At 41.6% G+C, this 57,671-nt stretch carries 47 protein-coding genes and 5 tRNA genes (1 of these 52 only partly in view); 15 read left to right on the forward strand and 37 right to left on the reverse strand.

Annotation, left to right across the window (positions count from 1 at the left end):
- Window positions 1-645: 645 nt before the first annotated feature.
- The 22 genes from tuf (AC3KVK_RS15245) to murB all read right to left on the reverse strand — a co-directional run bounded on the left by tuf (AC3KVK_RS15245) (window position 646) and on the right by murB (window position 24,568).
- On the reverse strand, window positions 646-1,830 hold the full coding sequence (gene tuf, locus AC3KVK_RS15245; RefSeq protein WP_518526918.1) for an elongation factor Tu: 1,185 nt from the start codon (window positions 1,828-1,830) through the stop codon (window positions 646-648).
- Between the two features lie 61 nt (window positions 1,831-1,891).
- Window positions 1,892-4,006, reverse strand: coding sequence for an elongation factor G (fusA, locus tag AC3KVK_RS15250; protein ID WP_490313715.1), 2,115 nt, complete (start codon window positions 4,004-4,006; stop codon window positions 1,892-1,894).
- Between the two features lie 27 nt (window positions 4,007-4,033).
- Entirely contained in the window at window positions 4,034-4,504 is a 471-nt protein-coding gene (rpsG, locus tag AC3KVK_RS15255) for a 30S ribosomal protein S7 (RefSeq protein ID WP_086746058.1), read from the reverse strand.
- A 94-nt stretch (window positions 4,505-4,598) separates the two neighbouring features.
- Window positions 4,599-4,973 (reverse strand): 30S ribosomal protein S12, encoded by a 375-nt coding sequence (gene rpsL / locus AC3KVK_RS15260; protein ID WP_086746059.1) that lies wholly within the window; start codon window positions 4,971-4,973, stop codon window positions 4,599-4,601.
- Between the two features lie 171 nt (window positions 4,974-5,144).
- The gene (gene rpoC, locus AC3KVK_RS15265) at window positions 5,145-9,326 is read right to left on the reverse strand and encodes a DNA-directed RNA polymerase subunit beta' (RefSeq protein WP_490313714.1); all 4,182 of its coding nucleotides are present in this window, start codon (window positions 9,324-9,326) and stop codon (window positions 5,145-5,147) included.
- Window positions 9,327-9,422: 96 nt separating this feature from the next.
- Window positions 9,423-13,448, reverse strand: a complete 4,026-nt coding sequence (gene rpoB, locus AC3KVK_RS15270; protein ID WP_490313713.1) for a DNA-directed RNA polymerase subunit beta — start codon at window positions 13,446-13,448, stop codon at window positions 9,423-9,425.
- Window positions 13,449-13,710: 262 nt separating this feature from the next.
- Window positions 13,711-14,073 (reverse strand): 50S ribosomal protein L7/L12, encoded by a 363-nt coding sequence (gene rplL, locus AC3KVK_RS15275; protein WP_490313712.1) that lies wholly within the window; start codon window positions 14,071-14,073, stop codon window positions 13,711-13,713.
- An 88-nt stretch (window positions 14,074-14,161) separates the two neighbouring features.
- Entirely contained in the window at window positions 14,162-14,656 is a 495-nt protein-coding gene (rplJ, locus tag AC3KVK_RS15280) for a 50S ribosomal protein L10 (protein ID WP_490313711.1), read from the reverse strand.
- A gap of 314 nt (window positions 14,657-14,970) precedes the next feature.
- Window positions 14,971-15,675 carry a 50S ribosomal protein L1 gene (gene rplA, locus AC3KVK_RS15285; RefSeq protein WP_490313710.1) on the reverse strand — a complete coding sequence of 235 codons (705 nt, stop codon included), beginning with the start codon at window positions 15,673-15,675 and terminating at the stop codon, window positions 14,971-14,973.
- A gap of 5 nt (window positions 15,676-15,680) precedes the next feature.
- Entirely contained in the window at window positions 15,681-16,109 is a 429-nt protein-coding gene (rplK, locus tag AC3KVK_RS15290; RefSeq protein ID WP_490313709.1) for a 50S ribosomal protein L11, read from the reverse strand.
- Window positions 16,110-16,267: 158 nt separating this feature from the next.
- The gene (gene nusG / locus AC3KVK_RS15295) at window positions 16,268-16,825 is read right to left on the reverse strand and encodes a transcription termination/antitermination protein NusG (RefSeq protein ID WP_490313708.1); all 558 of its coding nucleotides are present in this window, start codon (window positions 16,823-16,825) and stop codon (window positions 16,268-16,270) included.
- Window positions 16,826-16,829: 4 nt separating this feature from the next.
- Window positions 16,830-17,207, reverse strand: coding sequence for a preprotein translocase subunit SecE (secE, locus tag AC3KVK_RS15300; protein WP_086746068.1), 378 nt, complete (start codon window positions 17,205-17,207; stop codon window positions 16,830-16,832).
- Window positions 17,208-17,329: 122 nt separating this feature from the next.
- Window positions 17,330-17,406: transfer RNA gene (locus tag AC3KVK_RS15305), tRNA-Trp, on the reverse strand.
- A gap of 168 nt (window positions 17,407-17,574) precedes the next feature.
- Window positions 17,575-19,659, reverse strand: a complete 2,085-nt coding sequence (gene fusA / locus AC3KVK_RS15310) for an elongation factor G (protein ID WP_490313707.1) — start codon at window positions 19,657-19,659, stop codon at window positions 17,575-17,577.
- A gap of 344 nt (window positions 19,660-20,003) precedes the next feature.
- Window positions 20,004-21,188: an elongation factor Tu gene (tuf, locus tag AC3KVK_RS15315; RefSeq protein WP_518526918.1), complete on the reverse strand. Its 1,185-nt coding sequence runs from the start codon at window positions 21,186-21,188 to the stop codon at window positions 20,004-20,006.
- Between the two features lie 120 nt (window positions 21,189-21,308).
- Window positions 21,309-21,384: transfer RNA gene (locus AC3KVK_RS15320), tRNA-Thr, on the reverse strand.
- Between the two features lie 12 nt (window positions 21,385-21,396).
- Window positions 21,397-21,471: transfer RNA gene (locus tag AC3KVK_RS15325), tRNA-Gly, on the reverse strand.
- A 45-nt stretch (window positions 21,472-21,516) separates the two neighbouring features.
- Window positions 21,517-21,601 (reverse strand) — tRNA-Tyr (locus AC3KVK_RS15330).
- A 42-nt stretch (window positions 21,602-21,643) separates the two neighbouring features.
- Window positions 21,644-21,719 (reverse strand) — tRNA-Thr (locus tag AC3KVK_RS15335).
- Window positions 21,720-21,850: 131 nt separating this feature from the next.
- The gene (locus AC3KVK_RS15340) at window positions 21,851-22,543 is read right to left on the reverse strand and encodes a type III pantothenate kinase (RefSeq protein ID WP_490313613.1); all 693 of its coding nucleotides are present in this window, start codon (window positions 22,541-22,543) and stop codon (window positions 21,851-21,853) included.
- Window positions 22,540-23,541: a bifunctional biotin--[acetyl-CoA-carboxylase] ligase/biotin operon repressor BirA gene (birA, locus tag AC3KVK_RS15345; protein ID WP_490313631.1), complete on the reverse strand. Its 1,002-nt coding sequence runs from the start codon at window positions 23,539-23,541 to the stop codon at window positions 22,540-22,542. The genes AC3KVK_RS15340 and birA overlap by 4 nt, the downstream gene beginning before the upstream one ends.
- Window positions 23,522-24,568: a UDP-N-acetylmuramate dehydrogenase gene (gene murB / locus AC3KVK_RS15350; RefSeq protein ID WP_490313614.1), complete on the reverse strand. Its 1,047-nt coding sequence runs from the start codon at window positions 24,566-24,568 to the stop codon at window positions 23,522-23,524. Before murB ends, birA begins: the two co-directional genes overlap by 20 nt.
- Before the next feature lie 68 nt (window positions 24,569-24,636).
- Here murB and AC3KVK_RS15355 point away from each other — a divergent pair, with 68 nt between their 5' ends.
- The gene (locus AC3KVK_RS15355) at window positions 24,637-26,469 is read left to right on the forward strand and encodes a M1 family metallopeptidase (protein WP_490313615.1); all 1,833 of its coding nucleotides are present in this window, start codon (window positions 24,637-24,639) and stop codon (window positions 26,467-26,469) included.
- 50 nt (window positions 26,470-26,519) lie between these two features.
- On the opposite strand, the gene AC3KVK_RS15360 is transcribed toward AC3KVK_RS15355, so the two are convergent.
- Window positions 26,520-27,116: a DUF2057 family protein gene (locus AC3KVK_RS15360; RefSeq protein ID WP_490313616.1), complete on the reverse strand. Its 597-nt coding sequence runs from the start codon at window positions 27,114-27,116 to the stop codon at window positions 26,520-26,522.
- Between the two features lie 169 nt (window positions 27,117-27,285).
- On the opposite strand from AC3KVK_RS15360, the gene AC3KVK_RS15365 reads away from it, so the two are divergent.
- Together AC3KVK_RS15365 and AC3KVK_RS15370 are read left to right on the forward strand one after the other, a co-directional pair.
- Complete coding sequence (locus AC3KVK_RS15365; RefSeq protein WP_490313617.1) at window positions 27,286-27,648, forward strand: histidine triad nucleotide-binding protein; 363 nt, start codon at window positions 27,286-27,288, stop codon at window positions 27,646-27,648.
- A 150-nt stretch (window positions 27,649-27,798) separates the two neighbouring features.
- The gene (locus AC3KVK_RS15370; RefSeq protein WP_490313618.1) at window positions 27,799-28,455 is read left to right on the forward strand and encodes a helix-turn-helix transcriptional regulator; all 657 of its coding nucleotides are present in this window, start codon (window positions 27,799-27,801) and stop codon (window positions 28,453-28,455) included.
- Window positions 28,456-28,483: 28 nt separating this feature from the next.
- Here AC3KVK_RS15370 and AC3KVK_RS15375 read toward each other — a convergent pair whose 3' ends face one another.
- Window positions 28,484-28,927 carry a GNAT family N-acetyltransferase gene (locus AC3KVK_RS15375; protein ID WP_490313619.1) on the reverse strand — a complete coding sequence of 148 codons (444 nt, stop codon included), beginning with the start codon at window positions 28,925-28,927 and terminating at the stop codon, window positions 28,484-28,486.
- 443 nt (window positions 28,928-29,370) lie between these two features.
- Here AC3KVK_RS15375 and AC3KVK_RS15380 point away from each other — a divergent pair, with 443 nt between their 5' ends.
- Window positions 29,371-29,697 carry a DUF3718 domain-containing protein gene (locus tag AC3KVK_RS15380; RefSeq protein WP_490313620.1) on the forward strand — a complete coding sequence of 109 codons (327 nt, stop codon included), beginning with the start codon at window positions 29,371-29,373 and terminating at the stop codon, window positions 29,695-29,697.
- A 93-nt stretch (window positions 29,698-29,790) separates the two neighbouring features.
- Here AC3KVK_RS15380 and AC3KVK_RS15385 read toward each other — a convergent pair whose 3' ends face one another.
- A complete protein-coding gene (locus tag AC3KVK_RS15385; RefSeq protein ID WP_490313621.1) occupies window positions 29,791-30,519 on the reverse strand; it encodes a substrate-binding periplasmic protein in 729 nt (242 codons plus the stop codon).
- Between the two features lie 160 nt (window positions 30,520-30,679).
- On the opposite strand from AC3KVK_RS15385, the gene AC3KVK_RS15390 reads away from it, so the two are divergent.
- From AC3KVK_RS15390 to AC3KVK_RS15400, 3 genes are all read left to right on the forward strand, one after another.
- The gene (locus AC3KVK_RS15390) at window positions 30,680-32,836 is read left to right on the forward strand and encodes an ATP-binding protein (protein WP_490313622.1); all 2,157 of its coding nucleotides are present in this window, start codon (window positions 30,680-30,682) and stop codon (window positions 32,834-32,836) included.
- A 371-nt stretch (window positions 32,837-33,207) separates the two neighbouring features.
- Entirely contained in the window at window positions 33,208-34,242 is a 1,035-nt protein-coding gene (locus tag AC3KVK_RS15395; RefSeq protein ID WP_490313623.1) for a metallophosphoesterase, read from the forward strand.
- Window positions 34,243-34,368: 126 nt separating this feature from the next.
- Window positions 34,369-37,698, forward strand: coding sequence for an amidohydrolase family protein (locus AC3KVK_RS15400; RefSeq protein ID WP_490313624.1), 3,330 nt, complete (start codon window positions 34,369-34,371; stop codon window positions 37,696-37,698).
- A gap of 75 nt (window positions 37,699-37,773) precedes the next feature.
- Here the strand turns inward: AC3KVK_RS15400 and AC3KVK_RS15405 are convergent, their stop codons facing one another.
- Genes AC3KVK_RS15405 through AC3KVK_RS15415 form a run of 3 tightly spaced genes read right to left on the reverse strand, consistent with a single transcriptional unit; the run spans window position 37,774 to window position 41,105 of the window.
- Window positions 37,774-38,652, reverse strand: a complete 879-nt coding sequence (locus AC3KVK_RS15405; protein ID WP_490313625.1) for an EamA family transporter — start codon at window positions 38,650-38,652, stop codon at window positions 37,774-37,776.
- Window positions 38,653-38,661: 9 nt separating this feature from the next.
- Complete coding sequence (locus AC3KVK_RS15410) at window positions 38,662-39,729, reverse strand: DUF21 domain-containing protein (RefSeq protein ID WP_490313626.1); 1,068 nt, start codon at window positions 39,727-39,729, stop codon at window positions 38,662-38,664.
- A gap of 23 nt (window positions 39,730-39,752) precedes the next feature.
- Window positions 39,753-41,105, reverse strand: coding sequence for a magnesium transporter (locus tag AC3KVK_RS15415; protein ID WP_490313627.1), 1,353 nt, complete (start codon window positions 41,103-41,105; stop codon window positions 39,753-39,755).
- Between the two features lie 144 nt (window positions 41,106-41,249).
- On the opposite strand from AC3KVK_RS15415, the gene AC3KVK_RS15420 reads away from it, so the two are divergent.
- Genes AC3KVK_RS15420 through AC3KVK_RS15430 form a run of 3 tightly spaced genes read left to right on the forward strand, consistent with a single transcriptional unit; the run spans window position 41,250 to window position 42,878 of the window.
- Window positions 41,250-41,519, forward strand: a complete 270-nt coding sequence (locus AC3KVK_RS15420; RefSeq protein WP_490313628.1) for a hypothetical protein — start codon at window positions 41,250-41,252, stop codon at window positions 41,517-41,519.
- Window positions 41,494-42,342: a mechanosensitive ion channel family protein gene (locus AC3KVK_RS15425; RefSeq protein WP_490313629.1), complete on the forward strand. Its 849-nt coding sequence runs from the start codon at window positions 41,494-41,496 to the stop codon at window positions 42,340-42,342. The genes AC3KVK_RS15420 and AC3KVK_RS15425 overlap by 26 nt, the downstream gene beginning before the upstream one ends.
- 2 nt (window positions 42,343-42,344) lie before the next feature.
- Entirely contained in the window at window positions 42,345-42,878 is a 534-nt protein-coding gene (locus tag AC3KVK_RS15430) for a sigma-70 family RNA polymerase sigma factor (RefSeq protein ID WP_490313630.1), read from the forward strand.
- A gap of 19 nt (window positions 42,879-42,897) precedes the next feature.
- Here the strand turns inward: AC3KVK_RS15430 and AC3KVK_RS15435 are convergent, their stop codons facing one another.
- Window positions 42,898-43,758, reverse strand: a complete 861-nt coding sequence (locus AC3KVK_RS15435) for an IS982 family transposase (RefSeq protein WP_248532008.1) — start codon at window positions 43,756-43,758, stop codon at window positions 42,898-42,900.
- Window positions 43,759-43,958: 200 nt separating this feature from the next.
- Here AC3KVK_RS15435 and rimK point away from each other — a divergent pair, with 200 nt between their 5' ends.
- The 3 genes from rimK to AC3KVK_RS15450 all read left to right on the forward strand — a co-directional run bounded on the left by rimK (window position 43,959) and on the right by AC3KVK_RS15450 (window position 46,892).
- Window positions 43,959-44,864, forward strand: coding sequence for a 30S ribosomal protein S6--L-glutamate ligase (rimK, locus tag AC3KVK_RS15440; RefSeq protein WP_490311483.1), 906 nt, complete (start codon window positions 43,959-43,961; stop codon window positions 44,862-44,864).
- 2 nt (window positions 44,865-44,866) lie between these two features.
- Window positions 44,867-45,883, forward strand: a complete 1,017-nt coding sequence (locus tag AC3KVK_RS15445; protein WP_490311482.1) for a succinylglutamate desuccinylase/aspartoacylase family protein — start codon at window positions 44,867-44,869, stop codon at window positions 45,881-45,883.
- Between the two features lie 190 nt (window positions 45,884-46,073).
- Window positions 46,074-46,892, forward strand: a complete 819-nt coding sequence (locus tag AC3KVK_RS15450; protein ID WP_490311481.1) for a glucosaminidase domain-containing protein — start codon at window positions 46,074-46,076, stop codon at window positions 46,890-46,892.
- A gap of 119 nt (window positions 46,893-47,011) precedes the next feature.
- Here the strand turns inward: AC3KVK_RS15450 and AC3KVK_RS15455 are convergent, their stop codons facing one another.
- The 7 genes from AC3KVK_RS15455 to AC3KVK_RS15485 form a co-directional block, all read right to left on the reverse strand.
- Entirely contained in the window at window positions 47,012-47,716 is a 705-nt protein-coding gene (locus AC3KVK_RS15455) for a pseudouridine synthase (protein ID WP_490311480.1), read from the reverse strand.
- Window positions 47,709-48,740, reverse strand: coding sequence for an RDD family protein (locus AC3KVK_RS15460; RefSeq protein ID WP_490311489.1), 1,032 nt, complete (start codon window positions 48,738-48,740; stop codon window positions 47,709-47,711). Before AC3KVK_RS15460 ends, AC3KVK_RS15455 begins: the two co-directional genes overlap by 8 nt.
- 55 nt (window positions 48,741-48,795) lie before the next feature.
- Entirely contained in the window at window positions 48,796-49,248 is a 453-nt protein-coding gene (locus AC3KVK_RS15465; protein WP_490311479.1) for an NfeD family protein, read from the reverse strand.
- Between the two features lie 18 nt (window positions 49,249-49,266).
- Window positions 49,267-50,202 (reverse strand): SPFH domain-containing protein, encoded by a 936-nt coding sequence (locus AC3KVK_RS15470; RefSeq protein ID WP_193332136.1) that lies wholly within the window; start codon window positions 50,200-50,202, stop codon window positions 49,267-49,269.
- 11 nt (window positions 50,203-50,213) lie between these two features.
- Window positions 50,214-51,734 carry a carbon-nitrogen hydrolase family protein gene (locus AC3KVK_RS15475; RefSeq protein ID WP_490311478.1) on the reverse strand — a complete coding sequence of 507 codons (1,521 nt, stop codon included), beginning with the start codon at window positions 51,732-51,734 and terminating at the stop codon, window positions 50,214-50,216.
- Window positions 51,735-51,818: 84 nt separating this feature from the next.
- Window positions 51,819-52,754: a prohibitin family protein gene (locus AC3KVK_RS15480; RefSeq protein ID WP_490311477.1), complete on the reverse strand. Its 936-nt coding sequence runs from the start codon at window positions 52,752-52,754 to the stop codon at window positions 51,819-51,821.
- A 148-nt stretch (window positions 52,755-52,902) separates the two neighbouring features.
- Window positions 52,903-53,769 carry an MBL fold metallo-hydrolase gene (locus AC3KVK_RS15485; protein WP_490311476.1) on the reverse strand — a complete coding sequence of 289 codons (867 nt, stop codon included), beginning with the start codon at window positions 53,767-53,769 and terminating at the stop codon, window positions 52,903-52,905.
- Between the two features lie 193 nt (window positions 53,770-53,962).
- On the opposite strand from AC3KVK_RS15485, the gene AC3KVK_RS15490 reads away from it, so the two are divergent.
- Window positions 53,963-54,337: a BlaI/MecI/CopY family transcriptional regulator gene (locus AC3KVK_RS15490; RefSeq protein WP_490311475.1), complete on the forward strand. Its 375-nt coding sequence runs from the start codon at window positions 53,963-53,965 to the stop codon at window positions 54,335-54,337.
- Window positions 54,330-55,532 carry a M56 family metallopeptidase gene (locus tag AC3KVK_RS15495; RefSeq protein WP_490311474.1) on the forward strand — a complete coding sequence of 401 codons (1,203 nt, stop codon included), beginning with the start codon at window positions 54,330-54,332 and terminating at the stop codon, window positions 55,530-55,532. The genes AC3KVK_RS15490 and AC3KVK_RS15495 overlap by 8 nt, the downstream gene beginning before the upstream one ends.
- A 46-nt stretch (window positions 55,533-55,578) precedes the next feature.
- On the opposite strand, the gene AC3KVK_RS15500 is transcribed toward AC3KVK_RS15495, so the two are convergent.
- On the reverse strand, window positions 55,579-57,671 hold the 3' portion of the coding sequence (locus AC3KVK_RS15500) for a penicillin acylase family protein (RefSeq protein WP_490311488.1). The gene runs 208 nt beyond the window's last position; the window shows 2,093 of its 2,301 coding nt (coding positions 209-2,301); the start codon falls outside the window, past its right edge; the stop codon is at window positions 55,579-55,581.

Below are 57,671 nucleotides of genomic sequence, written 5' to 3' on the forward strand. Positions count from 1 at the left end.
CTTTCGACTGCTCAATGAATTCTGTTTATGACTGTGTAGCCACTCACTTTACTAAATTGAGACTCTAAATTTGTTGCTTCGCTACCTAAGTAACTTAGCTGTTAGAACTCAACCTGTACGAGTGCCCACACAGATGATTGCTTTATATTGTTAAAGAACGTTGCAGCGCCAACTCTAGGAGCTTGCTGCGAAGTGGAGCGCCATAATAAACGTTTCACTTTTCAAGTCAACACTTAATTTAAAATTCTTTTCAAAACCAAACTAAGTTTTAGTTAACTCTCTGATTCGACCTGCGCCTCGCTAAGCGTTGCTGTCTGCCGTCTCAGTGGGGTCGCATTATAGGGCGGCTAACTTTTTTGGCAAGGGTTATTTGCAGAAAAATGTAAAAAAGATCGCTTTAGGGCGAAATTAGTACGAAAAGCTCAAAAAGAAAGCTTTTAACCTATTACTGTACCTAGCCACAAATATAAATGAATCTTCTGCAGTCTTTATTTATGATATTTTTATACTTCTTACTGAATTTCCAACCACGAAAATACTATAACCTCCTTTGTGCGCGTCCAGTGTCGCTGTCTTAAATTATTTAAACATAAAAAAACCGAGCATAAGCTCGGTTTTTATCAATAACTAACTAAAAGTTAACTATTATTCTACGATAGTTGCTACAACACCAGCACCTACTGTACGGCCACCTTCGCGGATTGCGAAACGTAAACCTTCGTCCATCGCGATTGGGCAGATTAAATCTACTGTCATCTTGATGTTATCACCAGGCATTACCATTTCTACGCCTTCTGGTAACTCTACGTTACCTGTTACGTCTGTTGTACGGAAGTAGAACTGTGGACGGTAACCTTTGAAGAACGGAGTATGACGACCACCTTCATCTTTAGAAAGTACATAAACTTCTGAAGTGAATTTTGTGTGTGGCTTGATTGAACCTGGCTTACATAATACTTGACCACGCTCAACGTCTTCACGCTTAGTACCACGTAGTAATGCACCAATGTTCTCACCTGCACGACCTTCGTCAAGCAATTTACGGAACATTTCAACACCAGTACAAGTCGTTGTTACTGTGTCTTTGATACCTACGATTTCAACTTCGTTACCTACGTTGATGATACCTGCTTCTACACGACCTGTTACTACTGTACCACGGCCTTGGATTGAGAATACATCTTCGATAGGCATGATGAATGGCTTATCGATATCACGCTCTGGCTCTGGAATGTAGCTGTCTAGTGCTTCTGCTAATTCAATGATCTTGTCTTCCCACTCTTTCTCGCCTTCTAACGCTTTAAGCGCTGAACCCGCGATTAGTGGTAAGTCATCACCTGGGAAGTCATATTCTGAAAGAAGTTCACGAACTTCCATCTCTACTAATTCTAGTAGCTCTTCGTCATCAACCATGTCACATTTGTTCATGAATACGATGATGTAAGGTACGCCAACCTGACGAGAAAGTAGGATGTGCTCACGTGTTTGTGGCATTGGACCATCTGTCGCTGCAACTACTAAGATTGCACCGTCCATTTGAGCAGCACCAGTGATCATGTTTTTAACATAATCGGCGTGTCCTGGACAGTCTACGTGTGCGTAGTGACGAGTTGGTGTGTCATACTCAACGTGTGAAGTATTGATTGTGATACCGCGCTCGCGCTCTTCTGGAGCGTTATCGATTGATGCGAAATCTTTAGCAGTACCACCGTATACTTTTGCAAGTACGTTAGTGATTGCTGCAGTTAGTGTAGTTTTACCGTGGTCAACGTGGCCGATAGTACCAACGTTTACGTGCGGTTTTACGCGTTCAAACTTTTCTTTTGCCATCTTAAAAAATTCCTATAAAAGAAATTAAAGTCCGATCCAAACAGATCGGACCGAACTTAAATTACTTAACAGCGCGAGCTGCAATTATTACGTCTGCTACATTTTTTGACGCTTCACTGTACTTCACAAACTCCATAGCATATGAAGCACGGCCTTGCGTAGCAGAACGAAGATCCGTTGCGTAACCGAACATTTCAGATAACGGCACTAATGCATTGATTTGTCTCAATCCACCTGGCGCATCTTCCATGCCTTCGATTAAACCACGACGACGGTTTAAATCGCCTACAACATCACCCATGTTGTCTTCAGGAGTGATTACTTCAACCTTCATAATTGGTTCAAGCAATACAGGACTTGCATCAAGCGCACCTTTCCTAAAGCCCATAGAACCTGCGATTCTGAATGCCATCTCATTTGAGTCTACGTCGTGGAATGAACCATCAAATAACGTAACTTTGACACCCAGTAAAGGGAAACCAGCAAGTACACCATTTTGCATTTGCTCTTGAATACCTTTGTCTACCGCTGGTATATATTCTTTTGGTATAACGCCACCTACGATTTCATTAACGAATTCGTAAGTTGGGGAGTCATCATTTTCCATCGGGAGTGGCTCAATTTTAAGCCATACATGACCAAATTGCCCACGACCTCCAGATTGACGAATAAACTTACCTTCTACTTCGACTGATGAGCGGATAGTCTCACGATAAGATACCTGAGGTTTACCGACATTACATTCGACGCTGAATTCACGTTTCATTCTATCAACGATAATATCTAAATGAAGCTCACCCATACCAGAGATGATCGTCTGACCTGATTCTGCATCCGTATGAACGCGGAATGATGGATCTTCTGCAGCTAGTTTTCCTAGCGCGATCCCCATCTTTTCTTGGTCAGCATGAGTCCTTGGTTCTACCGCTACAGATATTACAGGCTCAGGAAATTCCATTCGCTCTAGTGTAATAATTGCATTTGGAGAACATAAAGTATCACCTGTGGTCACGTCTTTAAGACCGATAGCAGCCGCGATGTCACCAGCGCGAACTTCTTTGATCTCTTCACGAGAGTTTGCATGCATTTGGACTATTCGACCAAGGCGTTCTTTTTTACCCTTTACAGGGTTATAAACAGCATCACCTTGGTTAACAATCCCAGAGTAAACTCTAAAGAAAGTTAAGGTACCAACAAATGGGTCTGTTGCAATCTTAAAGGCGAGAGCCGAAAATGGAGCTTCATCTTTCGCCGGACGCTCTTGTTCAGTGTCATCTTCAAGGATACCTTGAATTTGTTTCACTTCTGTTGGCGACGGCATATATTCAATCACTGCATCGAGTACAGCTTGAACACCTTTATTTTTGAAAGCAGAGCCACATGTCATTGGCACTATTTCACCTGCTAACGTACGTTGACGAATAGCGGCTTTTATTTCTTCTTCACTTAACTCTTCACCTTCGAGGTATTTATCCATTAGCTCTTCAGTAGCTTCAGCCGCGCTCTCAACTAAATGAGAACGCCATTCTTCAGCTTCTTCTTGAAGGTCTGCTGGAATTTCTTCATAAGTAAAAGTCATTCCCTGGTCTTCATGATTCCAGTTAATAGCTTTCATCTTAATGAGATCAATGACCCCTTTGAAGTCTTCCTCTGCGCCAATTGCCATTTGAATTGGTACAGGGTTAGCTCCAAGGCGCGTTTTTATCTGCTCTACGACTCGGAAGAAGTCGGCACCTGCGCGGTCCATCTTATTTACGAAGATCATTCTCGGAACTTCGTATTTATCAGCCTGACGCCAAACAGTTTCTGTTTGAGGCTGAACACCAGATGAAGCACACAAAACAACGACAGCACCATCAAGCACACGCAACGAACGCTCTACTTCAATTGTAAAGTCTACGTGTCCTGGAGTATCAATAATATTAATACGATGGTCTGGGTATTGCCCATCCATGCCTTTCCAGAAACACGTGGTTGCAGCAGAAGTGATCGTGATACCACGCTCTTGCTCTTGCTCCATCCAGTCCATTGTTGCAGCACCGTCGTGTACTTCACCAATCTTATGCGAAAGACCGGTATAAAAAAGTACACGCTCAGTGGTAGTTGTTTTACCCGCGTCTACGTGGGCGCAAATACCAATATTACGGTAACGCTCAATTGGAGTTATACGTGCCATAATATCCTCTTAAAGACTAAAGGCAGATTACCAACGGTAGTGAGCGAATGCTTTATTCGCTTCAGCCATACGGTGAACGTCTTCACGTTTCTTAACCGCAGTGCCTTTATTGTCCGCCGCATCAAGCATTTCTTGAGCAAGACGTAAACCCATAGATTTTTCACCACGCTTACGCGCAGCATCTACGATCCAACGCATGCCTAATGCATTACGACGAACTGGACGTACTTCAACTGGTACTTGATATGTAGAACCACCAACACGACGAGATTTAACCTCGACTTGTGGACGTACGTTATCAAGTGCAGCTTCAAAGATTTCTAGGTGCGACTTGCCTGATTTCTCAGCAGCCACGTCTAGCGCACCATATACGATTTTTTCAGCAGTTGATTTCTTGCCGTCTAACATTAAAACGTTGACGAATTTAGCAAGAAGTTCTGATCCGAACTTAGGATCTGGTAGAATTTTACGTTGACCTATAACGCGTCTTCTAGGCATTTTTAATCTCCGGTTATCTTCAGGTTCGCTTTTTGAGCGACTCCCAAAACAAATATTTATTTCTTAAGTGCTTGGCCTTACTAACGGAGAACCATTAGCTCTTAGGACGTTTAGCACCATATTTAGAACGAGCTTGACGACGGTCACTTACGCCAGCACAGTCTAATGCGCCGCGAACAGTGTGGAAGCGTACACCTGGTAAGTCTTTAACACGACCACCACGGATTAAGATAACGCTATGCTCTTGAAGGTTGTGACCTTCACCACCGATATAAGATGTTACTTCGAAACCATTCGTTAAACGAACACGCGCTACTTTACGTAATGCAGAGTTAGGTTTCTTAGGTGTAGTTGTATATACACGAGTACATACTCCACGCTTTTGCGGACAAGCTTTTAGCGCGGCAGAGTTGCTTTTTACAACCTTACTGCGACGTGGCTTGCGCACTAGCTGGTTGATAGTTGCCATTAAATAGCTCCTAGTTAATTAATATCTACTGAAAAAAAAATCCGCCCTTTATTTCTCTGGCGAAATAAAGGGTGGCGGAATTTTAATGAGCAAAGTTTAACCTGTCAACCATAACAACACATATAGCAGTATATAACTGCTATATGTGGCCATAATGTTAAATTATTTGGCTTAGTTGTTACCAGACAGGTCAGCGTTTAATGCGTCAGTCAATGCTTGAGTTGCCTCTTCTGCACTAACTGATTGCTCTTCAACGAGTGAAGCATTATCACGCTCTTTACGACGCTTGATACGATCTTGGTGATACGCAAAGCCTGTACCGGCAGGGATCAAACGACCCACGATTACGTTTTCTTTCAGACCGCGCAACTCATCGCTCTTACCATTTACAGCGGCATCAGTCAGGACTCTAGTTGTTTCCTGGAATGATGCAGCCGAGATGAAAGATTCTGTTGCTAGTGATGCTTTAGTGATACCCATTAATTGGATTTCATATTTAGCTGGGATCTTACCTTCAATTTCTAAGTCACGGTTTGCAATATTTACACGTGCAACCTCAACTTGCTCTCCGGCCAAGAACTCAGTATCACCACCATCGATGATTAAACACTTACGAAGCATCTGACGAATGATGGTTTCGATGTGTTTATCATTGATTTTTACACCTTGCAGACGGTAAACATCTTGCACTTCATTAACAATGTAGTTTGCAACATCAGTTACACCACGAAGGCGTAAGATATCGTGAGGTGATTCTGGACCATCGGCAATAACTTCACCTTTAGACACTTGCTCACCTTCAAACACGTTAAGTTGGCGCCACTTAGGAATCATTTCTTCGTAATGATCACCTTCAGCAGGAGTAATAACTAAACGTTTCTTACCTTTAGTTTCTTTACCGAAACTAATGGCACCCGTGATTTCAGCAAGGATAGCTGGCTCTTTTGGCTTACGTGCTTCGAATAAGTCAGCAACACGTGGTAGACCACCCGTGATATCACGAGTTTTCGAACCTTCTTGTGGAATACGAGCTAAAACATCACCAGGGTTAACCGTTGCACCATCAGTTACTTCAATGGTGGTAAATGAAGGTAAGCGTGTTTCTTGTAAACCCGTCTCTTCACTTTCGATGATTAACTTAGGTTCTTTTGCGTTAACTTTTGATAAGTCTTTTACAACAACACGAGTAAGACCTGTTAGCTCATCAGTTTGCGCTTCAGTATTTGAATCATCAATATCGCTAAACGTTACTTTTGATACACGCTCAACAACGATTGGGTGACTATGCGGGTCCCATGTTGCAACGATATCGTTACCAGCAACTGACGCACCATCTTGCACAGAAAGCACAGCACCGTAAGGTACTTTGTAACGCTCTTTCTCACGACCGTGATCATCAATAATAGTGATCTCAGTCGAACGAGAAGTTATCACGATTTTGCTATCTGTATTGAGTACGTATTTAGCATTATGTAGCTTCAATGTACCCGGGTTTTTAACCTGAACACTGTTTTCAGCTGACGCTCTAGATGCAGCACCACCGATGTGGAATGTACGCATCGTAAGCTGTGTACCTGGCTCACCGATTGACTGTGCAGCGATAACACCCACAGATTCACCAGCGTTAATCAGATGACCACGAGCAAGATCACGACCATAACACTTAGCACAAACACCAAAGTCATTATCACATGTGATTACTGAACGTACGCGCACTTCATCAACTGAGTTATCTTCTAATAGGTCACACAGTTTTTCGTTAAGCATCACATTACGCTCAACTAATACTTCGTTTGTGCCAGGCTTAAGAATATCTTCTGCGACAACACGCCCTAAAACACGCTCACGTAACGGTTCAACAACATCACCACCTTCAATAAGCGGTTTCATTGTTAAGCCATCTTCAGTGCCACAATCATCTTCGTTAATGACCAAATCCTGTGCAACATCAACTAAACGACGAGTTAAGTAACCAGAGTTAGCTGTTTTAAGTGCTGTATCGGCAAGACCTTTACGCGCACCATGCGTCGAGATAAAGTACTGAAGTACGCTTAGACCTTCACGGAAGTTTGCGGTGATTGGCGTCTCAATGATTGAACCATCTGGACGTGCCATTAGACCACGCATACCCGCCAACTGACGGATCTGAGCAGCACTACCACGAGCACCAGAATCGGCCATCATGAATACAGAGTTAAATGAATCTTGTTGCTCTTCTTCACCTTTCGCGTTAATAACAGTATCTTTCGATAAGTTGTCCATCATCGCGCGAGATAAGTTTTCGTTTACACGAGACCAAATATCGATAACTTTGTTGTATTTTTCACCCGCAGTTACAAGACCAGATTGGAATTGTTGATTGATTTCATTTACTTCATCTTCAGCAGAAGAAATCATTTCACCTTTAACTGGCGGGATAACTAAGTCATTGATACCAATTGATACACCAGACTTCATTGCATAATGGAAACCGGTATACATTACTTGGTCAGCAAAGATAACTGTATCTTTTAAGCCTAGACGACGATAACACTCATTTAACAAACCAGAGATTTGCTTTTTACCCATCGCGCGGTTGATTAATTCAAACGGCATACCTTTAGGTAAAATCAATGACAATATTGCACGACCAACAGTCGTGTCATAAATCGAAATACGATCTTCTGAATTACCATCAACGTCAGTAATTGTTTCTGTAATACGGACTTTCACACGAGCATGTAAGTCTGCAGTACTTGTTCTGTACGCTTTTTCAGCCTCTTTTGGATCTTTAAAAACTGCACCTTCGCCTTTCGCATTAATGCGATCGCGCGTCATGTAATAAAGACCTAAAACAACATCTTGTGATGGAACGATAATCGGTTCACCATTTGCAGGTGATAAGATATTATTCGTCGACATCATAAGCGCACGCGCTTCTAACTGTGCTTCCAATGTTAACGGTACGTGTACCGCCATTTGGTCACCATCGAAATCGGCATTATAGGCCGCACATACTAAAGGATGAAGATGAATTGCTTTACCTTCAATTAGTACAGGTTCAAATGCTTGGATACCTAAACGGTGAAGTGTCGGTGCACGGTTAAGTAGTACAGGGTGTTCACGGATAACTTCATCTAAGATATCCCACACTTCAGGTACTTCACGCTCAACCATTTTCTTCGCAGCTTTGATTGTCGTAGCCATGCCACGCAATTCTAATTTGCCGTAAATAAATGGCTTAAATAATTCAAGTGCCATCTTCTTAGGAAGACCACACTGATGCAATTTAAGTGTTGGACCTACTGTAATTACAGAACGGCCAGAATAATCAACACGCTTACCTAGTAAGTTCTGACGGAAACGACCTTGCTTACCTTTAATCATGTCGGCAAGTGATTTTAAAGGACGTTTGTTAGAACCGGTAATTGCACGACCACGACGACCATTATCAAGTAGCGCATCCACCGCTTCTTGTAACATACGCTTTTCGTTACGTACGATAATGTCTGGTGCCGCTAAGTCTAGTAAACGCTTAAGACGGTTATTACGGTTGATCACACGACGGTATAGATCATTCAGATCTGAAGTCGCGAAACGGCCACCATCTAATGGTACTAATGGGCGTAAATCAGGTGGCAATACTGGCAACACCGTCATGATCATCCATTCAGGGTTATTACCTGATTGATGGAATGATTCCATTAGCTTTAAACGCTTAGTGATTTTCTTACGCTTAGTTTCAGAGTTAATTGTTGGTAACTCTTCACGCATTTCAGCAATCAACTGACCAAGATCTAGTTCACGAAGCAAATCTAAAACCGCTTCAGCACCCATCTTAGCTTCAAATTCGTCACCATGCTCTTCAAGCGCATCTAAGTACTCTTCTTCATTAAGAAGTTGCGAGCGCTCAAGTGTTGTCATGCCTGGTTCAGTCACAACAAATGATTCGAAATAAAGTACACGTTCAATATCACGTAATGTCATATCAAGCATTAAACCAATACGCGATGGTAATGATTTTAAAAACCAAATATGTGCCACTGGGCTCGCTAATTCGATATGACCCATACGATCACGACGAACTTTAGTAAGCGTTACTTCAACACCACATTTTTCACAAATCACACCACGGTGTTTAAGGCGCTTGTATTTGCCACATAAACATTCGTAATCTTTAACTGGGCCGAAGATACGGGCACAGAATAAGCCATCACGTTCTGGCTTGAATGTACGGTAGTTGATTGTCTCAGGTTTCTTTACTTCACCGTATGACCACGAACGAACCATATCTGGAGAAGCAAGACCAATTCGAATCGCATCGAACTCTTCGGTCTTATTTTGTTGCTTCAGAAACTTAAGTAAGTCTTTCACCTTAGCTCTCCTGTCGGAGGTTAATCTTGGGGGCGAATACGCCCCCCCATTCAATGAGTCGATTTACTGTGCCTATTTTAAGGCACAGTAACTGACTTATACTTCTTCCAACTCGATGTTGATACCTAGTGAGCGAATCTCTTTCAACAATACGTTGAACGATTCTGGCATACCAGGTTCCATCTGATGGTTACCGTCTACGATGTTCTTATACATCTTAGTACGGCCATTAACGTCATCAGACTTAACAGTTAGCATTTCCTGAAGTGTGTAGGCAGCACCGTATGCTTCAAGTGCCCATACCTCCATCTCACCGAAACGCTGTCCACCGAATTGCGCTTTACCACCCAGCGGTTGCTGAGTAACTAAGCTGTATGAGCCTGTAGAACGCGCATGCATCTTGTCATCAACTAAGTGATTTAATTTCAGCATGTACATGTAACCAACCGTTACATCACGCTCAAATCTGTCACCCGTACGACCATCAAACAATGTAACCTGGCCGCTTGATGGGTAACCACCTAGCTCAAGCATCTCTTTAATTTCGCTTTCTTTCGCGCCATCAAATGCTGGAGTAGCAATTGGTAAACCACCACGTAAGTTTTGCGCTAAACGACGAACTTCATCATCAGAGAAACTTGCAATATCCACTTTTTGACGACAATCACCTAAAGCATATGCTTTTTGGATAAACTCGCGTAATTCATGTAATTCACGCTGTTCTTTAATCATGTCATCAATACGTTCACCGATACCGCGAGCAGCAAGACCCATGTGGGTCTCTAAGATCTGACCGACGTTCATACGTGAAGGTACACCTAGCGGGTTAAGTACGATATCAACACCGCGACCTTTTTCGTCATAAGGCATATCTTCAACTGGTACGATTGTCGAGATAACACCTTTGTTACCATGACGACCGGCCATTTTATCACCCGGTTGGATGCGACGCTTAACAGCAAGATACACTTTTACAATTTTCAGTACGCCAGGTGCTAAATCATCACCTTGTGTGATTTTGCGACGTTTTACTTCAAACTTTTTATCGTATTCGGCTTTTAATTCATCGTATTGAGCAGCTAATTGCTCTAACTCAGCTTGCTTTTCTTCATCAGCTAAGCTTTGTGTTAGGATTTTCTCTGAAGATAAACCAACTAGTTTTTCTTCATCAATGCCCGCACCAATTAATAATTGACGTGCACGAGCAACTACACCCGCTTCAAGAATACGGAATTCTTCATTGAAGTCTTTTTTCGCTTCACGAAGTTGCATGTCTTCAATTTCAAGCGCACGTTTATCTTTTTCAACACCATCACGTGTAAAGACTTGAACATCGATAACCGTACCCGTCACAGAGTTTGGTACACGAAGAGAGCTATCTTTTACGTCTGATGCTTTTTCACCGAAGATAGCACGTAGTAGCTTCTCTTCAGGAGTTAGTTGTGTTTCACCTTTAGGTGTCACTTTACCAACAAGGATGTCGCCGCCTTTCACTTCTGCACCAATATAAACAACACCTGACTCATCAAGCTTGCCTAAAGCAGATTCACCAACATTTGGAATGTCGGCAGTGATTTCTTCTGAACCTAACTTAGTATCACGCGCAACACACTGAAGTTCTTGGATATGAATCGTTGTTAAACGATCTTCTTGAACAACACGCTCTGATAATAAGATTGAATCTTCGAAGTTATAACCATTCCATGGCATGAATGCCACGCGAAGGTTTTGGCCTAACGCAAGATCACCTAAGTCAGTAGAAGGACCATCAGCTAGCACATCACCGCGGGTAATAGGCTCACCCACCATGACTGTTGGCTTTTGGTTAATACATGTATTTTGGTTCGAGCGCGTGTATTTAGTTAAGTTATAGATATCGATACCTGCTTCACCAGGTACACGCTCACCTTCATTAACATTAACAACAATTCGGCTCGCATCAGCATAAGTAACTTGACCGCCGCGCTTCGCAACGATAGTTACCCCTGAGTCTTTCGCTAAAGTTAATTCAATACCAGTACCAACTAGCGGCTTATCCGCAATGAGTGTAGGTACTGCTTGACGTTGCATGTTTGAACCCATTAATGCACGGTTAGCATCATCGTGTTCAAGGAATGGAATAAGTGCAGCCGCAACAGAAATTACCTGCTGTGGTGATACATCCATATATTGCATATCAGCACGTCCCATAAAGGTTGATTCACCTTTAAAACGACATGGAATTAACTCATCTTCAAATTCGTTTGAATCTGTTAAGTTTGCATTCGCCTGAGCGATAACGAAACGACCTTCTTCAATTGCAGAAAGGTAATCAACATCATCTGTTACAACACCATCAACTACTTTACGGTAAGGCGTTTCTAAAAAGCCAAACTCGTTAGTACGGGCATAACAAGATAAAGAGTTAATTAGACCGATATTCGGTCCCTCTGGAGTTTCGATAGGACACACACGACCGTAGTGAGTTACGTGTACATCTCGCACTTCAAAGCCAGCACGTTCACGAGTTAAACCACCCGGACCTAATGCTGAAATACGACGTTTATGCGTTACTTCAGATAATGGGTTATTTTGGTCCATGAACTGTGATAACTGAGATGAACCGAAGAATTCTTTAACCGCAGCAGAAATAGGCTTAGCGTTGATTAAATCTTGTGGCATGATTGCATCAAGATCACCTAAGCTTAAACGTTCACGTACAGCGCGTTCAACTCGAACTAAACCTACACGGAACTGATTTTCAGCCATTTCACCCACAGAACGAATACGACGATTACCTAAGTGATCGATATCATCCACATCACCTTTACCATTACGAATATCAATTAAGACTTTCATAACAGCAACGATATCTTCCTTACTTAACGTGCCATTACCTGTACCTTCAGGATGTTCCACGCGGCTATTGAACTTCATACGACCAACAGTCGATAAGTCATAGCGCTCTTCAGAGAAGAATAAGTTTTGGAATAAAGCTTCTGCTGCATCACGCGTTGGTGGCTCACCAGGACGCATCATACGGTAGATTTCAACAAGTGCTTCCAAACGGTTTGTCGTTGAGTCAATACGTAACGTATCTGACATGTACGCACCGCTATCTACATCATTGATGTAAAGCGTATCAATACGGTTGAAACCAGCTTTAACAAGTTCAGCCATTAATTCTAGCGTTAGCTCAGCATTGGCTTCTGCAATGATTTCACCGCTTTCTTCGCTGATATAATTGCGCGCTAATACACGGCCAATAATGTATTCATGCGGCACTTCAAGCTGAGTAACTTCTTGCTTCTCAAGTTGCTTGATATGTCTTGCCGTAATACGGCGACCGGCTTCAACAATAACTTCGCCATCATTATCTTTGATTTCAAACTGCGCAACTTCACCACGTAAACGCGAAGGAACTAATTCCATCAACACTTTACCATTAGCTACTTCGAATGCAGTCTTTTCAAAGAAAATCTCGAGCATTTCTTCATTTGAGAATTCAAGAGCACGCAAGATAATACTTGCTGGCAACTTACGACGACGGTCAATACGCACGTATAAGCTATCTTTTGCATCAAATTCAAAGTCTAACCATGAACCACGGTAAGGAATAACACGTGCATTATAAAGCACCTTTCCTGACGAGTGAGTTTTACCGCGGTCGTTATCAAAGAATACACCAGGGCTACGGTGTAGCTGAGAAACGATAACACGCTCAGTACCATTAATTACAAAAGTACCTGTATCTGTCATGAGCGGAATTTCGCCCATGTAGACTTCTTGCTCTTTGATGTCTTTTACTGTGCCGGGTGCTTCTTTGTCCATCAACACTAAACGCAACTTAACGCGTAGTGGTGCAGAATAAGTGACGCCGCGAATTTGACATTCCTTTACATCGAATACTGGCTCACCAATACGATAACTTACGTATTGTAGCTCAGAGTTACCCGAGTAACTTTTAATAGGAAATACGGAACGGAAGGCTGCTTCCAAACCGTGGTTGCCTTCAGCGTCCGGACTCAAGAATTTTTTGAACGATTCCAACTGCGTTGACAGTAGAAAAGGTATATCTAACACCTGTGGGCGTTTACCAAAATCCTTACGGATACGTTTCTTTTCAGAATAAGAGTAAGCCATGGGGTTCCTCAGCTTGCTGATCTTTGACCCTACCTGCTCAATGCAGAGCAGACTAACTGGCATCTATGCCAAGAATATTTACAACTTTATGTACTACTACAATAAAACAATAAATTTCACTTATAAGGGCATAAAACCATTATTTTATTAAGTAGATTTTGCTCTGTAGGAATACATCACTCTACAGCGCAAAAAGGCCGGTGATTAAATAATCACCAGCCCTTGCCTGATAAATCAGGCAGGTAACCTAGCAAATGCTAGATTACTTGATATCAACTGTAGCACCAGCTTCTTCAAGATCTTTCTTAAGAGCTTCAGCTTCGTCTTTAGAAACAGCTTCTTTGATTGGAGTAGGAGCAGCTTCAACAAGAGCTTTTGCTTCTTTAAGGCCAAGACCAGTTGCACCACGTACAGCTTTGATCGCAGCAACTTTGTTAGCGCCAGCAGCAGTAAGAATTACGTCGAATTCAGTTTTCTCTTCAGCAGCTTCAGCAGGACCAGCAGCAACAACAGCAGCAGCTGCAGTTACACCGAATTTCTCTTCCATTGCTTCAACTAGTTCAACAACTTCCATTACAGACATAGCTGCAATTGCGTCAAGGATTTGGTCTTTAGTTACAGACATTTCAAATTTCCTAATTATATGAATCTTATGATTATCGATAAGACTCTAAAAAATATATTACACCAATAAAAAACAATTGCTTATAAAATTAAGCAGCTTGCTCTTCTTTTTGTACACGTACTGCTTCAATTGTTTTACACAATTTACCGGCAGACGCTTCTTTCATAGCGCTCATTAAGCGTGCAACTGCTTCGTCGTAAGTAGGTAGCTTAGCAAGCATTTCTACGTTAACAACTTGGCCATCAAAAGCGGCTGATTTAAGCTCAAAATCTTTATTTTTCTTTGCGAATTCAGAAAAAATACGCGCTGCAGCACCTGGGTGCTCAGAAGAAAAAGCGATTAAGCTAGGACCAACTAATGACTCACTTAAACACTCAAAAGGAGTACCTTCAACCGCACGCTTAGCAAGAGTGTTACGAACAACCCTCATCCAAACGCCAGCTTCACGTGCTTCTTTACGAAGTGCAGTGATTGCGCCAACAGTTACACCACGAGAATCTGCGATTACTGCAGATTGAGCACCTTTGGCAGCTTCTTGGACTTCAGCAACAATTGCTTTTTTGTCTTGAAGATTAATGGCCATGGGTGTTACTCCTGGTTCTAATAGGGGAAAATCCCCTGTTTACTCTACTTCAACTAAATAAATTAGAAGAAGATGCTTTTTACGGCGAGAGCCAGAAGATTAGGAAAAATCTATCTGGGGATTCACACCGTCTACGTAGGACAATTAAGTAGCTAAAATTAGCGACACCTACGGTCTTGGACGGAAGCCCAATTTATCGCTTTACCCTAAAAGGGCGCACCGAAATTATGGACTTCAACCCGAATTCTTTATGTAGGAACTTTCCTACAAAATGGCGCAAAATTATAGTTTAAATTTTGCGCCATGTAAACAACTTAAACTACTTGAGTAACTAAAGTCGCTTGGTCAACAGCCACACCTGCGCCCATTGTTGTAGAGATAGTTACTTTTTTCACGTAAGTACCTTTAGCTTGAGCAGGCTTAGCCTTCTTAAGCGCAACAATTAGAGACTCAAGGTTTTCTTGAAGCTGTTTAGTATCGAAGTCCACTTTACCGATAGTAGTGTGGATGATACCGTTTTTGTCGTTACGATAGCGAACCTGACCAGCTTTAGCGTTTTTAACAGCTTCAGCAACGTTAGGAGTTACAGTACCAGTCTTAGGATTTGGCATTAAACCACGTGGACCTAAGATTTGACCTAATTGACCAACAACACGCATAGCGTCTGGAGATGCAACGACAACGTCAAAGTTCATTTCGCCTTTTTTCACTAAGTCAGCAAGGTCATCCATACCTACAAATTCAGCACCGGCTTCTTTTGCAGCTTCAGCATTTGCACCTTGAGTGAATACAGCAACACGTACATCACGACCTGTTCCATGTGGTAACACTGTTGCGCCACGAACGTTTTGGTCAGATTTACGAGCGTCAATACCAAGATTTACTGCAACGTCAACACTTTCAGTGAATTTAGCTGTCGCTAATTCTTTTAATAATGTAACTGCTTCATTGATATCGTACTCTTTAGTGCCATCAACTTTTTCGCGAATAACACGCATACGTTTAGTAAGTTTAGCCATTTCTATTAACCCTCTACCTTCAAGCCCATTGCACGTGCAGAACCTGCAATTGTGCGAACACCCGCTTCAAGATCAGCAGCTGTTAAATCAGCTTGCTTAGTCTTAACGATTTCTTCAAGTTGAGCACGAGTAACAGTACCCACTTTCTCTGTGTTTGGACGACCAGAGCCAGACTTGATGCCAGCAGCTTTCTTAAGTAAGTAAGCAGCAGGAGGAGTTTTCATATCGAACGTAAACGAGCGATCTGAATAAACAGAAATTACTACAGGAACTGGTGCGCCTTTATCTACAGACTCTGTACGTGCGTTGAACGCTTTACAGAATTCCATGATGTTAACACCGTGTTGACCTAGTGCAGGACCTACTGGAGGACTAGGATTAGCCATACCAGCTGCAACTTGTAGCTTGATTAGAGCTTCAACTTTTTTAGCCATTGAAAATACCTCGTTATTTGGGTCTTAGCCTTGTGCGCGCGAGGACGCGTACTCAAGCGGCTTCCCAGATTAAAAAAACTTTTCATGCTTTAAGCACAAAAAGGCCGCTGATTATAAGTTAACCAACGGCCTTTTTCAATACTTTTACTCAGTATTAATTATTTATCTGCTTCAACCTGACCAAACTCTAATTCAACAGGCGTAGAGCGACCAAAAATGAGTACCGAAACTTTAACGCGGCTCTTCTCATAATCGACTTCTTCAACCACACCGGTGAAATCGGCAAATGGGCCATCAGTAACGCGAACCACTTCACCGGCTTCAAATAATGTCGCTGGTTTAGGCGAATCTTCATTTTCTTGTAAACGATTCAAGATACGATCAGCTTCTTTTGAGCTAATTGGTGTTGGACGATCCGAGGTACCACCAATGAATCCCATCACTCGCGGAATGCTATTGACTAAGTGCCAGCTTTTATCGTTCATGTCCATTTGGACAAGTACATAACCCGGGAAAAACTTACGCTCAGATTTGCGTTTTTGACCCGCGCGCATTTCAACGACTTCCTCAGTTGGAACTAAGACTTCGCCAAAATACTCTTCAAGATTTTGAATACGAATATGCTCATTAATCGTCTGTTGAACACGTTTTTCAAATCCTGAAAACGCTTGGATTACATACCAGCGTAACTTTATTTCTTTGTTCTCATCCGTCATGGGATTAGATCTCCAAGCCAGTTAAAAAGCCTACAATTCTAAATAATGCGCCATCAAGACCCCAAAGGATTAATGCCATTACAACTGTCGCTATCATTACTATAAATGTCGTATGCATTGTTTCTTGGCGGGTAGGCCAAACAACCTTTCGGACTTCAATTCTTGCTTCTTTAGCAAAAGCAATAAAGGTACGGCCTTTTTCTGTTTGCGCAGCGGTAGCAAGCGCTAAACCTATTGCAGCAACAACTCCAATCGCTCGAGTTAATACAGAAAAATCTTCGTAAACATAATTACCAACAACCGCACCACCTAGTAATGCAAAAGTAATAAGCCATTTTAACGCATCCATCGAGCTAGATGGAGTTTCAACATTGGTGCTCATATTTTTTTCACCTTAACTACAGACACAACAACCCCGTCACTGACAGGGTTAATCCATTCAATCTAAACTTAATAACATGCTAACCTTCAACACCTTGTTAGCTTTAGACTGGTCTTTGAAATTGGCAGGGGCGGAGAGATTCGAACTCCCAACCGTCGGTTTTGGAGACCGCTGTTCTACCAATTGGAACTACGCCCCTGCAAAGTGGAAGTCATTATACTGACGACACCAACGAAAACAAGAGTAAAACTTGATCAAAGCCACTTTTATCCGGTTTTATACTCTCATTCTTTGTAATTCAGCGGCTAAAGACATAAAAAAACCCAACATCATAGACATTGGGTTTTTTTACTAATTAACAACTAAATTATTTAGCTGCTTTTTTCTCTTTTTCTGCTGCAATCACTGTCTCAGCCACATTTTGTGGACATGGTGCATAGTGAGAGAACTCCATAGAGAACTGACCACGACCTGAAGTCATAGTACGTAATGAACCGATGTAACCAAACATTTCTGATAATGGTACGTCAGCTTTAATGCGAACACCCGTTAAACCAGCTTCTTGGTCTTTCATCATACCACGACGACGGTTAAGGTCACCAATTACGTCACCAACGTGATCTTCTGGCGTGAACACGTCAACTTTCATGATAGGCTCAAGAAGTTGTGCACCCGCTTTAGGGATTGATTGACGGAAAGCACCTTTAGCAGCGATTTCAAACGCGATTGCAGATGAATCCACTGCGTGGAAGCCACCATCAAAAAGCTCTACTTCAACATCAAGTACTGGGAAGCCTGCAAGCACACCCGTTTGCATCATTGACTTAAAGCCTTTCTCAACTGCTGGCCAGAATTCCTTAGGAACGTTACCACCAACAACTGTTGATTTAAATGTGAAACCAGAAGCAACTTCACCTGGCTTGATGCGGTAGTCGATTTTACCAAACTGACCAGAACCACCAGACTGTTTCTTATGCGTGTAGCTATCTTCAACTTCACGAGTAATCGTTTCACGATAAGCAACCTGAGGCTGACCTACGATTAAATCAACACCATAAGTACGCTTGAGGATATCTACTTTGATATCTAAGTGAAGTTCACCCATACCTTTAAGGATAGTTTCGCCTGTTTCTTCGTCTGTTTCAACTTGGAAAGAAGGATCTTCAGCAACCATTTTACCGATCGCAATACCCATTTTCTCATTACCGCCTTTATCTTTAGGCTGTACAGCAATCGAGATTACTGGAGTAGGGAAAACCATTGGCTCTAATGTAACTGGGTGTTTAGGATCACATAATGTGTGACCAGTTTGAACATTCTTCATACCAACGATTGCGATGATGTCACCTGCTTGCGCAGATGTTAATTCATTACGGTCATCAGCTTGCATCTCAACCATACGGCCTACACGCTCTGTTTTACCAGTGAATGAGTTAAGGATGGTGTCACCTTTGTTTAATTTACCTGAGTAAATACGTACGAAAGTTAATGCACCAAAACGGTCATCCATGATCTTAAATGCTAATGCTTTAAATGTTTCATCAGCTGATACGATCGCATGTTCACCAGTTTCATTACCTTCTTCATCCATAAGAGGTTGAGGATCAACTTCTGTAGGAGATGGTAAATAATCAACAACAGCGTCAAGAACTAACTGAACACCCTTGTTTTTGAATGCCGAACCACAGTATGTAGGGAAGAAGTCCATAGTGCGCGTACCTTTACGGATACAACGCTTCAGCTCTTCAATAGAAGGTACTTCACCTTCCATATAAGCTTCCATTAGATCATCATCTTGCTCTACAGCTGTTTCGATAAGCATTTCATGGTATTCATCAACTTTGTCTACCATGTCTGCTGGAACGTCTTCGATAGAAAAGTTCTCAGGAAGACCAGAGTCATCCCATACGTATGCTTTTTTAGTTAAAACATCGACAACACCAACAAACTCATCTTCGATACCAATTGGTAACGTCATGATTAATGGGTTAGCACCAAGTACTTTACGTACTTGCTGTGTTACACGGTAAAAATCAGCACCCATACGGTCTAATTTGTTTACGAAAATAACACGAGCAACTTCTGATTCGTTCGCATAACGCCAGTTTGTTTCTGATTGAGGTTCAACACCACCAGAACCACAGAATACACCGATACCGCCATCAAGTACTTTAAGTGAACGGTAAACTTCTACTGTGAAGTCAACGTGTCCAGGAGTATCGATAACGTTGAAACGGTGGCCATTCCAAAAACAGCTTACTGCTGCTGATTGGATAGTAATACCACGCTCAGCTTCCTGTTCCATGAAGTCAGTTGTAGATTCACCATCATGAACCTCACCTGTTTTGTGGATAGTACCGGTAAGTTTTAGGATACGCTCAGTAGTAGTGGTTTTACCCGCATCAACGTGCGCGAAAATACCAATATTTCTGTATTTCGATAAATCTGCCATTATATTACTCTATTAAAAAATATATTCTGTGCCAGTATATCATACTGACGTTGAACATCATCAGATGTTTGTCGCAAAAAACTGCGGCATTATAAAGGTAATGTGATAAAAAATCACCAGCTATGATGATTATCTATTTATATTTATTTGCATCCCAAGTTACCTTTATCACAATTTATCTACTCATTATTTCAGTTATCGTAGCATGAACAACCACTTACCTTTACAGGTTCCACCTGTTCACTTTTCAAACAAAGATAACAAAAGAATTAATTATTTCTGTGATGTGATTAAAAAAGGCCGCTGTAGCGGCCTTTTTTGTTAATGTTCAGTTTAAACTGACATTATTCTACGATAGTTGCTACAACACCAGCACCTACTGTACGGCCACCTTCGCGGATTGCGAAACGTAAACCTTCGTCCATCGCGATTGGGCAGATTAAATCTACTGTCATCTTGATGTTATCACCAGGCATTACCATTTCTACGCCTTCTGGTAACTCTACGTTACCTGTTACGTCTGTTGTACGGAAGTAGAACTGTGGACGGTAACCTTTGAAGAACGGAGTATGACGACCACCTTCATCTTTAGAAAGTACATAAACTTCTGAAGTGAATTTTGTGTGTGGCTTGATTGAACCTGGCTTACATAATACTTGACCACGCTCAACGTCTTCACGCTTAGTACCACGTAGTAATGCACCAATGTTCTCACCTGCACGACCTTCGTCAAGCAATTTACGGAACATTTCAACACCAGTACAAGTCGTTGTTACTGTGTCTTTGATACCTACGATTTCAACTTCGTTACCTACGTTGATGATACCTGCTTCTACACGACCTGTTACTACTGTACCACGGCCTTGGATTGAGAATACATCTTCGATAGGCATGATGAATGGCTTATCGATATCACGCTCTGGCTCTGGAATGTAGCTGTCTAGTGCTTCTGCTAATTCAATGATCTTGTCTTCCCACTCTTTCTCGCCTTCTAACGCTTTAAGCGCTGAACCCGCGATTAGTGGTAAGTCATCACCTGGGAAGTCATATTCTGAAAGAAGTTCACGAACTTCCATCTCTACTAATTCTAGTAGCTCTTCGTCATCAACCATGTCACATTTGTTCATGAATACGATGATGTAAGGTACGCCAACCTGACGAGAAAGTAGGATGTGCTCACGTGTTTGTGGCATTGGACCATCTGTCGCTGCAACTACTAAGATTGCACCGTCCATTTGAGCAGCACCAGTGATCATGTTTTTAACATAATCGGCGTGTCCTGGACAGTCTACGTGTGCGTAGTGACGAGTTGGTGTGTCATACTCAACGTGTGAAGTATTGATTGTGATACCGCGCTCGCGCTCTTCTGGAGCGTTATCGATTGATGCGAAATCTTTAGCAGTACCACCGTATACTTTGGCAAGTACGTTAGTGATTGCTGCAGTTAGAGTTGTTTTACCGTGGTCAACGTGGCCGATAGTACCAACATTTACGTGCGGTTTTACGCGTTCAAACTTTTCTTTTGCCATGACGGAACCTATAAGTTTTGTCTAAGAGTACAGATTAACGCTTACGGTGGTAAGCTTATTCATTATTGAATATTATTTTGACAAATCAATGAAGGAGTGAAGAAAGGATTCTTATGTGACTGGTGCTGATAGGCAGATTCGAACTGCCGACCTCACCCTTACCAAGGGTGCGCTCTACCAACTGAGCTATATCAGCAACACCAGAAACTGGAGCGGGCAGCGGGAATCGAACCCGCATCATCAGCTTGGAAGGCTGAGGTAATAGCCATTATACGATGCCCGCTTTAGGAACCTAGTTCTTAACTACTGCAAGACCCGTCAAGATAAGTGGTGGAGGGAGGTGGATTCGAACCACCGAAGGCTGAGCCGTCAGATTTACAGTCTGATCCCTTTGGCCACTCGGGAACCCCTCCACAAAATTCTTGTTTCAGCTTTCTTTCGGCCTCGAAAGAAAGTGGTGCCGACTAACCGAGTCGAACGGTTGACCTACTGATTACAAGTCAGTTGCTCTACCAGCTGAGCTAAGTCGGCACGCTGTACTACTTGAGTACGGGGCAGGATTCTAGAGCAACGTTTAGGGGGATGCAACCATTAAATTAAAAAAAATTAACTTTTTACGCTTGAGTGAATAACTTTTAACCTAAACGCTGGTTTTTAGTCCTTTATGCTTGTTTTTTATACCAAACAAGCAGCCCTTTAAAAATGAGCTTTTCAATATACTCACTATTTTCAAATGACTTATGCAGTAAAAAACCATACCCTCCGGTAAAAATAACCCGACAACACTCTTTAAAGTGCTGCTGCGCCAGAGCCACGGCACCTAACGTGCTCACAAAACATCCATTATGTAACGCATTCGGAGTATTACTGCCGATGTTATTTTCAAATCCCACCTCCGCGTGGGTAAAAACATTAGGTGCACGTTTAGAAATTGATTCAACCATCAAATCCAACCCCGGGATAATCCAACCGCCAAGATGCCTTTTCTCTGAAGATATAAAGTCAATTGTCGTTGCCGTTCCTGAATCAACAATTACTAAGTTTTCATTTGGGTAAACATCTTGTGCACCTATTGCGGTGAGCCAGCGATCAATCCCTAGGTTTTGATATTGCTCATAGCCACATATTATCCCATCGAGCTGGCTGGTTACTTTTGCCTGACAAACCTCAATATCGTATTCTTGTGCCGTTTTTAAGATTGATACCAGCTCGATAGATTGCTTAACGCTGCTATACAAAACCAAATCAATTTTTGCCCAACACACCTGCGCCAATTTGATTAAAATCGGCTGCCTGTGCTCATCGCTTACAGCTAATTTAATTGCAGTATTACCTGCATCGATTAATAAAATCATACTTTCACCTTCCGCAGTGAGATTTCCCCCCCGAAATAACTTTTCACCTCGCCATCTTGTCTAATTTTAATTCCACCTTGTGGATCAATCCCTTCACAGATCCCCTGCCACCGCCTTTGCCCTGTGATTAATTCCACACACTGTCCTTGAAACGCATGAACTTGGTTCCATTGCTTTTGCATCTCAGTTAAACCTGTTTGTCGATACTGCTCTAAGCGTTTTTCTAATGCCTGCGTTAAGCTCGCCACGAGCATATTTTTATCAACTTGTGCGCCTAGCGCTCGTAAATCTGTCCACGCCTGATCGATTTGCTCGCTTGCACTATCGGGCATCGCCAAATTTAAGCCAATTCCAATGACGAGATTACAGGGCCCTTCAGCTGGCCCGTCAAGTTCGACCAACACCCCTGCTAGTTTCTGCTCTGCGACTAAGATGTCGTTTGGCCACTTCAGTGATACATCAATCCCATAAAGGTTTTTTAAGCAATCATATACAGCCAAGCCCACAGCGACACTGACCCCCATTGCAGCTTGCAAACCATCATCTAAAAACCAGTAATAGCTATAGTAAAGGTTTGCACCAAAAGGCGACTGCCACTGCCTTCCTCTGCGGCCACGTCCAGCACTCTGGCATTGCGCGACCACAACAGTTCCATTTGATACGTGCTGATTGGCAACAATTCGACGCATTAACTCGCTATTTGTTGAATCTATAATAGAAAAGACTTCGAACTGAGCATCATCCTTACGCGTAGTTCTTTCTGCTTGGTAACATTGTTCAATTTTGGTTTTATCCAATAATGACAAGATAGAGCTGAGCTGATATCCCTTGCCAGTCACCGTAAATATATCGAGCCCTATTTGTTGTAACGATTGAACATGTTTCGCAACAGCGGCTCGACTAATCCCTAGCTGCTCGCCTAAGACCTCACCTGATACAAACTGTCCTTGCTGTAACGCATCCAAGATTGCTTGTTTATTACCCTGTAAGGTTTTCATCATTTACCTCAACCAAAATTTCGCCTTGGGAACCAATTAACCTAACCTCGTGCTGCAGTGCAATATCAAAAAGTGCAAATACATCATGCTGAATACGCTCAATCATTTTTAATACATCTAGACCGCTACTGCCTCCATGATTTAACAAAACTAAGGCTTGCTGAGGGTTCACTTCAATTCCTGCAATTTTGAGCCCTTTTAAGCCAGCCCGATCAATAAGCCAACCCGCAGCCACTTTCACATGTTCATCGGTCACAGGAAAAGCGACGATATCCGGAAAAAGTTTTTTTAAACGCGCCAAGTGCTCTGTCGAGATGAGAGGATTTTTAAAAAAACTTCCAGCATTGGGTATCCGCTTGGGGTCGGGCAATTTTTCTTGTCTCGTTTTAACGACTAAATCATATACCTGTTGAGCCGTTGGAGCCTGCAATTGTTTCAGTGGACCATAGTGACAATTCGCTTGCCAGTTTTTACTGACAGCTAAGTGAATGGCTGTAATTATAAAACGCTGTTTTAATGAATGCTTGAAGATTGAATCTCGATAACTCAATTGACACGCTTCTGCTGTAAGCGTTCTAAACCGCCCAGTAGTCACATCAAAGCCATCAACACTCACTAAAAAATCACTGAGCTCAACACCATACGCACCAATATTTTGCACTGGTGCAGCGCCGCATAATCCGGGTATCAGCGCAAGATTTTCCAAACCCGAGATGCCTTGTTTCAATGTGTGGCATACTAATTGGTGCCAACTTTCCCCTGCCGCTACTTTAATCAGATATTCATGTTCCTGCTCTACAATCCCAATCCCTTTGTTAGCAATTTGAATCACCCGACCAGAAAAGTCATTTAAAAACAGTGTATTACTTCCTTCGCCGAGCACCACAAATGGAATCGTAAAATCAATATCTGTGAGTTGAACTGGGTCAGTCACTTTAATGATATGTTCAGCACGAGCTGGCAAAGCAAAAGTATGAAGAGATTGAAGCGATGGCAATGGATAAACCTCGATAGCATTAATGGTCAATATCTTACCGCAAAGCTTAAGCTGTGGTATATAGTAGAGCTTTGTTCTCACTCTCGTTCAAGGACCCTATGAAACTCAATTCAATTATGGCTGCGCTGTTGCTTGGCCAATCCGCTACGGCTTTAGCTGAAGATCAACACAGCTACGCTAATTTAGACCAAGTGATCTCAACTCATGTTTACCTTGATGTGGCGATTAATTTTGAAGCGAAGGAACTCGAAGGCTTTATCGAGCACACCCTTAGTTGGAAAAACACCAACGCATCAGAGCTTATTCTGGATACCCGCGATTTAGAAATTGATAAGGTAATGTATAAAGGGTCAGATGAAAAATGGCACTCTGCCCCCTTTTCTTTAGCTAAACGTGATGATGTTAAAGGTGCAAAACTAAGTATAAAATTAGCACAACAAGCTAAGTTAGTACGTGTTTACTATAATTCATTACCTCAAGCTTCTGGCCTTCAATGGTTAACACCTGAGCAGACAGCGACAAAAACACAACCGTTTGTGTATAGTCAATCACAAGCGATCCACGCCAGAAGTTGGATGCCAATTCAAGATACGCCAGCCATGCGTGTCACTTACAACGCACGGATCCAAACACCGAAAGATGTCCGCGCCGTAATGAGTGCAGATAATAAAGATGCATTATTCAAAGATGGTGATTTCCATTTTGATATGCCACAAGCCATTCCGCCTTATTTGATTGCCTTTGGTGCTGGCAACCTAGAATACAAAGAAATGTCACATCAGACAGCTATTTATGCTGAGCCGACCATTCTTGACGCAGCGGTTGCTGAATTTGATGATACCCAAGCGATGATCGACAAAACCAACAAAATGTATGGTGAATATGCATGGGGCCGCTATGACTTACTGATGCTCCCACCTAGCTTTCCATTTGGCGGCATGGAAAATCCACGATTATCTTTCATTACCCCGACAGTTGTTGCTGGCGATAAAAGCCTCGTCAATCTAATTGCTCACGAATTAGCTCATTCATGGTCAGGTAACTTAGTCACCAATGCCACATGGGAAGATTTGTGGTTAAACGAAGGATTCACGTCGTATGTTGAAAACCGCATTATGGAAGAAGTCTTTGGTCGCGACCGCGCAGTAATGGAACAAGCTTTAGACGCTGCGGGTCTTCGAGCTCAGCTAAAAACTATTGATGCGCCCGATACACGCTTAAATCTGCAATTAAACGGTCGTGATCCTGACGATGCCTTTAGTTCAATTCCTTATACAAAAGGGCAACTGTTCTTAATTTACCTAGAACAACAATTTGGCCGTGAGGTTTTTGATGTTTTTGTTAAAGATTATTTCAATACCTATGCTTTCAAATCACTCGCAACCGCTGAGTTCGTAGAATATTTAGATAAAAACTTACTCAGTAAACACCCAGGGATTGTGTCTATTGAAAAAGCAAAAGAGTGGATTTACCAACCAGGCTTACCTGCCGATGCCCCAACTCCAACTTCAGATGCGTTTGAGAAAGTTGATACTCAGATAACTTTGTGGACAAAAGGCGAGATCATGGCAGCAGCTCTACCAACCGACAACTGGACAGTCCATGAATGGCTTTACTTCATCAACAATCTTCCTCGCGATTTAGCCATCGATAAAATGATTGAATTAGATAATGCTTATAATTTAACTCAATCAACCAATGCCGAGCGAGCATTTGCTTGGTTTATGCTGGCTGTGGGAAATGGCTACAATGAAATCTATCCTGCACTTGATCAACACTTATCAGGTATTGGCCGACGTAAACTGATCGTGCCTTTGTATAAAAAGCTGATCCAACATGATAAAAAACAATGGGCCGAAAGCGTCTATCGCAAAGCGCGTAATACTTATCACCCATTAGCTCAGGGAACTATCGATGCACTTTTTGAGTAATCGCTAATTCTCATCTAAAACAAATAAAGGCAGGTAATCTGCCTTTATTTTTACTTATTCCCGAGCTTTGCCTTATGCAAAAATACTTTCTGCTCCTCGGGTGTCGCTTGTAACCACCAAAATTCGAGCATTTTCAGTGCACTTGGCTGAGTGACTGATATGTTTTCGTCTATAACAAATTTATCAGGTTTTGAACTTTGACGCTTATCCTCACTGCCAACACCCATCGCGTGACTATCCATTAACTCCTGTAGCGGCAAACTTGTATAAACAACTAACGGCTTCCCAGCTATAAAGAGTGGCTTTTGTTCTATTTGAGAAAATGATTTTGCTTTAGCGATCGTTGAAGGTCGTTCAAATTCCACAATCAACTCTTGATGACTTTCCTCAATAGAAATACGTAACCAAAACGGTTGAGATTCTACCACTTCATGTTGATCATATTCTTCTTCAAAAACATCAAGGTACTTCAACTTTATTAAGTGCTCCCCCACCGAGAGTTCAAGTTTACTGGTATTGCTAAACCAAGACTTTTCTATCGACTCCTCATTCAGTCTTAGTAATTGAAATTCATCAGGTACAATAAACGTTGCTGCAGTAATGGATGTAGAAAATATTCCAATAAATAGCCCACTTAACAATTTCATTCCTTCACCTTTATTATTATCTATTTAAAATAATCTAGCTGAAGTAAACATAAATCACAGCTTAAAGTTGAGCTTTATTAGACTAAATAACGAGTTTTACTCACAAAAATGCTTTTTACTTACTCTTTGATCACTTATGATTTTTAAACTTTTAACTCGGAGAATCAACATGAGTACAGACACTCTTTTTACGAAAATTATAAATAAAGAAATACCTGCCACGATTGTTTATGAAGATGACGAGACATTGGCATTTAACGATATCAACCCGCAAGCCCCCTTTCACGTACTTATAATTCCGAAAAAAGCCATCGCAACTATCAATGACATCACCCCTGATGATCATGCTTTAATCGGCAAGCTTTATAGTGTTGCAGCACACCTAGCAAAAGAGCACGGTTTTGCGCAAAGTGGCTATCGCGTTGTGATGAATTGTAATGAGGATGGTGGCCAAACGGTTTATCACATTCATTTACATATGCTAGCAGGTAAAGCTTTAGGCTGGCCCCCTTTTAGCGATAGAATGAAATAAATACCTAATTCGTTAGGTAAGTATAAAAGTACTAGCTGAACAAAAAAAAGCAATACAAAATAATCAATTCCTGTGTTAGGATTGAAGTACTTAATGCATCAATTAATTATTAGCAATGCCATGTTTGATTTTGGCTAGGACACAATCTATATGAAAAGTTCTGCGTTTATCCTGTTAGAACCCAATCCAATCAACAACCTCGGTTTAGATGTTTTAACGCCTTTATTAAAGACTCAAGGCATTGAAGTTGCTCATGGAGAAGATCCTGGTTCAATATCAGCACATACAAAGTTTCTTTTTATTGAAGCCAGTGCTGAAAATGCTTGGGAGCAATTGCAAGCTCATTTACGTGTACTCACCGTTGACTGCGATATAATTTTATTCAACATCAATGAGAATACCGAGCTGGCAAACCGTGCGCTTCTGAGTGGGATCCGTGGTGTTTTCTATGCAACAGACAATGCTGATGTTGTAATGAAAGGGATCCGCTTGTTATTAGATAACCAGCTTTGGTATCGCCGAAATATCATGTGTAATGTCTTAAGCCGATTATTGCATTTTAATAAAGACAATATCCTTCAACTTACAGACACTCTCGCCGAGCCGGTCAACCTCACCAAACGTGAAAGAGCGATTATTGTTTTAATGAGTAAAGGTTGTAAAAATAAAGAGATAGCTGATGAGCTCAGCATTAGTCCACATACAGTTAAAACACACCTGTATAGCGCATTTAGAAAAACTAAATGTCGAAATAGGATTGAATTACTCTCTTGGGCCCAACAAAACATCCCCACCGAGTTACGTTAAAAAGCGCTCTTTGAGCGCTTTTACTCTATTAAATAGGTAAATAATAACTACAAAATTGCGTCTCTTTTACATAACCTATAGATTCATATAACTTTTGCGCTTCTTGATTAGACACATGTGTTTGCAATGTCAACTCCTGAGCACCACTTTGCTGAGCGAGTAATTTTGCTTCATTAAGCAAGGCCTTACCAATCCCTTTACCTCGCATTGAATCGACCACAAATAAGTCATTTAAGATCCAACTACGCTTAGCTGAAATGGATGAAAAGCAGGGATAAAGCTGTACAAAGCCTAATGCCTCGTCCTGATCTGATTTCGCTAAAAAGATAACCGACTCATGCGCTGCAATCCGCTCAGTTAAAAACGCTTTAGCAACACTAATATCTGAAGGCTGTTGATAGAATTGTCTGTATAGATCAAATAAATAAGCAACTTTATCGACATCATTTAAATAAGCACGTTGAACAATCATATTTGTACCCAAACTATTTGTAGACGCTCTACCATACGATGAAATTCCTCTGATTGACCAGCACTAAATCATTCTATATCTAAATAAATGCCTGATTTAACTGATATCAAATGTAACAAAAAAACATTCATCAAGCCTGGGAAGAACGCTACAAGATTTTAACACATGTATTGTTCAATTAACGTACAACCTCGTTCTACCACATGGAATGGATTTAAGCGGCAAATATAGTGCGCTTACGCTTAAAAAAGTATGTCAAGGGACATATTTGTCCAACAAATTGAAACTAATGTGCTAACAAATTATTAGCCTCTTTGAACCACCGCTCACACAGCTTGTTACTTCCTCGCTTTGTTTTGATACACAAAATGAAAGTTATTACTTTATTCTCTAACTCAGTACAAACCACTTATTTTACTAGCGCACAAAGAAGGACTTTTATTATGAAACGACTCGTATTCTGTTTATCTGCAGCAGCACTGATGATTACTTTCAATTCAGAAGCTCATACTACCCGTACATTAAAAGCTGCAGATACCAGCATTTCGACTGAAGTATGTATGGCTGTAGCTAGCAACAAACCACTAAAGCTTTATAACACCTTGAAAGAAAATAGGTTATCGTACAATAAAGCCATAAAAAATATCTACTGTAATGGCCTCTCATTATACGATTTTGCCACGGAACATTCCGCTACTCGTATCGCTAACAACTTACGTCGCCACCAAAAAGAATTTACGCTTTACAGCGCCATAGAAAGTGTTAAATAAATGTTATTGATTTTTTGTGTAGGAATGCTATTTTTTATAATGACATTCCCAATACTTAAGGAGGCACTAGAGATAGTGCCTTTTTCTTGGCTTTTACTTTAGTGAACGCCACCTCATAACCTCAGCTATTTTTGCAACAATACGAGGATCGGTCTGTTTATTAAAGGCCATACATAAGGGTTCTTCCACCGCACTCAGTATTGGTATTTGCGCAACAATTCCATGTTTATCGAGATGATTCCTTTTTACATGCTCTAACATAGTAAACTCTGTCGAAGCCATAAAATCGATTCGACCAGCCACGAGCTTTCTAAAATTGACATCACCTAAACTAGAGTTATCAACATGAATATCTAGCCCCCCTAACTGCTGCTTAAAATACTGATCAGTAACATCATCATTAACAACAGCCACACTGTGCCCAGAGAGTTGTTCAATTGAGGAAAACTCTAAATCATGCCTTGCTAGCAAACGAAATAAATATATTTTTGGGCTATCAAGCAATGGGCATAACCATAAAAAATCATCTAAGCGTTCAGCTGTTTGAAAGATAGAGTAAATCATTGTATTTGAGTTGTTTTTCGCCTGCTGTATTGAGCGTGGCCAAGGATAGCTTTGTAATTCATAATCGATGTGGGCCGCTTTTAACAAACGACGAACTTGTGAAGTAGCACGCCCTACCACTTGTCCTTTTTGATTCGTGTAATTGTATGGGGGCCACTCTTCTGTGACGACTTGTAAACGCGGCAATGTGCGTTCATTGCAGTACGCATTACTCTCCCAAATCATCATCAATGCAACACCCAAAGATAAATATCGCAATTTACCTTCCTTATTTATCCACAGATGCATAAAATCTATTCACTCACCATTCGTTGATATTAGCTAATATGGAGCAAATTTGCGCGAAATCCATTTACACCTTCTTGTCTCATGAATTTCTTTGTTATGATGAAGACAATAAATATTGTAGGACCCCGTAATGTTTGATCTCAAAACACTTTTTTATACGAGTTTTTGTATCACATCCGTAATGTGTTTACTTAACTTCTTAACGTGGCGAGCAAACAAAAATATACCCGGGACTCTACTCTACGTTTTTTATCCTATTTTTGTACTGGCAGCCTTAACTGGTTTTTTTACTCATAGCCAGCATGGTCATTTTAACCATATAGGGTTAGCAATAGGCTATAATTTACTTTTTGCGGCATCCATAGTTCAAGCCCTCGCGCTCTATCGCTTTTTTGAATTTAACCAACTCAGTTTACGGATATTTTTATACCTAACAGTACTGCTGTCACTGGTGATTAGCTGGAGCTTATTTTTCAGTGAAAGCCTACAAATGAGAATTCTCATTTACGATCTACAGCGCGTTTTTGAAGGCTTGTTCCTAAGCTATCTATTTATCAAAGTCGCATTAAAACGCTACCCCAATGCCAGCATTATTTACTTGCTGCATTTTAGTTTATTGATCGCTGTATTTACAATTCGCAGCCTTTGGTTACGCGATCTAGACTCATCGGCCATAATCAAAAATAACTGGTTCAGTATTGCTATTTTATTCATTGGCATTGTCACTCCAATGTTCTATGCCACAGGAATAGCTGCGCTGTGTAATGAGCGGCGTTCAGAACATCTAAAAAAGCTCACCGAAAAAGCCCAAAAAGATGCAGAACTGCGAGGGCTGTTCTTGTCCACCATGAGCCATGAAATACGCACACCACTCAATGGAATTTTAGGCAGCGCACAATTAATCATGCACCAAACTCGTGACTCACAAAATAAACGTTATTGTGAAGCTATCATCAATTCAGCCGAATCTTTAAATGTGTTGGTTGATAATGTCCTCAATTTTGCCACTGTGGATCAAAGCTCAGACAACCTCAATGAAGAAGATGTTGAACTAAAGCCTTACCTAGAAAGCATTTGTTTGCTCTCAAACCCGGTCGCGGAACAAAAACGGATCGAGTTTAATTTCAACTTCAATTTACCCGAAAAGTCATGCTATTACTGCGATCAACAGCGGTTGAGGCAAGTACTGCACAATTTACTCAATAATGCGATTAAATTTACCGATAAAGGGGAAGTGAGAATGGAAGTCGAGCTCATTCGATCGACAGCCTTAGAGCACACCCTCAAGTTTTCTGTCCACGACAGCGGACCCGGGATCGAAGCTGATGAGATTGAGTACCTCACTGAGCCCTATTTTCAAAACAATACAGGTAAAAGCAAAGGGGGGACAGGTTTAGGCTTAGCCATCACCAGCCGTATTTTAGCTAAACTCGGAAGCCAACTCGAGATTAACAGTGAATTAGGGAAAGGCAGTGTGTTTAGTTTTACGCTGACTCTTGGTTTAGGCGAATTAAGTTTGGTGGAGCAACGCCATCAATCAAGTCACTACCTAACAGGTCTGTCAATTTTACTAGTTGAAGATCTGCCTCTTAACCAAAAAATTGCTATCGAACTCATGGCCGCAGATGAGCACAAAGTTAAATTAGCCAACGATGGGCAAAGTGCTATTGACTTAATGCAGCGACATCAATTTGATGTAGTGCTCTTAGATATGAATCTGCCTGACTTTACCGGCCAAGAAGTGATTAAACGCTTAAAACTATTGGAGCATAAAAACCAGCGCACTCCTATTTTAGCGTTTACTGCCAGTGTCAGTGCCGATGAAATTGAAGAATACCTAAAACTAGGAATTAAAAACGTCGTAGCCAAACCCATTAAGCAAGCTAAGTTACGAAAAGCATTAGCTGACTCTCAAAAAGCCCCTGTACCTCTTCATACTTTAAACCTGAATGCTATTTTATACGATACCAGCGCCGCACAAGCCTTAGAGAGTACCTTCGATGATAATGAATTATCCGCCATCTATAATGAATTTGTGTTATCGGCACGAAGTAAACTCAAGCGATGTGAAGAGCTGATAGAAGCTGATCCTGAGCAATGCATTAAGATCCTACATCGCCAAGCCAGCACCGCTCTACAGCTTGGTTTTAACTTGTATGGGATGGAATTAAAAAAATTAGAGCGACGCCTGCTCGACAACAAATTAAGTATTAACTTAGAGCACGCGGTTGAATTATGGCAACAAAGTCTAGCCCAATACTTAAAGCACGTGCGCAGCACTTTATAACGATTAGCGGGTAGGTATAAAAATACCGGCCCGTTTTTCCCTTTTAGAAAATAATTGCAAGATGGTCATAAGTGACAGGGCTGAAGCAACAGCTACCATTTTTGCGTTAAATTCAAAAACAGTGCTAACCATTAAACGGTTTGCCCATCGCTTCTACCCGCAAGACTTAAAATGAAGATCTCCATAATTAAATCTGTATGTACCACGAATCTGACACCACTAAATAGCTCACCTTATAAAGTGTCCATCATCCCTACAAGCCCCATTCTTACGACTTTAGAAAAAATAGAGACTAAAAAGACATAAGAAGATTTGAGTTCTGTCGCTCGTTCTGATGATATCAACCTTTAATTACTCCATGGATTGTTTGTATGCCCAATTTATATCTCAGTACCATATTTATCATCATGATGATGTTTACGCTAAGCCTCTGTGCCCATGAGCGCTTTGATGATGGTCCGTATCTTATTTATCAGCAAGAACGGCTAATGCAATTTGATGTAAAACAAGACCAACTCACAGTCGCCCCCTATTTAGGGCCATATTCAATCCCTGAACACTTTAGCATTGCAGAAAAAGATACTTATACTGATGTCAAGAAATGGGCTGCTATCAGTGACATTCATGGCCAAGTATCTATTTTTATTGACTTACTCAAGAACAATAAAGTAATAGATGAGCACCTTAATTGGCAGTTTGGCCAAGGCCATTTAATCATTACTGGTGATATTTTTGACCGAGGTGACACCGTCACCGAAGCACTTTGGCTAGTTTATAAGCTCGAACAGCAAGCCGAAAAAGTCGGTGGAAAAGTCCATTACCTATTAGGAAATCACGAATACATGGTGCTCAGAGGAGATGAACGCTACTTGCACCCTAAATATGTCTCTACACTGGCCGTAATGAAAACAGACCTCAAAAGCTTATTTTCTGCTCATACCGTGCTAGGCCAATGGTTACGAAGCAAAGCAACGATAATTAAGCTCAATCAGTTAGTGTTTTTACATGGTGGTATTCACCAAGACTTTATTGATTTAAATTTAAGCCTCGAGCAAGCCAACCAACATTTTCGTGACACTATTGGTTTGAGCAAAAAAGACATGTTGAATAACTCAACTCAGGTTGCGCTTCATGCCACAACCGGCCCAATTTGGTATCGTGGTTACTTTCGTGATGCTGAGTTACAACAAACTGATGTAGAAAATATTCTCCACGCACTTAATGCAAAACGCATCGTGGTGGGGCACACTTCGTTTGAGCAACTTGAAACTCGTTTTAACAATAAAGTACTCGCCATTGATAGCTCTATCAAACAAGGAAAAAAAGGTGAGTTATTGATGTGGCAAAACCAGCAATTTATTCGAGCAAACATGCAAGGTCATCATGTATCATTCTTTGTTGATTAGTACGCTCTGCCTTCATTGAATAAACAGCTGTTTATCGTAAATTATCGGCTGTTTATCGCGCTTACTCGACTTAGTGCGCATTTTTAGCCATGCTAAGCCACACTATAAAAACAACGGCAACTTAGCATGAAAATTATCAAAACTCACCTCGCACTCGCTATCGGTTTAGCACTCTCCAGTGCCGCACCAATGAGCGTTGCATCTGAAGACGTCACAGCAAAAGACACCGCTTCAGAAAAGTGGGATGTACTCAACCCACCGGGCGAACAACAAACCATCACCATCGATACCACAGAAACCACCTGGAGTAACCTCGACGTCAGTCCTGATGGAAAAACCATCATGTTTGATATGCTCGGTGATATCTATACTATGCCTATTTCAGGCGGTAAAGCGACGGCTATTACCAATGATCGCGCCTGGAACTTCCAACCTAAATTTTCTCCCGATGGTACCAAAATCGCATTTATCTCAGACCGAGAAGGTGCTGAAAACCTTTGGGTGATGGATGTCAATGGCGACAACATGCGTAAAGTATCAGATGAATCTCACAATCTGTTACATAACCCAGCTTGGTCACCCGATGGCCAATACATTGCCGTTAAGCAAGGTCAAGTCACCGGGCGTACCATCCCAGGTGGTTCAATCCGTATGTACCATATCTCAGGTGGTAAAGGTGTCTTAGTACGTGATCGCTTACACGGTAAAAAGTCTCAAAAGAATGTCGCTGAACCGGCTTTCTCTGTAGACGGTAAGAAAATCTATTATTCAGTCGACGCAACTGCGGGTGTGACATGGCAATATAATAAAAACGCACTTGGCTCAGTCTTTGAAATTCGCTCATGGGATCTCGCGACCGGTGAAGAAGAAACGGTTATCCGCGGTTCAGGTGGCGCAATCCGCCCTACACCTAGCCCTGATGGCAACTCGATTGCATTTGTGAAACGCGTTGAAAATGGTACAGAGATGCAAAGTGCACTCTATATCAAAGATCTTAAATCTGGTATTGAAACTGAAATTGTTGCCGGTCTTGACCGTGACTTACAAGAAGCCAATGGCGCACAAGGGAACACCCCAGCATTTGCCTACACTCCAGACGGTAAAGCGTTAGTGTTTTGGTCTGCGGGTCTGTTTCATAAAGTCGATATCGCCAGTAAAAAATCATCGGTTATCTCAACACAAGTCGTTGCTGAAAAAAATATTACTCCTGCACTTAAATTTGCTGTAGACGTTGCACCCGATACATTTAAAGTCAAACTAGCGCGCTGGTCGCAAATTTCTCCCGATGGAAAAACAGCCCTATTTCAAGCATTAGGTTATTTATACACCAAAGACATTAAGTCAGGTAAAGTTAAGCGTCTGACTAGGCAAAATGATCATTTTGAGTTCTACCCTAGCTTCTCACGCGACGGAAAATACATTGTCTATACAAGTTGGGATGATCAAGATTTAGGCGCTGTTCGCGTTGTTTCAGCCAAAGGTGGTAAAAGCAAAGTCATTTCACAAGAACCCGGACATTATATCAACCCAAGCTTTTCTCCTGATGGCAAGCAAATCTTATATCGAAAAGTAACGGGTGGCTTTTTACTTAGTGGCGATTGGTCGATGGACCCTGGCATTTATTTAACGGATCGTAAAGGTAAAAATCATAAACGTATAACCAAAAAAGGGGATAACCCGCACTTTGGCGCCGATGCAAATCGTATCTACTTCAATGTATCAAGTGGTGAAACAAGCCGCGAGTTAAAATCGGTTGACCTAAACGGCCAGCAAGAACGTTCTCATTTCAAAGGCGAATACATCTTTGATTACCGAGTCTCACCAGACGGTCAATATGTGGCTTTTATTGAAAACTTCAATACCTTTGTAGCCCCCTTTACTAGTACAGGTAAAACACTGTCGATTAATAAAGGTGCCAAGTCATTGCCTGTTAAACAAGTCTCTAAATACTCTGGCGATTTCTTAAACTGGAAAGCAGACAGCAGCGCGTTAACCTGGGCATTTGGCCCTACTCTTTATCAACGCAAATTGACGGATACCTTCGCCTTCTTAAAGGGCGCTGCAGATGATGTGAGCGAACTTACCGCCGAAGGCATTGATTTAAGTTTCGATAAAAAAGCTGATAAACCAGAAGGCTTGCTTGCTTTAGTGGGTGGTAAAATCGTGACCATGCGCAATGCCGACCAAGAGCAAGAAATCATTGATGATGGCGTGGTCCTGATTGAGGATAACCGCATTATTGCCGTCGGCACACGCAGCGATGTAACGATCCCTAAAAAAGCCAAAGTCATGGATATTTCAGGCAAAACTGTGATCCCAGGTCTGGTGGATGCACATGCACATGGCAGTTACGGCAGCCGTAACTTACAACCTGAGCAAAACTGGAATCAATTTTCCAATGTCAGCTTTGGTGTCACCACCATTCACGACCCTTCAAATGATTCAAACGAAGTGTTCTCAATGGCAGAGCTACAACGTGCAGGTTTAACGGTTGCACCACGTATTTATTCTGTAGGTCGCATTTTATACGCTGGTCACGCACCGGGTTATAAAACTCCAATCAGCAACCTTGAAGATGCGCAATTCCACGTAAAACGCCTCAAAGACGCAGGTGCTATCTCAGTTAAGAGTTATAACCACCCACGCCGAGATACACGTCAACAAGTCCTAGAAGCGGCCAAACAAATGGAAATCATGGTCGTGCCAGAAGGAGGCTCTAAATTCCAACAAAACATGAACATGATCATTGATGGTCACACGGGTCTAGAGCACGCGCTACCGATCCCACATATTTACTCGGACGTTGTACAAATGTGGAGCCAGACTAAAGCAGGTTTCACACCGACCTTTAATGTTGCATACGGCGGTATCAAAGGAGAAGATTACTTCTACAACACCACCGAAGTCTGGAAAAATGAGCGTTTAAAATCATTCGTACCAGAGTACATCCTTAACCCGCGTTCAATCCGCCGCGAAAAGGCACCAGAACACCACTATAACCATATCAATGCAGCGCAATCAGCCAAACAGCTTCGTGACAAAGGCGTCACTGTTCATATCGGTGCGCATGGTCAACGAGAAGGGTTAGGTGCGCACTGGGAATTATGGTCAATGGCGCAAGGCGGTTTCTCTGCTTGGGAAGCACTGCGTAGCGGGACCATCGATGGAGCAAAATACCTCGCCCTAGACAACGATATCGGCACCATCGAAAAAGGGAAACTGGCTGACTTAGTAATCATAGAAGGTGATGTATTGAACGATATTCGTCAATCTGAAAACGTCGCATATACAGTCCTGAATGGCCGTATTTACGATGCTGCAACCATGAACGAAGTCGGAAACTACGACCGAAAACGTCAACCATTCTTCTTTGAAAATGGCAACATTGCGCCAATGCACTCAGCAACTGAAGCCTATATGGAAGAAAAAGCACACACGTATCATTGGAAACATTAATCCGTTAAGTGCAAACAAATAAAAAAGGAGGTCGATGACCTCCTTTTTCATAAAATCTCGTTACAGGACTCTTACCTAACTAGGTAACATCACCAACATCGCCGCTACTGCGATTAATAACAAGCCTATCGTATCCTGTTTTTTCGGTTTTTGTTTTAGAAATATCAACGAAACAAGTAGCATAAAAAAAACTTCAATTTGCCCGACCGTTTTCACATAAGCAACCTGTTGCAAACTCATCGCACTAAACCAACCTATCGATCCTAAGCAGCTTGTCAGACTGACCGCAGCTGTCATTTTTTTATACTTGAGTAAATGACGAAAAGTGCGTGGTTGCGTGATGATCACATACCCAGATAATACCAATGTTTGTAAAGTGATGACTAACCATAGCACCCACGCTGCGCTGTGCGGAAATGGCAAATCAAGCGCAAGACTGGCCTCTCTCACCCACAGTGAGGTCAGAGCAAATGCTGTACCACAGGTTAACCCTAATAATACTGTGGGAAAATTAAGCTGCCGAACACTTTTAACCCCACTCAAGATAAAAACAGCCAAAGTCCCTAGCGCAACACCAAACCAACCTAATAGCGTTAAACTACTGCCAAAAAACCAGCTTCCAAGTAGCGCAGCCATTACCGCTTCGCTTTTAGCTAATCCTGCACCGACCGCATAATTTTGTAGTTGAAATAACTTAACCATCAGTGCCGTCGCGACTATTTGCATTAACGCAGCAGCGACAACAAAGCCACTGAGTTCAAGATTAAATATCGGTTTTTCTACAGGGTTTAATTGATACAAAACCCATAAGTACAGACCCGCTATCGGACTGGCAATAATAAAACGCGCCAGTGTTACTCCCGCAACACTGACGTTATCACTGAGCTTACTTTGCAAAGCATTACGAAACGCCTGCATAAAAGCCGCTAAAACAGTAAACGCTATCCATGCCATATCTAAAGCCTATTGATTATTTGACCCCTCACTTGGCGAACTTAAATGAGAAGTGAGTTTGGGCGCAACCATCCCTTTAAGTAAACGACCAAAAATATCAGCACCAGTGATGATACGCTTTTGCTCAGCCCACACTAAGACCACATCATGATCTATCGCACCATCAAATGATTTATCAGTCGAATGACTAGCACGAATTTTCAAAATGACTTCACTGAGCCTTAACCCCTCATCAGTAACAACTATCGGTCGGTGGCAGTAATGATAAGGGTCGAAAGTGTCAGGTTCAAATAACGCAGCGCGTAAAAACCCATCCGCGTCAACCACGAGCAAAGGCCAGTTTTCTTCATTGGTAATAATCACCCAACTATACCCAGACTTATGAAGCGTTCTCAAAAAGTCATTATCAGCGGCCAACGTTAGCTCAGGAAAAATCGGTAAATCTAGCTTCGTGGGTAACGAAATAATTGAATCTGGATCGATTATTTCCCCTTCCTTAGTGACCGTAATTTCATCTAACGCAAAGAAGTTAAGCGCACCAATCCCTTCAACGTGGTGAACATCAGCCTCTTCTGCTTCAATGTGTTTACGAATAATGCCGCGTAATTCACTTTCAGCAAAATAAGTGATGCCTTCTTTACCTAACCATGCATCGAGCACCAAAGCCGTCGGTTTCGCGACAATATAAAATAGCAGTTGATAAAAGCGAATCAGCGGTGACAACATACTGGCCATTTTTAACGCATTACGCGAAAAATAAGCCTGTGGCGTGATTTCACCCACGATTGTAATCGCAATCGTCGAGAACAAGAACGAGCTGACTCCCATCAGCACTGAATCAGAAAGTAATGTGAGTAAAACATTGATACCCACATTACCCCATAAAATAGTCGCTAAAAGAAAGTTCGAATCATCTCGCAGCGCCATAACTTTTTTAGCAGCTTCATTGCCTTTACTGCTTTCCATTTCTAACTGCAAACGGCTTAACGAGAAAAATGCCAAGTTTAAGCCAGAAAATATTGCCGACTGTGAAATACAAACAGCAATTGCACACCAAATCATGACCTCAAATGTCATTGTTTTTCCTAATTAAAAAATAATTAAAGTAGCAACAAACTACCTAAACCAAGAAACGTTACAAAACCGACAATATCTGTGACTGTTGTTAGAATCACTGAACCAGATAAAGCAGGATCGATTTTCATCTTATCTAAAATTGATGGGATCACGACCCCAGACAACGACGCGGCAATAAGGTTTAATAGTATTGCCACCGTAATGGTTACACTCAGCATTGCATCATTAAACCATGCAAAGGTTAGAAGGCCGATCACCAACGCCCAGACAAAACCGTTTACCGCACCCACCCGCAGCTCTTTTTTCAATAAAGCACTTCGGTTAGAGTCGGTTACCTGACCAAGCGCTAAACCGCGCACAATGACCGTTAGTGTTTGACTACCGGCAATTCCTCCCATCGAGGCCACTATTGGCATTAATACTGCCAACGCCACGACTTGTTCAATCGTTGCACCAAATAAACCGATAAACCACGAGGCTAAAAAAGCCGTCGCTAAATTTATTCCTAACCAAATCCCCCGGTTTTTCGCACTTTTTCTGACACTCGCAAACAGGTCTTCGTCTTCGCGTAAACCACCTGCTTTTGCCGCGGCTGAATCAATCGCTTCTTGTCGTAATTGATACGCTGATGCCAAACTTAAGCGACCTATTAGTTTTTGCTCCGCATCCACTACGGGCATCGCTGCGCGTCCCGATAAAATAACAGCTTCCGCAGCTTCATACAGATCATCTGTCGCATTCAACGTAGTGATATCTTGATTAATCATCGCATAGAGCTTTTGCCCTTCTTCAGCTTGCAAAATATCATTAATCGCAACTTCACCTGACAATTGACCTTGCCTAGTGGTGGTGTAAAAAACATCCGTAAAAGCAGGAATCCCTTTGAGGATTTGCTTTCTAACACTAGGCATAATGAGCTTTTCAGATACCTTAACAAAATCAAAATCTAACCAATGCCCAAGTTCTTCAGCTGAGTATTTTTGCGCGAGGTCATATTGTTTTATTTGCGCTTCATCGAGTTGCTTTTTGGCATATTCAATAAACCGCTCAGGAATGACCTCTTCTAATTCAAGTAACTCCGCAACATTGACTTCATCCAATAATTTGAAACAATCGGCATCATCTAAGGTATGCAATAACCATCGACAACTGTCATCACCCAAATTAACGAAAATTTCATGTTGGGTATCATCATCAAGTAATGCCCAAATCTCCATCCGCTGATCTTTTGGGATCGCTTCAAATAACAAAGACAAATGCTCAATTGACAATGTTTCTTGAGCATCGGCGAGTAACGCTCGCTTTTGCGCTTGATTTTCGCATTGTAGAAGCGCATCGATTAAATTTGGCAATTGATCAATTGGGTACTCTACCATCTAAAACCCCTTCTGATTTTTAGTTCTTTAACGACTTAACGTATTTAGAAAGTAAAAAGTCACAATTAATTGTGACTTTTTACTTTCTAAATACGTTATTCTTAATAGTAATACAAACCATTTTGTATGTTAGGAAGTTCACGCATGAATGATATAGAAAAAGCACTTAAAAAAGAATTGTGTAAAGACACCGAACACGACTTAACACAAACGAAACACCACAAAAACAGCGTCTTAATCGAGCGCGCTATTTCCAGTGCCAATAAACATCAAGGTGTCACTGATTTAGCCGTACTTGGCACAACATCACTGTGGATTGTGTTTATCAACTTATTCACCCAACTTCTAAAACCGACTTTCCACAAGCACAACTATACGGACAAAAGCGATGAGCAATCAAACAATATCAGATAAAACTATCTCGACCTTACACGAAGTCTGGCAGGGTTTTTTACAATCGACACCCGATTTTATCGCTGGATTTGTTCTAGTTTTAACTGGTTGGTTATGTGCCTTCTTAATCAAAAAAATCATCACCAAAGGACTGAATAAATTTCAATTACCCCGATTGCTCGATGCAATTGGTTTAACCGAGTTACTCCAAAAAACTGGCTTTCAAATTACCGGTAGCCAAATCATTGCAACCCTTTTCTCGACATTTGTCTTTTTACTGTTTTTCTTAGCGGCATTAGATACCTTGGGCCTCACTGTTTTATCAGGCTTAATTGATACCTTAACTTTATTTTTACCTAAAATATTAGCAGCATTTTTTGTAATGATTTTTGGTTTTTTTGTTGGGCAAATTGTGTTCAAAAGCACCAAGTTTGCTGCCAAAAACGCAGGTATCGATTATGGACGCTCTTTAGCTGAAGTTTGTCGAGGCATCATCATTGTCATTACACTTTCATTAGCTATTACGCAATTAGAAGTTGATGTGAGCCTACTTAACACCATTATTTCAGTCATCACCGCAAGTGTTGGTCTAGCTGCCGCCATCTCCTTAGGGATTGGGACAAAAACAATGTCAAAAGAAATTGTTTCGGGTGTTTATTTACGTGATTTATACAAAGTGGGCGATCTTATCCGAGTGGATGATATTGAAGGTAACATAGTGTCTATCAGCAGTGCGACCTCGCGGGTGATCACGGAATCTGGCGATATTATTACGATACCCAATACTTTTTTACTGGGTAACAAAACAACAAAAATATCACCAAAACCAAAAACTAGCGATTAAATTTGCCACAATTTAATGAAGAGCAACTTGTTATACTTGCGCAAGATGCTCTGCCTTACGATGCAAGTTTTTATCAACTGTTAGTGCAACCTTATGTGACGCAACTTAGGGGCTATTGCGCGCGCCTACTCAATGATAAACACGAAGGTGAAGATGCAGCACAAGAAGTATTAATTAAAATTCTTCTCAATTTAAAATCGTTTGAGTGGCAACAATCATTTCGGTCATGGGTGTATAAAATTGCACATAATGAATGTATCGACCGCATTCGTAAAAATAGCCGTGTATCATTTGATGATGAATTTAATTTGGAAGAGATTCACATCGAATCTAAACCACAGGATTTGCAGCACTTACTTTCCTCCGTTTTGGAGCAACTCAATTGGCAAGATCGGAATATAATGTTGTTACGGTATCGCTCTGGCCTTGAGTTTTCTGAGATCGCGCAAATTGTCAGCTTGAAATTATCGGCTGTTAAAATGCGTCACACTCGGGTACTCGACTTTTTAAATCAACACATCGCCTCATCTACTTAACCTCAGATCTGCATAAGAATTAAAGCCGAGTCACTTTTATACTCGGCTTTTTAGTCTGAAAAGTATAGGCAATTAATCCAGCCATTAAATTAACCATAAATGAGATGCAGCTGCGGTGCCTTGTGTGGTCTATTTGAGCCATATTTTTCAGCTGGTCGAAAACTGTTTCAATGATGAAACGCTTTGATAACATCGCTCTATCCCAAGATGATATTGGCTGACGTTTCATATTACTTCGTTGACCTGTAATAAAATCAATGCCTTGCTCAGCAAGTTCCGCTTTTAAGTTTGCAGATACATAACCTTTATCAGCGTATAAACTACCTGTAACATTATCAACCATATCTAATACCGGCTGTCTATCATCAACATTCCCAGCTGTCACTTTTACAGCTAATAAACCCCCTTCATCATTCATGATGAGGTGAAGTTTAAAGCCATAAAACCAGCCCATTGTTCCTTTGCCTCGTTTGGCTTCTCCCGCGAAAACTTGGTGACGAGGAATACGCATGTTGTGACACACCTTGAGAGAAGTGGAATCGATAAATGCAATGCCTGTTGGTTTATCAAAGCGCTGCTTCAGATAGCTGCACAGAGCAGGTAACGTGGCCTGAAGTAACTTCAACATACGTGTATAACTGACTAAATCAGGAAAATAATGTCGCCAATACTGACAAACAAATTTGGTGTAGTAAGTTTTAAAATCGCGATAACCTGATTGATGAAAAGCAATTAATATAGTCATCACTTCGCTAGAGGATAGTCGAGATGGCTTAATGCGTTGCTTTTCACCTGATTCTATTAGGTGTTTAAGCCATTGAGGTTCAAACAATAAACAAAAATCATCGACATCTACGTAAATTGCATCTAAGTTATTCATGCCCTTGCCTCGGTAATCTTATGTTTCTTGGTCGAAAGATCTGATCACCGCAAGGGCATTTAGTTCCATTTCTTATGTGCAGCTCAGGTTACTTAACAAAAATTCAGTGAATAAATAATTTTATTTAAAAAATAATGTGACTTTTCACTGGCTCGAAACGTTATCTCTAAAAATAAACTTTATAATAAGTAGGTACACCTGTGAAAATAGCCATTTTATCTCGTAACAAAAAACTTTATTCAACGCGTCGATTAATTGAAGCTGGACGTGCAAAAGGACATGAAGTCGATGTGATTGATACCCTCCATTGTGATATGGACGTGACCAGTAACAGCCCTTCTGTTGGCTACAAAGGTGAAAAACTGCCAACCTATGACGCAGTCATTCCAAGAATTGGCGCTTCGATTACATTTTACGGTACAGCGTTAGTGCGTCAATTTGAAATGATGGGCACTTTCTCTGTCAATGAATCAGTTGCAATTAGCCGTTCGCGTGATAAGTTGCGTTCATTACAACTTTTATCTCGTAAGGGCATTGGTTTACCTAAAACTGGATTCGCTCACTCGTCTGACAGCATCAGCGGCCTAATTAAAAACGTCGGTGGTGCCCCTGTAGTCATCAAATTACTTGAAGGAACACAAGGGATTGGTGTGGTTTTAGCTGATACAAAAAAAGCGGCTGAAAGTATTATTGAAGCTTTTATGGGCTTAAACGCGAATATCTTAGTTCAAGAATTCATTAAAGAGGCAAATGGTGCTGACATTCGTTGTCTAGTCATTGGTGATAAAGTTATTGCGGCCATGAAACGTCAAGCGCAAGAAGGTGAATTCCGCTCAAACTTACACCGTGGTGGCAGCGCCGAAATTGTAAAGTTAAACAAAGAAGAGCGCGCAACAGCAATCAATGCAGCAAAAGCAATGGGTTTAAATGTGTGTGGTGTTGATATTTTACGCTCTAATCGTGGCCCTGTAGTTATGGAAGTAAACTCGTCACCAGGCCTTGAAGGTATCGAAAGCGCAACAGGCATCGATGTGGCTTCATTAATTATTGAATTTATTGAAAAGAAAGCTAAACCTAATAGCACTCGCACACGTGGACAAGGCTAATAATGAACGCATCACTCGAAATTAACGGTATTGAAATTAAGCTCGGACAGAGCAAGCGCATTGAATTACCAGTGGCAAATTTATACACCGGTGGTGAAGTCGCTATCCCTATACAAGTTATCCGTGGGAAACGTAAAGGCCCTACCATCTTTTTAAGTGGTGCAATCCATGGTGATGAGCTAAATGGTATTGAGATTGTTCGAAGAGTAATAAAATCAAAAGCCTTAGCAAGCCTAAAAGGAACCGTCATTGCGGTTCCTATGGTCAACATCCATGGCGTGTTAAATCAAAGTCGGTATCTACCCGACAGACGCGATTTAAATCGCTCTTTCCCAGGCTCAGAGAGAGGCTCGTTAGCAGGACGTGTAGCAAATCTATTTCTTAAAGAAATAGTTCATAAATGTGACTACGGTATAGATTTGCATACAGGTGCTATCAATCGCAGTAACTTCCCGCAAATTAGAGCAAACCTTGAAGATGAAGAAACGCTTTCTCTTGCTAAATCGTTTGGGGTACCGGTGCTCTTAAATGCCAACCTGAGAGATGGTTCGTTAAGACAATCAGCTTCAGAGGAAGGAACAAAGATTTTACTTTATGAAGCCGGCGAAGCGTTACGATTTGATGAGTTGTCAATCAGTGCAGGCGTTAAAGGTATATTTAATGTTTTAGCTGAGCTAGGCATGATCAGAAAACGTAAGGTTAAAAAGCCAGCTGAACCGTTCATCGCGGTATCTAGTTCATGGGTGCGTGCAACAGCGAGTGGGCTAGTGAATGATAAAAAACACCTCGGTGATCGCGTCTCAAAAGGCGAAATTTTAGCGGAAATTGGTAATCCTTTTGGTGATATTCTCGATGTAGTAAAAGCCAAACATTCAGGGATCATCATAGGCAAACAGAATATCCCTCTGACTCAAGAAGGAGATGCAATGTTTCATGTTGCCAGTTTTGAAGATACCCATGAAGTGGCCGAGCATATCGAGATTCTTCATGATTTACACTCACCAAGTTCGGATGTTTAATATTACAGAGTCAGTTGATGAAAAAATCAGTCAATTTAACACTTAATTTTAGTCACCTTTTTATATTGGTGTGCACACTACTACTGTTCACTTTGTATTATCGGTAGCATACTTACTGCGCTCTTAGGTTAGTCTAACCACTTCTTAAGAGCGATTCAGTGCCACCTCATTTATCCTAATAAGGAAAGTTATGAATCACTTAAAAAGAAATGTACTCATTGGCTTAATCCTCTCGGCAGCATTGATATTAGGAAGCTATTATTCTTTTAAACAGTCGCCAACATCATCGCCACTGAGTTTAACTAGCCAAGCGCCGATAACATCCGTACCTGACTTCACTCAATACGCTGATGTCAAAGAAAAAAAACAAGCCTTTTTTGATTTTCTCCACCCCATTATTACCGAGCAAAATCAATTTATCCGTGCACAACGAACCGAAGTAAAACAACTCAAAAACCAATTTGAAACCCAAGGTTCATTATCTGAAGAACAAACTCAGCTATTAATGGCTTATGCTGAGGCCTATCACATTGATTATCAACCGATCAGTGATGCATTCTTTACATTACTGCTGCGTCGTGTCGATGTGATCCCCCCTTCATTAGCCATGGCTCAAGCAGCGATCGAATCCGGTTGGGGGACTTCACGTTTTGCTCAGCAAGGAAATAACTTGTTTGGTCACTGGTGCTTCAGTAAAGGCTGTGGATTTGTGCCGGCTTCAAGAGATGGTGATAAAAACCATGAAGTCGCAAAATTTGGCACTGTTAATGAAGCTGTGCGTAAATATATGCGTAACCTTAATGCTTATCACCCTTATTTGCCAATGCGAGATATTCGTCTCACACATCGTGAAACTCAGGCTCCTCTAACTGGCACGGCTTTGGCGAAAGGACTCATTGATTACTCTGAATTAAAAGAGCAATACATATTTAAAGTGAACAGAATGATTAAGCAAAATAAGCTCACTCAATACGATAAAGCGCCACCAGCAAATCCAGTCAAAAATTAAAAAGTCTCAAAACTGCGACAAAATGCCGCACTTGATTCATTTTTAACTTGCTATGATGCAAGAGATGTTACTTATTTTGCTCTAGGGCCTTAGTATGCTCCTATGCTAGAGGCCCTGTATCACAGGGCCTCTATTATTTGGTGTTTTTCTACTCGTAGTAGCTGCGCATAAGGTAACTCTGCAAGCTGCATATTTGCAATCCGGATCCTCTGTAAATCAATCACTTTAAAGCCACATTGCCTAGCCATTTTGCGAATTTGTCGATTCAGCCCTTGTCGTAATATAATTCGAAACTGATCGCTGCTGTGCTGAATAACAGTACAAGGTAATGTCAGCTGACCATCCACCTCGACTCCTGCGCTCATTTGTTGGCAAAACAAAGGAGTCAATGGCCGCTCGACTTGCACTAAATATTCTTTTTCTTGATGGTGTTCTGGGTGATTCATGTGATGAAAGAATTCGCCATCATTGGTCAAAATAATTAAGCCATGTGAATCTTTATCTAATCGCCCGATAGGGTAAAGCCGAATATCTTCAGGTAAATACTGCACCAAACTACTTGGATCATCTGGTAATAATCGACAGTCAACTCCTACGGGTTTATTAAAAACATAATAATAACGTTGACGCTCTATCTTTATTGGTTGACCTGAAACACAGATTTCATCTCGATCGCTAACAAAACAAATATGATCCGCCACAGCACCATTTACAGTAACACACTGCATGTCGATTAATCTTGATGCTTGACGCCGCGAGCAATAACCTGCGTTGGCAATAAATTTTGCCAAACGCATCGATGCTGAAAATTCTTGCTCACTCATGGATCACCGCAGCAATCGTTTCAGGCGTGACCGCTTGATGATAAGGCCCATGAATAACCACTGTTGCGCTAATCTTATCTTGAATAGCTTGGCGATTTGGATCCCAAATAATTTGTAAAAAGCCCAACAAACCAGTCGCAAAACCCGCTCCATACCCCCCATAACGACCAAAAGCATCCCAGAGAGAAAGGTAGTCACCAGAAAGCGCAACCACTCGAATATTAAACATTTTTTTACCTGGCGTTTGTCCACGCCACAATAGCGGAAATAAAGTAAAATACACTGCTGCCCAACCGAGTCCAAGCCCCAAATCAGACATCACCCCTTTTACCCATTCAATGACGCTATAACTCACTTTTTCTGTCTTTTTGACTGTAGGCACTTCTGGTGACTGCGCACTAAAAACATCACTCAACGATGCTTCAGGAATAGAGGCTTGCTTATCTGCCGCGGCGATTAACTTCAACAACAAATAATTGAGCTGCTGATTTTCATTTTTTTCCAACTTAGCCAAGGCGGGAATGTGAGCAAGGAGATCCGTTTCAGCCTGCGTAATACACGCTTCATCACATAATTCGCCTTCTACTAATCTTAAGTATTTATTTAACTCTTCTTTTTGAAACGCAGTTAAATTCACTTCATTGCTGATCCCCGTGGCGATTACATTATTTTGCCCCTCAAAGTAATCAATGCCTTCGCTCAGCAAACTTAAACTCGCAACGAATAAAATACAGGACGCTAGGATTTTTAAACTGCGCCTGACCCATCGACTCATTTTCGGCAAGTATGTTTCTGCCGTACCTCGATAAAAGGCCATTGCGGCCACAAAGGCGATTAAAGCCGCGCTTAGTTTTGCAGCAAGAAAAATTAATGAGATATCCACCAACATGGCTAAACCACGTCTAGCAGGGCTTGCAAGTGGAAGTCCTAATAAATGTTCATTAATTTTAAAAGCATAGGGCGTGATAATCTCTCGCGTTTCTGATCGCGATAGGTCAAGTTGGTTAATTTCTTTTGCTTTCATCACATAAAAAGCCAGTGCATGCACTGGCTCTCCTTCTTGTTAATATACAAACACATTAAACAGCTGTAATAATTAAACGCATCGCATCTGCTGAGCTAACTTTCACGGTTGTGCCAGCAGGTAATGCCTGCTCACTGAGCACTTTCCAGTAAGTATCACCAATTTGAAGATGATTTTCGCCTATCATCACCGCCTCAGTCAGCACCCATTGCTTGCCAATTAAATTCTGGCTTCGTTGATTGAGCGTTTGATGATCTTCAGTTTGTTGATTAAACGGCTTAAAAAACTTCAAATAAACGACAGATAACACCACAGCTTGCAATGCAAACACCACCAACTGAATTTGCCAAGTTAAATCTGGCGCTATAAATAATAATAGCGTTATTAACAAGGCGCTGGCAGCAGCGCCAAGTAAAAAACCTGCGGTTCCTAGCGCTTCGGCACCTAAAAGTAATAAACCAAAAATTAACCAATGCCACGCTTGCAAATGTGCTAACCATTCAAACATCACGACCTCCTAACCAGGCTAACCTTGTTTGTTGCCAAATGCATCTTTAGCAATTTCTGCTATGCCTGCAATTGAGCCCAGCATGTTACTTGCTTCAAGTGGAATCATCATGATTTTGTTATTATCCGACTCAGCCAACTTACCCAGTGCATCCATATATTTTTGTGCAACAAAGTAGTTAATCGCCCGCTGGTCGCCTTCTTTTATTGACTCAGAAACAAGGCGCGTTGCTTCGGCTTCTGCGCCTGCTAACCGCTCGCGCGCTTCAGCTTCACGTTTAGCAGCTTCTAATTGTCCTTCCGCTTTTAAAATAGCCGCTTGTTTTTCACCTTCAGCCACTTTAATCGCTGCTTCTCGCTCACCTTCGGCTTCTAAAATGATTGCACGTTTTTCTCGTTCTGCTTTCATTTGACGTGCCATCGAGTCGACCAAATCTTGTGGTGGCGCAATATCTTTAATCTCTATTCGCGTGACTTTTACACCCCACGGATCCGTTGCTTCATCTATTTTCAATAACAATGCGCCATTAATGCGATCGCGGTTAGATAACATTTCATCCAGCTCCATCGATCCCAAAACAGAGCGAATATTAGTCATGACTAAATTTTGCATTGCACGCTCTAAATCATTGACTTCATATGAAGACTTAACAGGGTCTAGCACTTGGAAAAAACACACGGCATCAGTGGTCACTTGCGCATTATCTGAGGAAATCACGATTTGTGGGTCGACATCAAGCACTTGCTCCATCATATTTTGCTTTCGCCCAATGACATCCACAAAAGGGACGATAAAATGCAAACCCGGTGCAAGTGTTCGAGTATATTTACCAAAGCGCTCAACGGTATAGTGATACCCTTGCGGCACAATTTTGATGGCGGTCAAAATGACCACAAATGCCAATATCAACAACACAATCGCAGACATATTAGATGCGAGTAAAGATTGATCCATGTTTATTATCCTTATTTTAAAATCACTTGATACAGCTCTTGGCGCCTATCTCTTAAATTACGAACGGTGCCTTCACTGTGGAGAATTTTTAACTTATCTAAATCCAAATCTGAAAATAACAACATTTCGGTATTCGGTGTTGCTTCAGACAAAATGCCATCATGTGGAAATGAAAAATCAGAAGGTGACAACACCGCAGATTGCCCATATTGAACATCGAGGCTTTCTACTTGCGGCAAATTACCAACACTGCCAGCAATCACCACATAACATTCATTTTCGATTGCTCGCGCTTGTGCACAATGACGGACACGTAAATAGCTATTTTTTGTATCTGTCCAAAATGGGACAAAGAGAATTTCAATCCCTTGCTCTGCCAAGATGCGCCCTAACTCTGGAAACTCAACATCATAACAAATCAAAATACCGACGCGACCGGCATCCGTTTCAAACACCGAAATTTTATCACCACCTTGAATCACCCAATCATTTTTCTCATGCGGCGTGATATGTATCTTACGCTGTTCATCCACTTGACCACTGCGATGGCATAAATATGACACATTGTAAATTTTATCTCCCTCCGCTAAAGGCATGGAACCTGTGACAATATTGGCATTATATTCAATCGCCATTCGCGACATTTCGTTACGAAACAGCTCTGTATATTCAGCTAAATAACGAATTGCTTCTGTTTGTGAGTGTTGCTCTGTTAAGCCCATTAACGGCGCATTAAAAAATTCAGGGAAGACAATAAAGTCGCTTTGATAATCAGAAACAGTATCAACAAAGTATTCGACTTGTTTTAGCAGCTCTTCAACTGATTCTACGGTGCGCATTTGCCACTGCACCGCGCCAACACGTATCACTGTTTTAGAAGAAGCTAACACGGTATCCATTGGCTCATATAAAATATTGTTCCATTCCAATAAAGTCGCATAACCGACCGATTGCGCATCTTCAGGCAAATACTTTTTCAACAACCGCTTTACTTGGAAATCATTCGATAACTGAAAACTGAGGATTGGATCATAAATCTCTTTTCGATCGACCTTTTCGATGTATTCCATCGGTGTCATCGTATCTGAGTGGTTATGATATTTAGGAATACGTCCACCAGCTAAAATGGCTCTTAAATTATACTGACGACACAACTCCTTACGTGCATCGTACAAACGGCGGCCCAATCGTAAACCGCGATGCGAAGCAGCAATTACTACGTCTAATCCGTAAAGCGCATCACCTTCACTGTCGGAGTTAATGTTATTATTGCTATCGACAATATCTTCATACGTATGTGGATTCGAAAAACGGGCGTAATCCACCTGTACACTCAATGCAATTCCCACTAGATGACCATCGTCAAAAATACCGATTTGCCCTTCAGGAAACTCATCAATCAAATGCGAAATAGTATGCATTGGCCATGCACCACCTAACTCAGTGTACACGCCATCCATTAACTGCTTAATGTCTGCATATTGATGTTTGGCCAAATTACAAATTTTTAAATGAACTTTTTCCGCTGCCATCTCAACCTCGTTGATGTGAATAATGTCCTATTGTGGGGGTTTCCCCCCACCTAATCGAGAGTTTTGTATACTCTGTGCCGAATGTCACTTTTTCTTTTGATCTAAGCTCCAAAGTACATTCTGATCAGCCCCCATCACCGTCGTAGGCATTTGACCATTCCACTGCTGAGCCCGCACATACTCAACCATTTCTTTCGACCCTTTCAAGGCTTCTACTTTTTTATGAATCGACTCAGCTTCAGCTAAACCTTTTAGTTTTATTGCTTCAGCCTCAGCTTGTGCCTCAGCTTTAATGGCATACGCTTTACCATCGGCTTGAGCTTTAGCCGCATCACGCTGTGCAAAAGCTGTATTCACTTGTTGCTGTGCTTCTAGCTTTTGACGTTCTAAACGGTGCATTTCCGCAGCCGCTAAGTTTTTCTCTGTCTGTTTCGTTTCAATCGATTGGATATACTTTTGTGGTAACCCTAAGTTCTCTAACTGAGCTGAATCGAGCTTGACTGGGTACTCTTTCATTCCTTCTATTAATAACTCTTCTATTTGCGCGATAACTTGAGAGCGGTTTTGAATCAACTCTTCTGCTTTATAACGCGCCAGCGCATCTTTTGTCGCTGAACGCAATTTAGGATCGAGTATTCGGGTTTCAAACTGCGTTAAGCCGCCGTAACTTTTGAACAATTCAAATGCTTGTTCACGGATCACTGTCCAGTTGATCGAGACTTCTGCGGTCACCGGCATTTGCTCATGGGTGGAGGCATTCAGTTTTTCAACGTTCTTACGAGTTCTGATCTCCAATACTTCCACAGTATCTACGATAGGAATTTTAGTATGTAAGCCTGGATTAACTTGCTCTGTCGCTTCACCAAAACGTTTAACAATACCAACATGGCCTTCATCCACTGTGTACATAGATTGGTACAGCACCGCTAACCCAGCTAAGGCAATAACTACCCCGAGCACAGTACCTTTCTTTTTAGTTGCAACAGAAGCTAAGTCTGGTAATTCATTATTCGTCGCCATTTATATTTACTCCCTTGTTTTGTTACATAAAAAGTAACAAAAAAAGTAAGGAAGAGATATAAATAATGACCAACGGTCTTGCTGGTAGCATTAACGGTCTTAGAAGTAAAATAAAAGGCCTATATGACCTTTTATTTAGGCTGATTTATTAATGATGGTGCGGCTTTTGCGACAAACTTTGATAGAACAGTTTTGTCACTCGTTCTTCTGGCAACCAACTACTGTACTTTAAATTTAAAACAGATAACGGCTTAGCAGCAATCACTGCTTCTTCACTGGCCCCATCTTTCATCGCTGTTAAGATAATTTCTTTGGCTTGTGCCACTAATTGATAGTACTGCTTTAATTCTTTTTGATTACTCACAGGACCATGCCCTGGGATAATTATTGTCTGTTCATCAGTATGGCTAAGAACAGCCTCAACTGCAGCCAACACACCATCAACGCTGCCGCCACTGGCTACATCAACAAATGGCAACCCACCCAAGTTAAAGTAGATATCACCCATATGGACAACATTAGCTTTATTAAAAAAGACCACCGCATCGCCATCGGTGTGTGCATGAGAAAAATGCTTTATTTCAGCATGTTCGTTATTAAAATGCAGGCTCATAGCATGAGAAAAACTAAGTACAGGCACATAGTTAGAATCTTCACCATGCTTTTCGACTAATCGTTTATGAACATTATCATGGGCAATAACATGACTGCCTGCATTGGCAAAATTTTCATTGCCACCCGTATGATCACCATGGTGATGAGTATTGATGACAAACTCAGCACTTCCCGGCTTTAAATTACTAATCGTCTGTTTAATTTTGTCAGACAACTTAGCAAACTGATCGTCAATAATATAAATGCCATCATCGCCCACGCTCGCAGCGATATTGCCACCCTGACCAAACAGCACATACAGCGTGTCAGTCAGCTGCTCGGTTTTTATTTGAACTTCGTCGGCATAACTCATTACAGTAAAAGTCGTTAACGCCATTGCCAGTAGTGATTTTTTTATCATTATTTATCCTATTGAGTTAGTGAGTACATCAACCAACGACTCCCACAAAAAACAAGTCGGCACTTATTTGCACCATTTCAGATTAAGCCAATACGATAAATGTGTAAACATTGTGCAAAAAACAGTTGCAGATTTAATATTACGAATGTAATCTTAAATTTAATTACACTTGTAATACTTAAAAGGATCGACAATGATTGAAATAAGCAAAGCCGAATTTGAAGTTCTAGAAGCTATTTGGCAAGCCCACCCCACCTCAGCTAATGACATTATTGAACGATTGAACCAACACAAACCTTGGCATGACAAAACCGTCAAAACCTTACTTAATCGTATGGTCAAAAAAGGCGCCATTAGCTTCGAAAAAGAACAGCGTAGTTACCTATATTCGCCATTATTAGAACGCGATAGTTACACCCTAAAAGAAAGCCAGAGTTTAATTGAGCGACTCTTCAGCGGCCGAATTGCTCCTTTGGTGGCAGGGTTTGCTAAGACAGAACAATTAAGCCAGCGCGATATCGACGAACTTAAGCAAGTCATCGCAAAATGGGAAAAAGAAAATGATTGATTGGCTTTTTAATCAACAGATCGTACTTAGCTGTAGCATCATTTTACTTTTGCTGATCGAGCGTTTTTTTATTAAGCAACTTAATGCGCGCTTTAGTTATGTACTTTGGCTTCTCATCCCGATAGTTTTAGTGGTCAATAACCTGCCCAACGAACTCAAACCACAAACTGATTTCGTGCTGACCAAATACACCGTGATGCTAACTGAGCAAGGTCATGATCAATTTAACCACCAATTTAGTTGGTTTTTATGGCTATTTGGGATGATTTCAACCTTGTTAGTGAGCTTACTAGCCCATAAACAACGTATTATTTTCCAGTCCACCAGTAAGGTTTATCCACTCTCAGTACCTATCGAAATAGTCACAAGTGCTCAAGTGGCTAGCCCATTACTGATTGGCTTTTTTAAACCAAAACTGGTGCTTCCTGCTAATTACGAGTCACTCTACACCCAGCAGCAACTAGCGATGATCATCGAGCACGAACTTTGTCATTATCATCGAAAAGATACGCTTTTTAACGTATTAGCCGTCAGCATGTTATGCCTATTTTGGTTTAACCCACTGAGCTGGTTGGGCTATCAAAGTTATCGACGCATGCAAGAACTCGCCTGTGACGAAACCGTTTTACACAATAAAAGCCCAGAACAACGCTTAGCTTATGGCAAAGCCATGTTACTGAGCATCGAAAATAACCAACATCAACTTTATGCTTATACCCATTACACGGAGAAACGCACTATGTTAAATCGCTTAAACTTTATTAAAACGCGCTCAACCCACAAACCTTTATTACAAATAGCCCTACTGACCTTAGTGACTGGGTTACTCGGTGGCGTGGCTGTTGCTGGTGATCATGCAAACGAAACACACGCTAAACACACCAATCAAATTAAACCCATTATGCGCATCGAACCCAAATACCCACCCCAAGCCGCCAAAGATAACGTTGAGGGTTCAGTCGTTCTTAAATACGACATTTCTGCAGCAGGAAAAGTTGAAAATGTATCAATCGTCGGCGCAGAGCCTCAAAATGTCTTCAACCATAACGCCAAAGTTGCACTCGAACAGTGGCAATATCAACCTTCTTCGGCTGGTTTTAAAGGTGTCTTAGTACAACTCGATTTTGCCTTATCTGAACTAAGTGCCAAACGTGATTTAATCGAACGAATTAAAGTGTCAAATTCTGCCCATTAAAAAAGGAGCTTCGGCTCCTTTTTTAATATTGCTCATTCAGCCATGTTTAATTCTGCGGGCTGATTGTAATCTGATGCATCACCTCAGTTGGCAATAATGGTGTGTTATTACCTTGTACATAATCACTAAACCCAGCCCGATAAAACGGTGACAATGGATGCCCTGATTGCCCTCCGGGTAAAGTAAGAATCGCATTTTTTTCAAGACCCGGTTGTACAAACAGACGTTGCGATGCGCCAAACCCGGTTTTTTGTACTGCTGGCATGTAACTGTCACCAAACCCAGGATAACGCGGCATATCAAGCAAATGACTCAATAAAGGAATTTGCTTCGAAAAAGGATGCTGAATGTGCAGCTCATTCACTTTCCCCCATTGTAAAACCTGTAATGACGCTTGCCTACTTTGGCCATAGGACTCGAGGAGCTCATCACGCATTTGTTGATAACTCTCAACCATTAATTCAGGCCAAGTGTCGAATTCTGGCGGCAACCAGCTTGGCGGTTGTGCCGCAATAAGCTGCCAAATGGGCGCCTCTAGGTTATTTTTAATTGCACTCAACGACAATGAATGTTGAGATAGCTCACTTTCAACCGCACCAAATACGGCATCCGTTAAGCGGCTTCTAAAATGCCTCACGAGCGTGTAGCCTACAGAATCTGCACAGGCACAGGCTTGCCAGTTTTCAAGTTCTTTGATATCACGTGCAAATCGTTCTGGATGTTGCTTTAGCGTATTGATAAGCAAATCATGCCACTTGGTTAAAAAACGCGCCTGATTATCTAACTGAATTTGATAAAAATCTTGTTCTGAAAATTGATCTTTTTCATTGAGCCTATCGCGAATTTGCACCGCACGCGCACCTAATGCATACCCGCCATCCCCAAATCGTGGCAATTGATCTGCTGCAATCACTCGCGAATTGCCGGTCCACAGCCTTTCGCTTTTGGGGTTTAGTACCTGCGGTAGGTCACGGGCGTCTTCTTGCCACAAGAAGGAGTATTCACTTGGGTTAACAGCCACGTCGCTCGGGTTTGTCCGAGCAGGCACCGCCCCCGTAGGCTGCCATGCAGCTTGCCCTTGTTTATCAACAACTAACATGTTTTGCACTGGAATGCCGATGGTTGTTGCAATATCGAGCGCCTGCTCAACCGAATGAGCCTGCTCTAAGTTTAACAACTCCATATCCACTGCATAAGGTTGATGCGCTACCCAACTCAAGGCATAACGCTGCCCATTAATTTCTTTCACTGGGCCGTAGTCACTCATAGTTAATGGAGCCATTTCGGTTGTTCCATCAACAATGGCGTATTGCTCTTCAATCTCATACGTGGCTACCGCATCATCCAGCTTAACCCAATCAGCGGTGTCGAGATAACCATTGGTGAAGCCCCACGCAACATGCCCATTCGAACCGACCACCACAGCTGGAGCGCCGGGTAACGTTACCCCTGTAATCTGATGTGACTGATTATTCTCTAAATAATTGAGCTGAGCACGATACCAGATCACTGGGACAGCAATTGAAAGGTGCATGTCATCCGATAACATACCATGCCCAGACTCAGTTAAAGCACCCGTTATAGCCCAATTATTACTGCCTACTCCTAATGGCTCGGCTATTTTGAGGTCGCTCCATTGGGCTTGCAACTGCGAACCTAACTTTGGGATAGCAATATTGGCAAGCGGCTCTTCACTGCCATCAAGAGCGGCTTGATAGTGGCTAGGCTGAGTTAAAAAAGCCAGCATCGACTCGCCAAATTCTTGCTTTATTAGTTCCAATACTAAATCACGCTCAAAGTTGCCCGTTTGTAAATCAAGATACATGGTATAAATAACCAACAAGCTATCGACTGGCTGCCAAGGTTGACGCTCAGCACCTGCTAATAAGTACTCAAAAGTTGGGTAACTCTGGGCTTGTGCTTCATTCACGCCTTGTGCATAGGCAGTTAGAATCTGCTGATCACGCTGTGGAAGTTGTTTAACAATTGCATCTGCGCGTTTTCTAAATTGGTGAAAACGCATTTTTTTATCAAGTTCTAATGCTGCTTGACCAAATAACTCACTGAGCTCCCCAGCCGCATTGCGCCGCAATAGATCCATTTGAAAAAAGCGATCTTGGCTGTGTGCATAACCCAATG

The sequence above is a fragment of the Pseudoalteromonas sp. J2K-J979 genome (genome assembly GCF_058169715.2).

Coding starts and splice junctions, on each gene's coding strand:
- tuf (WP_518526918.1), bottom strand. CDS start 1,830: ATGGCAAAAGAAAAGTTTGAACGCGTAAAACCGCACGTAAACGTTGGT.
- fusA (WP_490313715.1), bottom strand. CDS start 4,006: ATGGCACGTATAACTCCAATTGAGCGTTACCGTAATATTGGTATTTGC.
- rpsG (WP_086746058.1), bottom strand. CDS start 4,504: ATGCCTAGAAGACGCGTTATAGGTCAACGTAAAATTCTACCAGATCCT.
- rpsL (WP_086746059.1), bottom strand. CDS start 4,973: ATGGCAACTATCAACCAGCTAGTGCGCAAGCCACGTCGCAGTAAGGTT.
- rpoB (WP_490313713.1), bottom strand. CDS start 13,448: ATGGCTTACTCTTATTCTGAAAAGAAACGTATCCGTAAGGATTTTGGT.
- rplL (WP_490313712.1), bottom strand. CDS start 14,073: ATGTCTGTAACTAAAGACCAAATCCTTGACGCAATTGCAGCTATGTCT.
- rplJ (WP_490313711.1), bottom strand. CDS start 14,656: ATGGCCATTAATCTTCAAGACAAAAAAGCAATTGTTGCTGAAGTCCAA.
- rplA (WP_490313710.1), bottom strand. CDS start 15,675: ATGGCTAAACTTACTAAACGTATGCGTGTTATTCGCGAAAAAGTTGAT.
- rplK (WP_490313709.1), bottom strand. CDS start 16,109: ATGGCTAAAAAAGTTGAAGCTCTAATCAAGCTACAAGTTGCAGCTGGT.
- nusG (WP_490313708.1), bottom strand. CDS start 16,825: ATGACGGATGAGAACAAAGAAATAAAGTTACGCTGGTATGTAATCCAA.
- secE (WP_086746068.1), bottom strand. CDS start 17,207: ATGAGCACCAATGTTGAAACTCCATCTAGCTCGATGGATGCGTTAAAA.
- fusA (WP_490313707.1), bottom strand. CDS start 19,659: ATGGCAGATTTATCGAAATACAGAAATATTGGTATTTTCGCGCACGTT.
- tuf (WP_518526918.1), bottom strand. CDS start 21,188: ATGGCAAAAGAAAAGTTTGAACGCGTAAAACCGCACGTAAATGTTGGT.
- AC3KVK_RS15340 (WP_490313613.1), bottom strand. CDS start 22,543: ATGATTTTATTAATCGATGCAGGTAATACTGCAATTAAATTAGCTGTA.
- birA (WP_490313631.1), bottom strand. CDS start 23,541: ATGAAAACCTTACAGGGTAATAAACAAGCAATCTTGGATGCGTTACAG.
- AC3KVK_RS15355 (WP_490313615.1), top strand. CDS start 24,637: ATGAAACTCAATTCAATTATGGCTGCGCTGTTGCTTGGCCAATCCGCT.
- AC3KVK_RS15360 (WP_490313616.1), bottom strand. CDS start 27,116: ATGAAATTGTTAAGTGGGCTATTTATTGGAATATTTTCTACATCCATT.
- AC3KVK_RS15365 (WP_490313617.1), top strand. CDS start 27,286: ATGAGTACAGACACTCTTTTTACGAAAATTATAAATAAAGAAATACCT.
- AC3KVK_RS15370 (WP_490313618.1), top strand. CDS start 27,799: ATGAAAAGTTCTGCGTTTATCCTGTTAGAACCCAATCCAATCAACAAC.
- AC3KVK_RS15375 (WP_490313619.1), bottom strand. CDS start 28,927: ATGATTGTTCAACGTGCTTATTTAAATGATGTCGATAAAGTTGCTTAT.
- AC3KVK_RS15380 (WP_490313620.1), top strand. CDS start 29,371: ATGAAACGACTCGTATTCTGTTTATCTGCAGCAGCACTGATGATTACT.
- AC3KVK_RS15390 (WP_490313622.1), top strand. CDS start 30,680: ATGTTTGATCTCAAAACACTTTTTTATACGAGTTTTTGTATCACATCC.
- AC3KVK_RS15395 (WP_490313623.1), top strand. CDS start 33,208: ATGCCCAATTTATATCTCAGTACCATATTTATCATCATGATGATGTTT.
- AC3KVK_RS15400 (WP_490313624.1), top strand. CDS start 34,369: ATGAAAATTATCAAAACTCACCTCGCACTCGCTATCGGTTTAGCACTC.
- AC3KVK_RS15405 (WP_490313625.1), bottom strand. CDS start 38,652: ATGGCATGGATAGCGTTTACTGTTTTAGCGGCTTTTATGCAGGCGTTT.
- AC3KVK_RS15410 (WP_490313626.1), bottom strand. CDS start 39,729: ATGACATTTGAGGTCATGATTTGGTGTGCAATTGCTGTTTGTATTTCA.
- AC3KVK_RS15415 (WP_490313627.1), bottom strand. CDS start 41,105: ATGGTAGAGTACCCAATTGATCAATTGCCAAATTTAATCGATGCGCTT.
- AC3KVK_RS15420 (WP_490313628.1), top strand. CDS start 41,250: ATGAATGATATAGAAAAAGCACTTAAAAAAGAATTGTGTAAAGACACC.
- AC3KVK_RS15425 (WP_490313629.1), top strand. CDS start 41,494: ATGAGCAATCAAACAATATCAGATAAAACTATCTCGACCTTACACGAA.
- AC3KVK_RS15435 (WP_248532008.1), bottom strand. CDS start 43,758: ATGAATAACTTAGATGCAATTTACGTAGATGTCGATGATTTTTGTTTA.
- AC3KVK_RS15445 (WP_490311482.1), top strand. CDS start 44,867: ATGAACGCATCACTCGAAATTAACGGTATTGAAATTAAGCTCGGACAG.
- AC3KVK_RS15450 (WP_490311481.1), top strand. CDS start 46,074: ATGAATCACTTAAAAAGAAATGTACTCATTGGCTTAATCCTCTCGGCA.
- AC3KVK_RS15455 (WP_490311480.1), bottom strand. CDS start 47,716: ATGAGTGAGCAAGAATTTTCAGCATCGATGCGTTTGGCAAAATTTATT.
- AC3KVK_RS15460 (WP_490311489.1), bottom strand. CDS start 48,740: ATGAAAGCAAAAGAAATTAACCAACTTGACCTATCGCGATCAGAAACG.
- AC3KVK_RS15465 (WP_490311479.1), bottom strand. CDS start 49,248: ATGTTTGAATGGTTAGCACATTTGCAAGCGTGGCATTGGTTAATTTTT.
- AC3KVK_RS15470 (WP_193332136.1), bottom strand. CDS start 50,202: ATGGATCAATCTTTACTCGCATCTAATATGTCTGCGATTGTGTTGTTG.
- AC3KVK_RS15475 (WP_490311478.1), bottom strand. CDS start 51,734: ATGGCAGCGGAAAAAGTTCATTTAAAAATTTGTAATTTGGCCAAACAT.
- AC3KVK_RS15480 (WP_490311477.1), bottom strand. CDS start 52,754: ATGGCGACGAATAATGAATTACCAGACTTAGCTTCTGTTGCAACTAAA.
- AC3KVK_RS15485 (WP_490311476.1), bottom strand. CDS start 53,769: ATGATAAAAAAATCACTACTGGCAATGGCGTTAACGACTTTTACTGTA.
- AC3KVK_RS15490 (WP_490311475.1), top strand. CDS start 53,963: ATGATTGAAATAAGCAAAGCCGAATTTGAAGTTCTAGAAGCTATTTGG.
- AC3KVK_RS15495 (WP_490311474.1), top strand. CDS start 54,330: ATGATTGATTGGCTTTTTAATCAACAGATCGTACTTAGCTGTAGCATC.